Origin of the sequence: Planobacterium oryzisoli, from assembly GCF_015354315.1 — a bacterium.
In the GTDB taxonomy this organism is placed as follows: domain Bacteria; phylum Bacteroidota; class Bacteroidia; order Flavobacteriales; family Weeksellaceae; genus Planobacterium_A; species Planobacterium_A oryzisoli.
This window is the reverse complement of sequence record NZ_JADKYY010000002.1, coordinates 1-57671: the sequence shown is the minus strand read 5'-3', so window position 1 is coordinate 57671 and position 57671 is coordinate 1. Positions and strand designations below refer to the sequence as shown.

The window sequence follows — 57671 nt, the reverse complement described above, 5'->3', positions numbered from 1 at the left end:
GCAAACCCTGGAATAATATACGGAAAAGAGGCCGACAAGAATTTTGACCGTGTACACCACTTCACGCATTCCAACGAATGGATTCTTCAAGGCATCACTCCTTCAACCACTAAAAATCAAATAATAGAACGAGTAGCGGAAGCAAATGCAGCAATAAGAATTACTGACGAAGAAGCGGCTCAGTTATTATCCTACTATAAAGAAGCGAGTATGGAAAATGGGGTCTATAATGCTCGTCATTTACCTTTTAAGCTTCTGGCCGAAATACAGAAACAGTATATATCCGTAGGGTGGATCAGTATGGACCACAGTGCTGATTATACCGAAATTGCAATGTACGGTCCGGGAAGTGAAAATTTAAAACCTTTTATAAGAAATACCGATATACACGAGATGCTACTAGTAGCCGCCCATGTGGAAAACAAGTTCTAAATAGAAATGGAGCTCACCGACGGGAGCTCCATTTTTTATTCAGGTGAAATAAGCTTAGAATTTTAAATCCCCGTTGACTTCACGCACTGCTTTCGCAGCAGCCTGAAATTTCTCTTTTTCCTCAGAGGTCAAAGGAATTTCTACTATTTGCTCCACTCCATTCTTACCGATTATGGCAGGCACTCCTAAGCAAATATCAGATTCTCCATACTCTCCATCAAGCATTAGCGAACAAGGTATCATTTTTTTCTGGTCGCATGCAATGGCCTGTACCATTACCGAAACGGCCGCTCCCGGAGCATACCAAGCTGAGGTACCTAGAAGCTTTGTTAAAGTGGCTCCTCCTACTTTAGTTTCTTCCAGAACGTAACTTAGTTGGTCCTCAGAGAGGAATTCACTTACTGGCACCCCATTACGAGTAGCTTTGCTTAACAATGGCAACATGCCTGTATCACTGTGGGCAGCAATCACCATTCCATCTACATCGGAAATAGGAGCATCCAATGCTTCCGCTAGTCGGTATTTAAAACGAGCACTATCTAATGCTCCTCCCATACCTATTATCTTATTTTTAGGAAGTCCTGAGGTTTTATGTACCAGATAAGCCATAGTATCCATTGGGTTTGAAACTACTATTATAATTACATCTGGAGAATGTTTTACCAGGTTTTCAGTAACTTCCTTGACAATGCCCGCATTGATACCGATTAGTTCCTCTCTGGTCATACCTGGTTTACGTGGTATGCCCGAAGTTATTACGGCCACATCAGACCCAGCTGTTTTAGAATAATCCGCTGTACTTCCAGATATTTTGGTATCAAATCCATTTAATGATGCAGTTTGCATCAAATCCATTGCCTTTCCCTCGGCGAATCCTTCTTTAATATCCACAAGCACTACCTCTGAACAGAAGTTCTTCATCGCAATGTATTCTGCACAGCTAGCTCCTACAGCTCCTGCACCTACTACGGTTACTTTCATAATATATTATTTAAATTGTATCGGGTCTATCAACCTTCATAGAGTTGAAAATTGTATTCAAATTTACAAATATGTGGCTGGATAGACAATGCAAATGGAACAATTTTTGTCATATTAAGACTTCTGGTTCCGATAGAAATAAACGAAATCTTCAAGTGAAACTATTAACGGAAAGCCCTGTGCTTTATATCCATAAACATCTACCTTTGTATTATGAGTAATTTGGTTACGCACATTTTTGAAGGCTATTCCAATCGTAGATACGATCTGGAAAAAAAAAGAATTGAAGACTTCATCGACCAGTTCTTTCGTTTTATTTTCTTCCTTGATTACCACCGTTGCAGTTCCGAGCTAGAAATCAAGGATCGGATTGAATCGTTTAAAACTGAGTTCGAATTCTTGCTTACATCCGTTTCGGATAAAAGTACCAATCCAAAGATGCTTACAAAAGAGCTATTTTCGGAATTTCCTCAAATTTACAGCAAGCTTGAACTGGATGCCCGTAGTGCATTACAGAGCGACCCCGCTGCCAAGAGTATAGAAGAGGTGTACTATGCCTATCCAGGATTCTACGCTGTGGCTATATACCGTTTTGCACATGCACTTCATCAGAAAGGAGTGGAGCTTCTGCCACGAATCTGGACGGAATTTGCCCACAGTAAAACCGGAATTGATATTCATCCAGGCGCAGAAATAGGATCTCATTTCTTCATAGATCATGGGACGGGAGCGGTCATTGGAGAAACCACTGTGATAGGAAATCACGTCAAGATCTATCAGGGAGTTACTCTGGGCGCGTTATCTGTTGAAAAATATCCGGAACAATTCAAGAGGCACCCTACCATAGAGGACCAGGTGACAATATATGCCAATGCTACCATACTGGGAGGTGAGACGGTAATAGGGAAAGGTAGCGTAGTAGGAGGAAATGTATGGCTTACAGAAAGCATAGAACCTTATTCGATGGTTTACCACAAAAGTCAAAAAGTGGTAAAAAGCAGTGTTACTAATGAGGAGCCTGTCTATTTTATAATTTAACAAAATCAAAACGCATATGATTTATCAGAATATCTTACAGACTATTGGAGGCACGCCTCTAATAAAACTAAACAAAATTGTTCCACGTCAGCACGATGTGTTCATAAAGATGGAAAAATTCAATCCGGGAGGGAGCATAAAAGACCGTATTGCCTTGGCAATGATTGAGAAAGCTGAGCAGGAGGGCAAGCTCAAGAAGGACACTGTAATTATCGAGCCTACATCAGGTAATACCGGAGTGGGACTAGCTTTGGTATGTGCCGTCAAAGGATACAAACTTATCTTAGTAATGCCCGAAAGCATGAGTAGAGAAAGAAGACTTCTTATGTCCTCGTATGGCGCTGAGTTTGTACTCACTCCAAAGGCCGAAGGTACGAGTGGAGCGGTAAAAAAAGCCATGCAACTTGCCGAGCAGATTCCAAATTCCTGGGTGCCCCAGCAGTTTGAGAATAAGGCCAACCCTTTGATTCACGAAGTTACCACCGCCCAGGAAATTTTGAAAGAACTACAAGGAGGTGTGGATTATTTAATTACTGGTGTAGGAACTGGGGGACATATCTCAGGCGTTTCGAAAGTGCTGAAAGAAACTAACCCGTCTATGGAAACATTCGCAGTAGAACCGGAAGATTCACCGGTTCTTTCAGGGGGTTCCCCAGGACCACACCCTTTGCAGGGTATCGGTGCTGGATTTGTTCCTAAGGTGCTGGACCGAGCGGCTGTAGACGGTGTGATAAAAATATCTAAAGAAGAGGCTTTTGAATATACCCAGCGCCTTGCCAGGGAAGAAGGAATACTAGCAGGGATATCCACTGGCGCATCAATCGCCGCGGTGGTAAAACAACTTAAAGATATTCAAGAGCCTAAGAAGATTCTGACCTTCAATTATGATACCGGCGAACGCTATTGGTCGGTTGAAGGTCTATTCGCTGAAAAGATCTTCGCGCAATAAAACAATTTACCTATTATACTACCGGAGTTTGGACACTATTTCTCTTCGTCAAAATAAAGCCGGTAGTATTTTCCTTTTTCATCTTGACCCGTTTCGATCCGTTTGCGGTCTCCGTGCACATAAATATGAAAGTTTTTATCTAACTTGATGACACTTTTAAAGAACCGCTGGTTTTTCTTTACTGCTAAGGGGTCTATATTAAAATCTTCAGAAATCGAGACTTGCGTCTGATGCTCATGATCCGTTTTATAGTTGACAAAACTCTCAATTAGTTCCTTGTCTTCTAATACCGATTCCGTAAATTCATTAAAATCAAAATGGTCTTTCTCACTAAAGAAATCCATTGTCCTGTTTAAAAATTCAGCCTGATCCGCTTTGGAAACTTCAAATTCTGCAGGCAACTGTTTTGAGATGTATGATTTGTACAGAGCGAGCGTCTCATTGGTATGAAAGAATTCATTAGCTCTTGGCGCGACATTTAAAAAATTGTCAAACCAGTATGCTGCATCTGCACCTTTTTTTCTGTCAAACACATGTGCTACGTAGCCATTATCCTCATTAGTATTATAAACAAGGCAACCTTTGTCTATTTTATCTAAAATAAAGCCCTCGCTCAAGTGGAGTTCCACTTGTTCATCGTCCTGTTCCGATTTCAAGTAAAATCCCATACTCTCCAATTTTAGGATAAGTAGTTTATCGTAATCGGCCTCGGTTTCGGGATCCTTTTCAATCTTAGCAATAAGCAAATGACCGTCGGGGGTTCGGGGATTTGATGCAAGATGATAAAGACGTGAGGCTATCTCCTGCGAAGAAGTGACAAATGCTTCCTTGCCTACGAATATTTTTTTCACTTCTTGATATAAGGTATGGTGCTGCAATGACACCTCGTGCTTGAATTCAAATTCTTCAAGAGACTTAAACTGCAGAAGTATCTTTTCTTCCAATAATTCCTTGGAAGCTTGGGGGAGATCCCAGCATACTTCAGATAGCTTTAGGGGATGCTGTAGGACCGCATTTCCCACGTAGTGTGTTATTAAACTGGTAATCATAAGTGCAAATTAATGAGGTCTGCAAAAATACAGGATTTGAATTACTTAGAAGACCATTAAGCACTTTCTCCTCAATCTTCTAATAATTAGTACACTGTATCTACCGGGAAGCATTTATCTTCGTTCGTGCCGCCCTGATTAGGTACTAAAAATCGCTGTGAATTTAATTCACAGCGATTTAAAATGATTATATATGTAGTTCTTAATGTTTACTTGACTTCCTCGAAATCAGCATCTTGTACATCATCATTAGCCCCTGCGCCCGCGGACGATGCTCCAGCTCCGTCCTGTCCCGGCTGTGGTTGTCCCTGAGCGTAAAGTTCTTCTGATGCTGCCATCCATGCCGCGTCCAATGCCTCTGTCTTAGCCTTAACCGAATCCAGATCTTTAGCATCAAATGCAGTTTTAAGTTCCGCAGCAGCAGATTCAATTGCACTTTTTTTATCTGCAGAGAGTTTCTCTCCGAATTCTTTAAGTTGCTTTTCAGTTTGGAAAATAAGGCCATCGGCTTTGTTAAATGCCTCCACCTCTTCTTTTTTCTTCACATCAGCAGCTGCATTTTCTTCTGCCTCACGCTTCATGCGCGCAATCTCATCCTCACTAAGTCCAGAACTTGCCTGAATCTTAATGGACTGCTCTTTTCCGGTTCCTTTATCTTTAGCCGAAACATGTAATATACCATTGGCATCAATATCAAATGTTACCTCAATCTGAGGCACACCTCTTGGTGCAGGCGGAATATCAGTTAAATCAAAACGTCCAATTTCCTTATTATCATTGAACATAGGTCTTTCTCCCTGACCTACTCTAATACTTACTGCAGGTTGGTTATCACTAGCAGTGGAGAAAACTTCTGATTTTTTTGTAGGAATAGTAGTGTTAGCTTCAATTAATTTGGTAAATACTGATCCCATAGTTTCAATACCTAGTGAAAGTGGAGTAACATCTAAAAGAAGTACATCTTTTACATCACCAGTTAGTACACCACCCTGAATTGCTGCTCCTACGGCTACAACCTCGTCAGGGTTTACTCCTTTCGAAGGCTTCTTGCCAAAGAACTTTTCAACCTCTTCCTGAATTTTAGGTATTCTTGTAGATCCTCCTACTAAGATTACTTCGTCAATATCACTAGGGGAAAGTCCAGCATCAGAAAGTGCCTTCTTACAAGGATCCATAGAGCGTCTTACCAAGTCTTCAGCAAGCTGTTCAAATTTAGCACGCGTAAGAGTTTTGACAAGGTGTTTTGGACCTGTAGCTGTTGCAGTGATATACGGTAGATTGATTTCGGTTTGCGTGGAGGAAGAAAGTTCAATCTTCGCTTTTTCCGCTGCTTCTTTTAGTCTTTGCAGTGCTATTGCGTCTGCCTTTAAGTCTACACCTTCTTCTGCTTGGAACTCGGAAGCCAGCCAAGAAATAATTACATTATCAAAGTCGTCCCCTCCCAAGTGTGTATCACCATTGGTAGATAGTACTTCAAATACTCCGTCACCAAGATCAAGGATCGAGATGTCGAACGTTCCTCCACCTAAATCGTACACTGCGATTTTCTGATCTTTATGGCTCTTATCTAAACCATAAGCAAGTGCTGCAGCCGTAGGCTCATTAATGATCCTTTCTACTTTCAGACCGGCAATCTCTCCAGCTTCTTTGGTAGCCTGACGCTGTGCATCATTAAAATAGGCAGGAACCGTTATAACTGCGCGAGTAACTTCCTGTCCAAGGTAGTCTTCTGCAGTTTTTTTCATTTTCTGCAAAGTCATAGCAGAAATTTCTTGAGGAGTATATTCTCTGTCTCCAACTTTAACCTTTACGGAATCATTGGCACCTTTCACTACTTCGTATGGCACATTTTTATCCTCTGAAGTCAGTTCAGAGAAATGCGTACCCATAAATCTTTTGATTGAATAAATAGTCTTTGTAGGATTGGTAACCGCTTGCCTTTTAGCAGGATCTCCCACTTTTCTTTCTCCATCTTCAGTAAAGGCCACAATAGATGGCGTTGTTCTTTTTCCTTCTGCATTAGGAATAACCACAGGGTCTTTTCCCTCCATCACAGCCACACAAGAGTTGGTTGTTCCTAAGTCAATACCAATAATTTTGCTCATATTATTTATATTTAATTTCTAAGTTTACTTGTTTACTGCATCTCTAAAAATATACCACGAAAAATGGTTGTGACAAATTGTCACGTAAAATTAGCACATAAAAAAAGCACCTCTTAAAAAAGGTGCTTTCGTATTTTCAAGCAGACATTATTTAAGTGTTAAAATATACTCTACCATTTTTTTAGCGTTTTCTTTACTCAGTCCGGCATGGGGAGTCATTGGAATTTGGCCCCACACACCAACGCTTCCGTTTATAATCTTATCTGCTAATTGATCAATATCTGCCTCAGTATATTTAGCAGCGACCTCTTTGTACGAAGGTCCAACTAAAGCTCCTTCCTCTTTATGGCAAGTCAAGCAGTCCATGCCTTGAATTAATGTCAGACCTTCAGGCTGCGTACTTGTAGCTGTTGCAACGGCAGGTTCTTCAAGCATCACATTAGACTCTACTGCAACGTTTTCCTCTTTCTTGGAACATGAAAAAAGAACTGACCCGGCAAGTAATAAAAATGTAATATTTCTCATAGATTATTTTTGTATATTTGATAAGTATAGTGGTACACTACTGCAAATATAGAAATTTTATTCTTTTTTTACCCACCTAATAAAAGTCATATCAACTCTATGACTAGGGTCATAAAGTCAAAATACGAATCTAAACTACTTTTGTTTCATACTAAAAAAAACCATTATGAAAAGATTGAAAATTCTAGCACTCTCCTCACTTGTACTTGCATTAGTATCCTGTGGAGGCGACAAAAAGGAAAGTTCCATTCCAACGGCAGACTCTTCTGCTACCACGACTGAAACCACTACTACTGCCAGCTCTTCCGCCAGTGAGTACGACCCGAAAAGAGGTCTAGGTAAATACGATGAAACCAACGTAGATGTATCCTCGTTTGATCCAGCTATGGCGGCCCAAGGTAAAGCTGTGGCGGACGTTAAGTGTATTTCCTGCCATAAAACAACCGACGAGAGATTGGTAGGTCCGGGATGGAAAGGAGTAACAGAAAGAAATACTCCGCATTGGATTATGAATTTTATATCCAATCCTGACCCTATGATTGACGTTGATCCTGAACTTCAAAAGCAACTCGAACTTTGTTTAGTAAGAATGCCTAACCAGGGTCTTACAGATACTGAAGCTCGGAATGTACTTGAATACATGAGAGAAATCGACGGAGCAAAGTAATCTCTATCGTGGCAGGGTACAATCCTGCCACCTTTTTTCCTTCTTACAGAAAATCAAATACTATATGAAAGCTTACAAGAGTTTTGGTATTACTGCGTTAGCAGCAGTATCGCTTTTGGCGTGCAAGCCAAAAGGAACCGAAAATGCGGTAGCCGGAGACGCTGCACAGAAAGTGTATGTAGCTCCCGGTGAACATGATGAAGTGTACAACTTTGTCAGCGGAGGATTTAACGGCCAAGTTAGTGTCGTAGGACTGCCAAGTGGACGTACGCTGAAAATCATTCCTGTATTCTCCGTTCATCCGGAAAATGGATACGGATACAGCGAAGAAACCAAACCGATGCTTGAAACATCTCATGGTTTCATTCCATGGGACGACCAGCACCATTTATCCCTATCCCAGACTAATGGGGAAATCGACGGAAGATGGCTTTTTGCCAATGCGAACAATACCCCACGGGTGGCACGAATCGATTTGAAATCCTTTAAGACCACAGAAATTCTAGAAATCCCGAATTCTGCAGGTAACCACTCGTCACCTTTCCTAACACAAAATACGGAGTATATTGTTGCAGGAACCCGCTTTGCGGTTCCAGCAGACGGTCAAGATGATGTGCCAATTGAATCATTCAAACAAAACTTCAAAGGTTACTTGTCATTCATCGGTGTAGACAAAGAGTCTGGAGAAATGGATATCAGCTTCCAGATTGAAGCTCCTGGTTTTAACTTTGATCTTTCGCACGCAGGCAAGAATAAATCCCATGGGTGGTTCTTCTTTTCATGCTACAATTCAGAACAAGCCAATTCCTTATTAGAAGTAAATGCTTCACAAAATGATAAAGACTTTATCATGGCTGTGAATTGGAAAAAAGCAGAAGAATACCTAAAAGCTGGTAAAGGCAAGAAAGTAGCGGTTGAATATGCACACAACAAGTTTGACGAAGAAACGCATACAGCAACTTCCACTATCAAAAAAGAAGTGACCGTTCTAACAGCTAGTGAATTAAAAGACATTTGTTATCTAATTCCTTGCCCTAAATCCCCTCACGGATGCGATGTAGATCCAACAGGTGAGTACATCGTGGGCTCTGGAAAGCTAGCTGCACTAATTCCAGTTTTTAGCTTTGACAAAATTCAAAAAGCAATTGCTGAGAAAAATTTTGCTGGTGAATTTGACGGTATTCCAATTATCAAATACGAAGCAGCATTGCATGGAGAAGTACAGAAGCCTGGTCTAGGACCTCTGCACACAGAATTTGACGGCAAAGGAAATGCCTACACCTCTCACTTTGTATCTTCCGAAGTAGTTAAGTGGAACATTGAAACATTGGAAGTTCTTGACAGACAACCAACTTTCTATTCTGTAGGACACTTAATGGTAGTTGGTGGTGACTCAAGCAAACCTTACGGTAAATACCTTGTTGCGTACAACAAAATTACCAAAGACAGATTCCTTCCAACAGGACCAGAACTTGCCCACTCTGCGCAATTATTTGACATCAGTGGAGATAAAATGAAACTACTTCTAGACTTCCCTACAATTGGTGAACCGCATTATGCACAGGCAGGACCAGCCGAATTATTTACCAAAGACCAAGTGAAGTTTTATAACATCGGAGAAAACAAGCACCCATACGCAACTAAAGGGGAAGCAGAGAGCAAGGTGGTGAGAGAAGGTAATAAAGTCCATGTTTATATGACATCTATACGCTCACACTTCTCCCCTGACAACATTGAAGGAATAAAAGTGGGTGACGAGGTATACTTCCACGTAACTAACTTAGAGCAAGATTGGGATGTTCCACATGGATTTGCGATTAAGGGAGCAAAAACAGCAGAACTACTGATCATGCCAGGAGAAACTTCCACTCTAAAGTGGGTACCTGAGAAGCCGGGTATGTACCCAATGTACTGTACCGACTTCTGTTCCGCACTGCATCAAGAAATGCAGGGATACGTAAGAGTCTCCCCTGCAGGTAGCAATACACCTTTGATATATTCACTGAATAATAAAAAGGACAATGCACAAAGCCCTGTCAAACAAGGTGAAACTAAATAATTATTAAGGGGCGGTTTTACCGCCCCTTTTCTCTTTAAGTAACCAACTGACCGTACGGCAATAGCATTCAGCTATCCTGTTATACTCTCAGAGTAAAAAATAAAAAAATGAAAGCTAGTTCCCTATCCAAAATAAGCAAAGTACTTTTAATAATAAGTGCTATCGGATTTGCAATTACCATCTTTGTACCTATTTGGTCCATCTATCTAAGTGCCCCTCAGTATCCTGAAGGATTAGCTATGTTTATACATGCAAATAAAATTACCGGTGAATACGAAATCATCAACGGTCTGAATCATTATATTGGAATGAAAGAGATACATGCTGATGAATTTTGGGAATTTACCATCCTGCCGTACGCCCTGGCCTTTTTTGCATTATTAAGCCTCAGTGCTGTGCTGTTAAATCGTAAAGTTTTACTGTACACTCTTACTGGCATCTATATGCTCTTTGCGTTAGGCTTCGTCTATGATTTCTGGAGATGGCTGTACGACTACGGACACAATCTAGATCCTTCTGCCGCCATCGTGGTTCCAGGAATGTCGTATCAACCACCACTTATCGGTTACAAACAACTACTAAACTTTGAAGTCTGGTCCTATCCGAACATAGGGGGAGGCATCATGATTGGTATTGGGGCAATATTGCTTATATTAGCATTTATTGAATGGAAAAAGAAGGCTTGAACACAGGATTAAAAACTAATAAAATGAAGAATCTTAAAATCTTTTGGCTACTATCTGCTATGTTGCTTTTTTCTTGTACGGAAAAGGGTCCAAAAGAAATAGCAATAGGAAAAGACCAATGCGACAACTGCAAGATGACCATTACTGAGGCTAAATACGCCACGCAACTTATAACGGAAAAAGGAAAAACCTATAAATTTGACGATATAAGGTGTATGGACGACTACGCTTCCTCAAATCCAGAACAATCCAGTGGAAGCACTACATACGTTGTAGATTTTCCAACGGGAGATTTTATCAAGACACAGAATGCGTCCCTTATAAAAGGAGGTTCCATAAAAAGTCCTATGGGAGGCAATACGCAAGCCTACAGCGATAAAAGCGCAGCAAACGAAGCTGCCGAACAGTCCGGTGCAGAAATAATACAATAAAATCTTATGTAAATGCTCAGATTATTTTTAGTTTTCCTTCCTTGCCTTCTTCTTGCAGAGGTGATAAAGGTCGGAAAAAATGAAAAGTATCAGACCATCAATGAAGCTGTCGCCGCCTCCCGTAGCGGCGATAGTATTTTGGTTGAAAAAGGCCATTACCGTGAAAATGGCATTAATCTCAACAAACAGCTTACCCTCATTGGAATAGGCCGCCCTATCATTGATGGTGAGCTAAAGAAAGAAATCATTAATATAAATGCGGACCACTGCAAGGTGACTGGATTTAAGTTAATTAACTCTGGAAGAGATGAGATTCGAAGTATTGCCGCCATACATATCTACTCTTCCTCCAATACCATCATAGAACAGAATATATTTGAGAACAATTATTTTGGAATATATGTTCAGAGAGGCTATCAATGCACCATACAAGACAATAAAATAACTACCAACCGAGGTACTTCTCAAGAAAATGTGGGAGATGGAATCCACCTTCTCGGCAGTTCAGAAATATGGGTCAAAAGGAATTTCGTGAGTGGGCATAAGGACGGAATCTATCTTGAAAAGACTAAAGACTGTTATATATTTTCAAATTTATCACGTAAAAACCTCCGCTATGGATTGCACTTCATGTTCTCCAACGATTGTACATATACCGGAAATGTCTTTGATAACAATGGAGCTGGTGTAGCGGTAATGTACGCAATGAATGTGGGCATGTACAACAACCACTTTATAAATAATTGGGGAGACAGTGTCTATGGTCTACTATTAAAAGAAATATCCTACAGCACCATAGAAGGCAATTACTTTGTTAATAACACAACCGGCATATTCGCTGATGGTGCCACAAAAATTGATTTTACTTCTAATTTGTTTGACTCTAACGGATGGGGGCTTAAGATCAATGCCAACTGTATGGAAAACAAAATCCATCGAAATAATTTTACGGCTAACACATTTGATGTCAGTACTAATGGAACCATAGTAATGAATGATTTCAACTCCAATTATTGGGATAAATACGAAGGATACGACCTGAACAAGGATCAAATAGGTGACGTCCCCTTTCATCCCTTAAGCCTCTATGCTGTTCTGGTAGAGCAAAATCCGTCGGTTATGTTACTATTCAAAACCTTTCTAGTGGATTTACTGGATAAGACTGAGAAAATAATTCCAAGCCTCACCCCTGAAAGTTTTGTGGACCGTGAACCCAAATTTAAACCCAATCCAATGCAATAGGACCCTTTTGGGTTCCAAGAATGTAAGCAATGATAGAAATTAAAAATCTGACTAAGAAATTTAACCGTTTTACTGCACTTCAAAATGTGCAGCTGCAATTTAATACTGGAAATGCTATTGCCTTGATAGGCCCAAATGGCTGTGGTAAAACGACACTAATAAAATGTATTCTGGGCCTCAATGTTGTGGAAGAAGGACAAATATTTGTAAAAGGTGAAAACATAAATGATTCGTACCAATACCGAAAATCCATTGGCTATATGCCGCAGATAGGCCGGTATCCTGAAAATCTCAGCATCGAACAAACCATAAATATGGTTAAGGATGCACGAAATACCAAAGAACACAATTACGATTACGAATTACTTGAATCCTTTGAACTTGAAAAGCTTTATCAAAAAAAGATGCGCACTCTTTCAGGCGGTACCACACAAAAAGTGTCTGCAGTCTTGGCATTTCTTTTTAATCCAGACATTATCATACTGGACGAGCCTACAGCCGGATTAGATCCTTTGGCAGCTGAAATACTAAAGCAAAAAATAATTAAGGAAAAAAATAAAGGTAAATTAATACTTATTACTTCGCATCTACTTAGTGAGCTAGATGAAATTCTCACCGAAGTGGTTTTTATGAATGAAGGAAAGGTGCTAGTTCATCAAAGTGCACAGGATTTAAAGACACAAACCGGCAAGGACAAAATTTCTGAAGGAATAATTTCAATCTTAAAAACAATTCAGTAATGAACCGGATCTCTAGATTTATCTTTTTTGATATACTTAAAAGCAAAATAATAATTGTCTATACCATTCTCCTCTTTATTCTGTCGTGGAGTACTTTAGGTTTGGAAAGTAATTTCACAAAAGCTACACTTAGCCTTCTGAACGTAATTCTTCTAGTCGTACCATTGGTAAGTGTAATATTTTCAACCATATACGTTTACAACAGTTCCCAATTCATTGAATTACTATTAAGTCAACCCATACCACGAAGCCGTGTTTGGCTCAACATCTTCCTGGGCTTGGCGCTGGCACTTATACTCGCATTTTTAGTGGGATGCGTGGTACCCATATTCCTGTACTCATCCCTGGAAACGGGCTTTTCTGTAATCATTATAGGGATTTTCCTTTCCTTAATTTTTGCGGCGCTTGCAATGTTATGTGCTATTTTTTCTCGAGATAAGGCAGTAGGCATTGGTTTGGCAATATTCGTGTGGCTTTTCTTTGCTATAATTTACGATGGAATTTTACTAGTTATGATGTTTCAGTTTCAGGATTATCCCATAGAAAGCATTATGGCCACCCTAGCTGCCATAAATCCCATAGGACTTTCCCGAATCTTTGTTCTGCTTCAATTAGATGTTGCCGCAATGCTTGGTCAAGCAGGAGCAGTATTTAAGAATGTCTTTGGAAGCGGAAAAGGTATGGGCATATCCGTTGTTATTCTCACGTTATGGGTGCTTCTTCCTTTTCTATGGTCCCTCCTAAAATTCAATAAAAAGGACTTATGATAAAAATCATCGCTTACTACTTCAAAATATGACCTAAAGCATAATTTTCAAGATAGAATAAATTCTAACTTTACTTCAGTTCAACGATCTGATTTAGAGTAACAACCAAAAAATTTAATTCTATGAAAAAAATCTCAATCGCATTGGTATCGCTGGTTCTATTTACAGTAAGCTGTGAAAAAAGTACTCAGGTATCCGATACCACACAAAGTACGGAGACAACCACTCCAAAAGGACAGGAGGCGGTTGTAGATGAAGAAAGTGCACCGGATGTGGTAAAACTTGCCAGTAGTAACCCGGATTTATCCACCCTGGTTAAAGCAGTTCAGGCTGCGGGTTTAGCAACTTCATTAAGTAATGCAGGGCCATTCACCGTGTTTGCACCTACCAATCAGGCATTTGATAAACTTCCCGCAGGAACTGTAGAAGATTTGTTGAAGGAAGAAAATAACAGTAAACTGGGCGATATATTAAGCCACCATACCTACGTTGGTGTTATCAAAACCGATCAGTTCTCGGACGGTCAAAAACTAGGAATGGTGGACGGGAAATCCTTAACCATCACCATGGTAGATGGAAAACCCACTGTAAATGGAAAGATTAATATCCTAGCTTCTGTACCAGCATCAAACGGTATTGTCCATGTAGTAGACGGAGTAATTTTGCCAGAATAGTACTTTTTTATGGTTTAATTTTTATGTGTTTTGTGAAGCCGCTGTTGTATGCGGCTTCTTTTCTGTCCTATACATTGCGTACACCATTAGCAGAAGCCCTAGAAGAATAAGCACAGAAATCGCAAAAAGCATATACTGTGAATTTGGCAATGCGATGTATTTAATAGAGAGAACACCCATCAATCCAAGTACCGCTTCGTTAAGTACTATTCCAACCAGCACTATATACAAGCCAATACACATGGACTTGCTGAATCCAAATCGGTTGGTTGCTAAAATTTCGTTTAGCAAATAAATAGAAATGCACATTAAGAGCACCAGATGTAAGTACGCAATAACCACATTTCTAAATCCAAAAGCAAACTCACTTACTTGGGGAATATTAGATCCTAGTTGCAGCAAGATTTTTACTGCAAATGCAAATCCTACATAGATCCATACAAGTTGCTGCGTCTTGGATATTCTCTTTGTGATCAAGTTCCACTGGGCAATTATCGATTGAAAAAGAATAAAACTAGCCACTGTTTGCGCAATAGTGCCAAGAGTAATTATTAAAAGTAGCCATAACGGCAAATTCATCCATAATACCGATAGCCCAAAGCCTATAATACAACCCAGAACCATCAAAATGAATATCATTCTATGCTTCTCAATAGGCAGACCAGCTCCATAGTGATTTAAACGGCTTACTAATAGTCCTATACAACTAAAAATGAAAAATCCATTATACTGAAAATGCAAAAAGTAATAAGTACTGGCAAGGTACAGTGTTTGACTAAGTTGGTCTGTTGCTGTCATAAAGCTTAAGGTGAAAACTCCTATAGAGGAAAGTGCCGCAAACCAAAGTCCAGCTATAAACCAATGCTTCGAAAATTCCGTGACCGCTTTAAAGTCACGGGAAAGATAATACAACATCACAAAACTTACCAATAACGCGGCGGTTGACGCCGCTATGGACAACCAGAAGTACCCACCGTACACAAAGCTGACCACCATAAGATACGAAGCTGCAAGATTAATCCATAGTAACACCTTATATTTCTGCAAATCTGCAGTCGCATTGTTCTTAACTAAATATCTTAATACAAGTACATAAATAACTTGTGTTACCCAGCCATAAAACGCAAAATGAGAATGAGCTTCCTGCAAATGCTTCTGGTCAAGCATCGGAAGTGAAAATGCTATCTTATAACGCATTAAAACCCCAAGCAATGCTACGACAGCAAAGTTTATCACTGAAAAACGCATCCAAAAATCTAACTTATTCATTCGATCAAAATTAAAGCGATTATCGTACTAAGTATATGATTTCAATCATTCTAAAGGTATATTTTGCCACTCTTTATCTCGAGTTTCCCCTCTTTCTCCATTTTTTTTACCGTCCGGATAATGGTCTCTATACGAAGACCCGTCATATGAGAAATCTCTTTGCGGGTAAGACTTATCAACATCTTTTCTGTTGGACAGCAATTGTGTTCTTTTTTGTAGTCCCTTAATTGATGTAGTATACGCTCCTCAGGGTTAAGAAAGACGATGTTCTTAAGCGAATGGCTCTTACGAATGGACTTCTCCGCTACTGAGATTGTAAAGTCAAGCATTCGCTCAGGATTTTCGAGTAAAAAAGCTATAAGCCGATCTCGCGTAAACTTTACTAAAGTCGCTTTCTCAGAAGCTACTTCCACATGGCCAGGAAATGGCTTCTCCAGCAGCACCGCTGGCTCACCGAAAAAATTACCTGCAATCACTTTGTGTTGTAAAAATTCCTTTCCGTCCTGGGTGAAATTAAAAACACTTAATTCACCTGACTTTAAATACAGAAAAAATGAGGAGCACTCGCCTTCACGTGCAACTGTATCCCCTTTAAAGAACATTTTAACTTCCGCACTTGTGTTAATGAGCATTTCGTCATCTATAATAAATGGCATCCTAGACGAATTTAGGTTAATTCCAAATATACTAAATATATAAGAGATTTACGGACGCATAATGTGCTTTGAACTCTGCAAAAAACATTATTTTTCCGGCTATAATCCTTATTTTTAAGCAAAATCTAAATAATGGCTGAACAATACAATCCGCGCGATATTACGTGGCTTGCATTTAACGAGCGAGTACTGCAGGAAGCAATGGATAAGGATGTGCCTTTGGCGCAGAGAATTCGATTTTTAGGAATATTCTCCAATAATCTTGATGAGTTTTTCCGAGTTCGCGTCGCGGGTCTTAAACGTGCAATGGATTTTAAAGAAAAATTCATCTCCGATTCTTTCTTTCAACCCCCGCCAAAAATATTGAAGAAAATAAATGAGATTGTCATTACCCAGCAAGAGGCTTTCAATCGTACGTGGGAAGAAATACAAAAGGAGATGGAGATTCAGAATGTTTTTATTAAAACTCCAGAGAATCTTACTAAAAGACAGCGGGAATTTGTGGTGCAATATTTCGACAATGAAGTGGAAAGCAATGTAATACCAATCCTTCTAAATGAAAACACACCAATGCCCTATTTAAGAGATAAAAGTCTTTACATCGGCATTGCTATGCGCAACAAAATGTTTCAATACAGAAGTAATTATGCGCTCATTGAAGTCCCTTCCAGATTATTGGGGCGTTTCGTATTACTTCCAAGTGAGAAGAACGAGAAGAATGTCATGTTGCTCGAAGATGTTATCATAACCAATCTTGCCCACATATTTTCTTATTTTGGTTACGATGAGTTTAAAGCACACTGCTTTAAAATCACCAAAGATGCGGAGTTCGACATTGACAATGATATCCGAACAACCCTTGCGCAGAAAATTGAAAAAGCGGTTAAAAACAGAAGGAAAGGAAAACCAACGCGCTTTGTATTCGACCAAAAGATGGACCCTGCTTTATTGGAATTTCTTATTAGAAAACTTAACCTTACGGCTAAAGACAGCATAATCCCGGGACACAAAATCCACAATTTCAAGCATTTTATGGATTTCCCTGATATCTTTACTCCCGTACCGCGACCCAAGGAAAGGAGTTCTTTTCTTCACCCCGCGTTCCGTAGTGCGGCGCGCGTCACAGATGTAGTTATCGAAAAAGATGTGCTTCTTAGTTTTCCGTACCACACATTTACACCTGTAATTGACCTGCTTCGTGAGGCTGCTATGGATCCGGATGTGAAAACTATCCACATCACTGCATACCGTTTAGCGTCCAATTCAAAAATTGTCAATGCACTTATTAATGCTGCTCGTAACGGCAAAAAGGTAACTGTAATGCTGGAGTTAAGGGCGCGATTTGACGAAGAAAACAATTTAAAATGGAAAGAGCGACTAGAAATTGAAGGCATTCAGGTTTTACTGGGTATTCCTAACAAAAAAGTACACGCTAAGCTCTGTATTATCAAAAAAAGGGTAAACAACAAGACACTTCAATACGGTTTTGTCAGTACCGGCAATTTCAATGAAAAGACAGCCCGAATTTACGGGGACCACCTGCTTCTGACTTCGGATAGGAAGATCATGGCTGATATTAATAAAATATTCCAAGTACTTAAAAAGCCTACGGAGGACATAGTGGAAGAACTTAATGCATGTTCTTCTTTACTGGTTTGTCCCGAACATATGCGAGCTAAAATAGAATGGCAAATAAACAGAGAAATTACTGAAGCCAAAGCGGGGAGAAAAAACCTCATTTTGGTAAAAGTAAACTCCTTAAGCGATAAAGGACTTATTGATAAACTGTATGAAGCTGCTACTGCCGGTGTTAAGATTCAATTGATAGTTCGAGGAATATTTTGTGCTGTGAATCAGAAAGAATTTAAAGAGAAACTTTTTTCAATAAGTATCGTGGACGAATACCTGGAACACGCACGTGTGATGGTTTTTTGGAACAAAGGAGCAAAGGACACTTATATCTCATCAGCAGATTGGATGACCCGAAATTTAGACTACCGCATTGAGGCAGCAGCAAAAATTACTAACCCACAGATTAAGGAGGAACTTTGGGATATTTTACAAATCCAACTCAAGGACAATACAAAGGCCCGAATTCTTGATAACAAATTAAAAAACCGGTATGTTATAAACGACCTTTCTGAGTTTCGATCGCAAATAGAGATTTTCAGATATTTACACAATAAAACGTAAATCCATTTTTTTATAAAAAATTCAATTTCACATGAGAATAGCCGCAATTGATATAGGAAGTAATGCCGCCCGTTTATTAATTAATGAAATTACCCCGCTAGAGAATGGAGAAGCGGAGTTCACTAAACTAAACCTGCTGCGTATACCACTTAGACTTGGGATGGATGTGTTTTTGCACGGTAAGATTCGTGCAGATAGGGAGGAAATGCTGTTAAGTTCAATGAAGGTGTTTTCAGACTTAATGAAGATTTATAAGATCGAGCACTACCGGGCATGTGCAACCAGCGCTATGCGTGATGCTTCCAATGGTCAAGAACTCATTGAAAAAGTAGAGCAAGAGAGTGGAATCCAGATAGAAATAATATCAGGTGATGAAGAAGCCTCTTTGATCTATGAGAATCATATTGCAGAAAAAATGGATTCACAATACGGATATCTATATATTGACGTTGGTGGAGGATCCACTGAATTGATGTATTTTAAAAATCAGGAACTGATGTACAAACAATCTTTTAACATTGGTACCATTCGACTACTAAATAACCTCGATACACCCTTGCAGTGGCAAGAGTTAAAACAACAGATCTCCCAGCATATTGCTCCGCATGCACCCTTGGTAGCGATTGGTTCTGGAGGAAATATCAATAAATTATTTTCTATCAGTAAAACAAAGGAAGGGAAACCCCTATCACTAGTAACGTTACGAAATTATTTGAAAGAATTGGAACCTTTAAGTGTGGAGCAGCGTATGCTTCGCTACCACTTACGCGAGGATCGCGCGGACGTACTAGTACCAGCCCTTAAGATTTTCACTACTGTGATGGAACTAAGTGAGATATCAAAAATTTATGTACCTAAAATCTCCGTAGCAGATGGTCTGATCCACCAAATGTACAAGCAACTAAGTTCTGATAACGCAAGGAATAACTAACTCGAATTTAGTAACTTTGAAAAAAACAAAACTCATGAAGACTACCAAACTAGCTCTAATACCCATCATAGCAATCGGCTTTTTATTCCTGATTGTATTTCTTTGGGGCTATCCCCAATATAGGGTATGGTCACAGGAAATGGAAGGGAAAGCCGAATTTGCAAAAGCCGAACAAAATCGAAGAATTAAGATAGAGGAAGCAAAGGCGAACCTGGAAGCGGAGAAACTCAATGCCCAAGCAGAGATTGAAAGAGCCAAAGGAGCTGCAGCTGCCATTAAAATTGAAAATGGCGCGCTTTCTGAGAAATACATCCAATACCTTTGGGTACGACAGCAAAATAACTTGAACGACAAAACGGTCATCTACATTCCCACAGAAGGAAACCTACCTATACTTGAAGCTGGAAGAGCTCCAAAAAAAAGCATTTCCGAATAGAAATGCTTTAATTTTAGATTTTTATTAAAGTAGTGTACCTTCATCTACCTCCTGTATAGTTTCTGCTGGAGGTGCTGAAGGAGTTGAATCTCCTACATTGATGACTTCGGTTATTTCCGGGGCAAATTGTTTAATAGTATTTTCCACACCAAGCTTCATCGTAGAAAAACTCATTGGACAACCATTGCAATTTCCCTGAAGTTTCACAAAGACCTTGCTTTGCTCCACGTCGACAAGTTCTATATCCCCTCCGTCCCTGTTCAAAAACGGACGGATAGTCTCCAAAGCATCAAGTACTTTGGTTACTGTATTTTCATGTTGCAAATTAGGTGTAAACATTTTATTATTTTTTTGGAGAACATCCTGCCATAGTAGTAATCTTTACTGCTTCTGTGGGAGGCAGGTTTTTATTCCGTTCCACTAAACTTTCAATCATATTCTGAGCTGTAGAGCGGTAGACCGCTTGTATAGCTGATCCCTCTTGTAAAGCAGCAGGACGTCCCACGTCCCCTGCTTCCCTGATACTTTGTACGAGCGGTATCTCGCCTAGTACAGGAATACCTAGATCTTGAGCCAAATACTGTGCTCCCTGCTGTCCAAAGATATAGTATTTGTTCTCAGGCAATTCTGCCGGGGTAAAGTAGGACATATTTTCGACAAGACCAAGGACCGGAATATTGATACTTTCCATGGTAAACATGGCTATTCCCTTGCGTACGTCCGCCAAGGCCACATGTTGTGGAGTACTAACAATAACGGCACCCGTAACAGGCACTTCCTGAATTATTGAAAGATGTATGTCACCTGTTCCTGGAGGAAGATCCACTAATAGGAAATCGAGCTCACCCCAGTGGGCATCCCTTATCATTTGATTTAAAGCTTTTGAAGCCATAGGCCCCCTCCAAACCACGGCTTGGTTAGCTCCTGAAAAATAACCGATAGAGAGCATCTTAACGCCATAATTCTCAATGGGTTTCATTAAGTTTTTGCCGTCCACTTCTACCGATATGGGTTTTTGCCCCTCAGTATCTAACATGGTGGGCACTGAAGGTCCGTATATATCTGCATCAAGCAATCCCACCTTAAACCCCATCTGGGCTAAAGTAACCGCTAGATTAGCCGCAACTGTGGATTTACCAACTCCACCTTTTCCGGATGCTACCGCAATTATATTTTGTATTCCGGGAATCTGTTTACCTTTTATCTGTGACTGTTGAATTTGTGAAGGTTCGGGAGCTACAATCTTCAATTTCAACATAACCTTTTCTCCAAACTGGGATGCGAACGCTTGTTTCATAGCTACTTCCAGCTTTTTTCTTTCATGCATTGCTGGTGAGTGAGCGGTCATATCAATATACACATCATCCCCCATTACCTGCAGATTGTTGACCAAATCTGCTACTTCTATTTCCTTAAGAAATTCTTGGACTTCTATTTTTGTTGGCATATGTTCAAATATTCAACTACAAATTTACGCAATTTATTCCTTAATTTAGAATGAGTAAAATCAACGATTGGTGATATCTATCACATAGCTTCTCTGCTATTATCTTTTCTGGTAAAAAAATAAACAGTACCAAAAGTTAAAAGAGAAGGTATAATCCACCCCAAGTCATGCTCGGCAAGGGGAAGCATGTTTACTGCGGACAATAAATTTTCTGGAGCAGCTCCAAAGAATTCAAGAACAGGCACCAAAGATAGTAGTGTCGTTACCAGTAAAGCAGCAATATAAGGACCTTTTAAAAATATTTTTTTTCCAAAAATGAGTACAGTAAGGATGAGCGTAAAGGTAATTGGATACACAAATCCTAGGATAACTACAGCATAGGATATAATTTCATCTACACTATGGATAGAAAAGTACCCTGAAAAGATGCACGTTAGAGCCACCGCCCATCCATACTTTATTTTGCCGCTAGTAAATTCCTCAACAAAAGAACCCATCGCAGCACATAGTGCAATTGCGGTAGTTAAACATGCCATCGCCACTGCAGTGGATACCACCAGGGTTCCACTTACGCCAAGTATGTTTCTGGAAATATTTAACAGTAAATCCGTACGGGAAATATCCGCATCAAAATTGTATCCTGCATGAGCTCCCAAATAAATTAATCCTCCGTAAATAAAGAGTAGTGCGCTCATGGATATTAAACCTGCTTTCAGCGTAATCTTGAAACGCTCATTGGCCTGAGTGTACCCTTTTTCAATAGCCGCCCCTATAATAATTCCAGCAAACACCACTGAGGCTAAAACATCTAGAGTCTGATACCCTTCATGAAATGCGTATACAAATGAAGTTACGGGCGTTAGATCGCTTTTTAATGAAGCATTTTCCGCATTAAACACCCCCACAAGTACGAGCAGACCTAAACTAACCAGCAAGAACGGAGTGAGAATGTTTCCTATTAAATCTACAATCTTGGATTTGCTAACAGTCAGCAAAAACACCAGTGAAAAGAAAATTATAGAAAATAATACACTGTTCATACCGGGCAAGAGTGGTTGTATGCCGACTTCGTAAGTAGTGGCACCAGTACGCGGGATAGCCACAAGAGGCCCAATGCAAAGCATGATTAATAAAGCAAGAATACTAACTACGACAGGATTTACTTTTGTACCCAGATCTGTAAACTTAACACCATTCAGTACAATTGTAATTACTCCTAAAAAGGGCGCTACAATACCCGTTGTGAAAAAACCTGCAACGGCATAAAGCCAATTCTCCCCTGCCTTCACCCCAATTAGTGGTGGAAGTATTAAATTACCCGCGCCAAAGAACATGGCAAACAAGGCAAATCCCAAGGTAAAAGAAGTCTTCGTGTTCTTGCTAAAGTCGTTTTTCATTATTTTTTCAATAGAATAATTTATAGAAAAAGGGCTGCAACACCAAAGTGTCTACAGCCCTTAGAGATTTAAATCAAGCGTTATAATTCCCCGCCATGGTTATCCAGCTCTCCTTCCCATTTTGAAACGGCGGAGGTGGAAAGTGCATTGCCTAATACATTAGTCATACTTCTACCCATATCACAAAAGTGATCTATAGGGAGAATAAGAGCGATACCTTCCGGTGGAATACCGAACATGGAGCAGGTAGCGACAATAATAACTAAGCTCGCGCGGGGTACTCCTGCAATACCTTTAGAAGTTAACATAAGTACGAGAAGCATTACAATCTGTTCTCCCAGAGACATATCAATGCCGTAAATCTGTGCGATAAAAATGGATGCAAACGTCATATACATCATACTTCCATCCAAGTTAAAGGAGTAGCCAAGCGGCAAAGTGAAAGACACGATTTTATTGTTGCACCCAAAGCGCTCGAGCTCTTCAACCAATTTAGGAAAGACTGCCTCCGAAGAAGTGGTACTAAATGCTATAAGTAGGGGCTCCTTTATCCTTCTAAGGAGTTCAAACAGCCGGTTCCCTAAAATCATGTAACCCACAATTAATAGAACCAGCCAAAGCACAGCCAAAGCAAGAAAAAAGTCTCTTAAATAGACGGCATATACGGTGAAAATGTCAAATCCTTTCGTAGCTACAATGGCAGCAATAGCTCCAAACACACCTAACGGGGCAACCCACATAATATATCCAACCATTTTTAAAATGGCATGAGCTATTATGTTAAGACCGTTTACTACTGGCTTAGTATATGAGTCTCCCATATTGGCTAAAGCTACTCCAAACATCACGGAAAAGACAACGATTTGCAGCACTTCATTTGTGGCGAAGGCCTCAAATAAACTACGAGGAAAAATATGAGAGACAAAGTCTTCTAAACTAAAACTTTTGGTGGTGTTTATCAGTTCATTTGCAGAGGCTGTATCGGTCAAGTCCAATTCAATAACGTGACCTGGCTGCAACCAGTTCACAAATACCAGCCCAATCATTAGCGATACCAAAGAAGCAGTAAGAAACCATAGCATTGCCTTAGTACCCACCCGCCCAATCATCTTCATATCACTCATTTTTGCAATACCAACAACCAATGTCGTAAACACTAGTGGTGCAATAATCATCTGCACTAAACGAATGAAAATGGTTCCAAGCAGTTTGATGTTTTTAGAAAAATCCTCTGCGTTCTCAGGATATTTAAAGTGTACTAATGCGCCAGCGCCAATTCCCAGTACCAAAGCTATAATTATAGCAAAGAATAGTTTATTCTGTCCTTTCATAATTTCTTCAAAGTATACAAATATAGACTTTTTTGTTAAAAATATGTTAAGTGCAAAATGACTGCGAATTAATTCACACAATAAAAAAACTCTGCCGGGATCGACAGAGTTTTACAAGATTAATTAGCAATTTGAATTCTTACACTTTTAGGTAGCGTGCATATGCAAATCCTTCCACTCCTTCTGAAGTCTTAATCCTCCACCAGTCTTGTGAACTTTGTTCCACAAGGGTCACTAGTTCTCCTTTTGCGGCTTTTCCTATAACTGGCGCGTCAGTAGACGGTTCTTCCCTTACGTTAAGATTAGAAGATTCAGTATTTACTACCAGGTTGGTTCCCGGAGTAATGCCTGTAATCTGAACATCAATATTAATGTCATTTGCCGTATAGGTGGCATCAATCATTCCCAATGCATTCCATACAGCATCTTTAGCATCACTAGAAACTGCATTACCTGTAATATACAGTACTCCATTTTGCTCATTTACTTGAAGCTGGTCAATCGCCGAAGATTGAGCCGCTGCTATCACGCTCGCATATTTGTTTTGTAATTCACTCATAACCTGATTATTTTACTACTATGTTATTGGTATATGGTATTGTTAAGGCATCAACCGATTCCTTTATTTTTCTTGCCTGTAGAGAAGATACAGTACCGGTAAGCACTACCTCTCCATTAATTACCTCAGCTTTTACAGAAGGAAAGTCCTTCACTGCATCCTGTACCTTTTGAAGTGCAACAGTATCAACACTATTAATTTCTACTGGAGCGGCCACTGTAGACATGTCCATGACTTCTTTGATCCCTGGTATAGCTTTTAATGATGCAATCATCGCATCCTTAGATGCTTGGTCTTCAAAGGTGCCTGACAAATGGGCTACACCGTCTTTAACTTCCACAGTGGCGTTGGGATTTGACGTGACTACAGTGGTAGCTTGCGTCTGCAAGTCTGCGTCTGTCACTTTTTTCTTACACGAGATAGATCCAAAAGAAACTACCATAGCCAATGCGGCAATCATTACAGATTTTTTCATAATATAATATTTAGATTTAATGGTTTTCTCAAATTTACAATAAATAAGCGTTCAAATTGCTATTCTTTCCTAAGACGGAACGTGATATTAATTCTCGGTCCCTTAGGATTTAATTCTTTTAAAATTCCGTGCTTCCAAAATCTTTGAAAAGCACCTTTCATAACCAAAAGACTTCCAGGACTTAAAACCTGTTGTAGTTGTATCTGCGAGGTTTGATGAACCATTATAAAAGTCCTTGCTGCTCCCAAAGAAACTGAAGCGATCGCACTTCCTTTCTGCATACTAGTCTCATTGTCCTTGTGTAGTCCCATATAGTCCTTTTCATCATGGTAGTAATTCAATAAATAACTATTGAATGTACTGGCGGTAACACGCTCAACCTCGCTACGAAGGTTCTCTAACTTATAATCTAACTTCTGCGCTATATGTTCAACTCCAGAATATTTGTAATTGTCTCCATTTAAAGAAAACCACGCAGTTTTCCTCCTTAGTTCTAAGAGCTTGCCAAACATGCGCACTTTTTCGTTAGTCCAAAGCACATTATTTTCTAAGTAATTAAAGAGCATCTCAGCTCTGGATTCTGCAATAAACTGCTCGTAGTAATGCACTTCACCATCAAAATCAACCAACTTCTGCGCTTTTTCCATATTCAACAATTTGGTTAAGGTACAATTATGGAGTACTTTTATCCTACAAAAATCTTAATGACCATGAAACATGTTTTGCTAATCCTTGTGCTATTTTCACAAACTCTTTTCAGTCAACAACCTACTGAAACAGATTTCGTGAAAGAAAATTACCTTAAAGAAGAAGTTTATATCCCCATGCGGGACGGCACTAAACTCTTTACATCAATCTATATACCAAAGGATGCCTCAAAAAACAATAAATATCCTTTTCTAATGCAACGGACCTGCTACAGTGTCGCCCCTTATGGAGAAAACAACTACCGCCGATCTCTGGGTCCCAATAAGTACTTAATGGACGATAAATACATTTTTGTATACCAAGACGTTAGAGGCAGATACATGAGCGAGGGTACCTTCACTAACATGACTCCCCAGATTTCTACTACCAATAAAAGGACCGTTGATGAAAGCACCGATACTTTTGACACAATCGAATGGTTACTAAAAAACATTCAATACAATAGCGGAAAGGTAGGACAGTACGGAACCTCGTACCCTGGTTTTTACGCCGCCGTTGGTACGTTGTCCGGGCATCCTGCATTGGTAGCGTCTTCTCCACAGGCGCCAATCTCTGACTTTTGGAACGATGATTTCCTCCACAACGGTCGCTTTATGCTGGGGTACTTCAGAACCTTTCCGGTATTTGGCGTTCATAAGACCAAACCCGAATCCAAGGCGTGGTATACAGATAAGATGGTTCCTATCACTTCTAAAGATGGTTTAGCTTTTTACCGGGAAATGGGTACCCTCAAAGAGGGATTCGAAAAGTACTATCAAGATAATTTTTTCATGCGAGAAATAATGGACCATCCCAATTACGACCAGTACTGGCAAGAAAGAAACCTTCTGCCTCATCTTAAGGGTATAAAACATGCGGTTCTTACTGTGGGAGGTTGGTTTGATGCGGAAGATCTCGCCGGACCATTAAATATATATAAAACGATAGAAAGGACAAGTCCGAAGGCCAAGAACAGTCTGGTCATGGGTCCTTTTGCCCATGGCGGATGGGGAAGAGAATCAGGAAAAACTTTCCATAATGATATTTACTTTGGAGACAGTATAGCAACTTATTACCAAAAGCAAATTGAAACTCCTTTTTTCACCTACCACTTGAAACCCGGCACCTTGAAAGAGTTAAATCTTGCAGAAGCAGTCCTTTTTGACACGGGCAAAAATCAATGGGAACATTTCTCGACTTATCCACCCTCCAATGTTGAAAAAACAAGAATATATTTCCATGAGGGGCAACTTAAGAGCACCGCAAGCCAAGGGTTTAGTGAATATTTTAGCGACCCCAACAATCCTGTACTAAGTTCCGCTAATCTACAATCCTTTAATGGCTTTACTCCGAGAAGCTACATGACAGAAGATCAAAGATTTGCGGTAGGCAGACCTGATGTTCTTACATTTACGAGTGACATTCTAGAAAACGACCTCACCATCACGGGGGAGCTAAACGCTATGTTGAATGCGGAAACCTCTGCCAGTGATGCAGACTTTATCGTGAAGCTAATTGACGTGTACCCTTTAGACTATGAACCTAAGGAGAAAAAAGAATCGGTCTTATATGGTAACTACCATCAAATGGTTCGTAGTGAAATCATGCCTGCACGTTTTCGGGAAAACCGTGCGAGTCCTATACCCATGACCCCACATACAAAAACAACGGTACCTGTAAAATTGCAAGACGTGCTTCACACCTTTAAGAAAGGGCACAGAATACAAGTACAAATATCCAGTACCTGGTTTCCACTTTTTACAGTGAATCCACAAAAGTATGTGGCCAATGTAAACAAGGCAGAAAAATCGGATTACACGAAAGCTTTTATCAAGATCCATGGTGATTCTTACCTGGAATTTAATGTCTCACAGTAGGTACGCCACGCGGCCTACCTAATACACGAAAGCTCTGCCTTTTTGGTAGAGCTTTCCTCTTTTTTATAAAAGTCTTGCTATCTTTCCTGTTGGTGGTAGTAAGCCAGCATTTTATAGTAGAGTTTAGCGGCCAAAAATGCAGTCGGTTTGGAATAGGGGCTGTCCATTAATTCTACAATATCAAATGCTACCACATTGCATTTCCTGAATACTTTTTCTAAAAGTTGAAGTGTTGGGTACCAAGCCAATCCACCAGGCTCAGGCGTACCTGTCGACGGAGCAATGGAGGGATCGAACGCATCTAGATCTATAGTGATGTACACATTTCCAGAAACCTTATCCAAAACATCGTCTATCCAGTTAGGATTGTTGTGTATTTCATGTGCCCAAAAACATTGGTCCTTGGGTACAAACTGCATTTCTTCCGCATCCATTGAACGGATACCCACCTGCACCAAATTATGTTTCTGGCTTGCTTCATAGACTGCGCACGCATGGTTGGAAGTGGAGCCATGGAATTCAGGCCGCAGGTCTGTATGAGCGTCCAACTGCAGGACAGTAAGATTTTCAAATTTTTCGCCAACCGCACGGATCGACCCAATGGATACGGAATGTTCTCCTCCAAACAAGGTAAAGAGTTTGCCTTCATTTTTAAGCAACTCTGAGGTCTTCTCATACACTGCCTGCGTCATAGCTTCTGGACTGCTTTTTTCCAAAACCTCTCCTGCCATCCACACACCATGCAAATACGGCTCAGTGCCTGTTTCAATATCGTACAACTCCATATTTTCCGATGCATCTAAGAATAAAGCAGGACCTTTATCTGCGCCTTTCCCCCAAGTACTAGTACCATCGTACGGTACAGTCAACAGCATAACTTTGGAATTTTCTAATAATGCATTTTCTTCAGGAATCCCTGCGTATGTAATCATATAGAGCGTTTTAATTTTTCTATTAGCAAAGATAAGAATTTAAAATCCTTATTTTTGACAAAAACCTATGCCTTTAAAAGCCGTACTATTCGACATGGATGGTGTAATCGTAGATACAGAACCCTTGCACCGCAAAGCCTACTTCCATCTCTTTAAAGATTTAGGCATAGAGGTAAATGATTCCCTGTACGAAACCTTTACAGGTAATTCTACCCAAAAGGTTTGTCAGCGTATTATTGATCTGTTTGGACTTGACCTTCATTGGAAAGATCTAGCGTCTATAAAACGTAAATATTTCAAGCATTATTTTGATACGGACAGTGATTTTGGACTTTTAGAGGGAGTTGACTCGTTAGTTGAACTTTACCGTTCGCAGGGAATCAGAATGGCGGTGGCTTCCTCTGCGCACAGGAACACTATACAATGGGTTCTGGATAAATTTAACCTGCAAGATTATTTCAAGTCTACTATAAGTGGGGCTGATCTAAAGGAATCCAAGCCCCATCCTGAAATCTTTCTTTTAGCAGCTGAATCACTTGAGCAAAGCACACAGAACTGCATGGTAATTGAAGACTCAACCAATGGCATCATTGCTGCAAAACGCGCAGGGATTTTCTGTGCTGCATTTAAGAGCCCTAATTCGGTGGGACAAGATTATTCTCAAGCCGATGTATTAGTAGATCAGTTGTTGGAGCTAACCCCCGATAGAATTAATCGCTTAATGAAATGAAAAAACAGTTCTAATAACCAAGTAGTTTCAGTATGTCCTCGGGCTCTTGCTGCTCTCTAAAGATTTCATAATGAAATTCGCCATTTTCGTCTTTGTCTATCAAAATATGTCTCGGCTGAGGCATAAGACAGTGGTGTACACCACCGTATCCGCTTATAGTCTCTTGATAGGCGCCGGTATGGAAGAAACCAATATAAAGTGGCTTTGTATCACTGAAAACCGGTAAATAAATAGCATTGGTGTGCTGTTCGGAATTGTAATAATCATCAGAATCGCAAGTTAGTCCTCCTAGAAATACACGTTCGTAGGTATCATCCCAACGGTTTATGGGAAGCATTATAAAGTGTCGAGAAATAGCCCATGTATCAGGCAAAGTCGTCATAAAGGAAGAATCGATCATATTCCATTTTTCCCTATCATTCTGCCGTTTTTGAGAAATCACTTTATATACGTTGGCTCCACTCTCCCCTACGGTAAAACTACCGAACTCGGTGTAAATATTTGGCTCGTCAACCCCTTCCTCTTCACAAAATTTCTTGATCTGAGAAACAATTTCCTCCACCATGTATTGGTAGTCGTAGTCAAAATTAAGAGAAGTTTTAATTGGAAAACCTCCTCCAATATTTAATGAATCAACCTCCGGTGCGATCTTCTTCAACCGCGCATATACACGTAAACATTTATAGAGCTCATTCCAATAGTATGCCGTATCCTTTATACCCGTATTGATAAAGAAATGAAGCATTTTTAACCGTGCATTCGGATGTTCTGCAATCTTTTGCGAATAGTATGGAATAATGTCTTTATAACCAATTCCCAACCTTGAGGTATAAAACTCAAATTTTGGTTCTTCCTCAGAAGCGATCCGAATACCTATATTAAATGTGGAATCTATACTTTCAGTCAGCTTATCCAGCTCCCGATAATTATCTAAAATAGGGGTAATATTTGAAAACCCCTTATTAATCATCTCTGAGATCTTTTGTAAATAGTCATCGGTTTTAAATCCGTTACAAATTACCTCGATAGTCTTATCGGTTTTTCCTTTATCATACAACGCCTTGACAATGTCCATATCATAGGCAGATGAAGTTTCAATTGAAATATCGTTTTTCAGTGCCTCTTCCAATACAAAGTTAAAATGACTGGACTTCGTACAGTAACAGTAACGGTATGACCCGTTGTACTCGTGCTTTTCGAATGCTTCTCTAAACCAACCTTTTGCCCTCTGAATATTGTGGGAAATCTTTGGCAGGTAACTTATTTTTAAGGGTGTTCCAAATTTTTCAATGACCTCCATTAAAGGAATGTCGTGAAATAAAAGGCTATTTTCAGATACATTAAATTCCTCAGTAGGAAAATAGAGTGTCTGGTCAATAAGTTCTGAGTACTTTATTTTCATTTACAAAGTGGGGTCTTAAATTGGTGACTGCAAAATTGCAAAAAAAGAATGACTATTGCAGTACAAATCATTAAAGACTATCATTACTCTGATCCAATCGACCTATAAAGAGTAGTAGATCCCCTTCCGAGTAGCTAATTTCAATCTCATCAGCTACCGCTACATTTCTGGTACCTATCCGACGTGTTATATCAAGTGTGTCTCCTTTTAAACTCCATTTAAGACCCTTAGTAATGACCTGCCTTGCGATGGGGTAGGGATACAACGATACCAGCTGTCCGGGCGTAGTTATGATAACAGAAGAATTGGGCAGAAAGAAATATTTTGCAAACTTATCGTAGAAAACTAGTTCTAGGCGGTGCTTAAACTGATGTGCAACATGGATGTTTCCAAGAAAATGGTCCATCTCCCCTCCACTCCCCCCATATACATCCACATGGGTAGCACCTTGAAGATGAAGGATTTCAAGAGCTTTATAAAAATCGGTGAAGTTCTGATCGGGAGTAGGTATGTATTTTTCGCTATAAAGTATGGAGTCGTCTGGAGTGTGGGAATCAAAATCCCCAGATATAAACGTTAGTCTGTTGGGATCCAAACCTAAATCCTTCACATAATGGAATGCGCCGTCTGTACAAGCCACAATATTATAGCCCTCTAGTTTGGGGAGCTCACCTGGTGCAGTACCATTTATAAAAAGCAGAGCGTTGACTTCGCTGTTCATCTATCTGCTATTAGGGTTCCAAACGGCCTCTTGTTTCCCCTGTGTTTTAGCTACATAACGGGATAGCACAAAGAAATAATCGGACAAGCGGTTTAAATAAACCAAAAGCTCTGCGCGCACCTGTTCGTTCTGGGCCAATGCTACCAGATGACGCTCTGCTCTGCGCGTCACCGTTCGACATACATGCAATAAGGAAGAAGCTCGACCACCTCCCGGAAGAATAAAATATTTAAGGGGATCCAGGAATTCTTCCATTTGATCCATCCACTGTTCCAACTGCTCAATATCCTGCTGCTGGATAACCAGAGAAAGTCGAGGTTTACCGCTTGCTAGATAAAGTTTGTCTGTAGGTGTTGCTACTTCAGAGCCCAACGTAAATAGATTGAACTGTATGGTGCTTAACTGCATTATTTTTTCTTGCTCCAGCTCTTCACATAATGCTACTGCAACCTGCGCGTTTAACTCATCGACGGTGCCATACACCTCCACACGTAAATCCGCTTTAGAGACTCTCTCTCCGCCGTACAGCCCAGTTTGGCCTTGATCACCGGTTTTTGTATAAATTTTCATATAAGGTTATTGGACTCTAGAAGTTGATGCTGCATTTACGATATGTAGTACAGATTTGCTCTGCTTATCAAAAATGAGTGTACTATTGCTTCCCGTTGTTTTTACTTGATAGAAATCCAACCTTCCTTGCTGAACCCTTTGTTTCAAGCTATCAACGTCAATGTAATTCCCCGGAATCCACTTACCTAAAACTTCAAGTTGTGAAAGAACGGAGCTGCCCTCAAGTTTTTTCACTACAGCCTTATTTTGCTCTCTTCCCTCGCTTAACACATTTAATAATTCCATGTGGTCAGAGGAAGGATAATTGAAATAATAATATGATTTTCCTGTCGGCAGTGCGATATGCTTCCCCATTACGTCTTGATACTCGGGCGTAGTTAATTGAGGATATAGTTCGGATAGCGAGGCATCCTTAGCCGATAAGATATTAGATATCTGGCCTTCAATAGTTTTACCAATTTGATCATTAACTTTTTGCTGTACAGTACTTTTTGTGCTTTCTACAACTTCCTGGACGCTTTGTTCGACCTGATTACAGGAAACTAATATGCTACCTGCTAGAGTAATGGGTAGTAAATGCTTGAGTATTTGTTTCATTAAATTTCTTTATAGGTACTAACTAATTTTTCTAAATTAAGACTTCTGGCCGAGGCATCAAAGATTTTTTTATAAGTTCCATCTCGTGCAATAAGCTCATCGTGGGTTCCTTTTTCGACCATTTTACCTTTTTCCATTACAAAAATAATGTCCGCATCTAGTATCTGCGAGAGGGAATGCGATATTATGACAACTGTTCTGCCGCGCTTTATTGCGTCTAACGAATTCTTAATTTGTTCTGTAGCTATTGCATCTAGACTTGCTGTAGGCTCATCTAAAAATATAACAGGTGGATCTTTTAAGAAAAGCCTGGCAATAGCTATCCGCTGTTGCTGACCTCCAGAGAGTTGTGTTGCATCGTGTTTATACTGCAGTGGGAGTGCCTCAATCTGATCATGAAGATACGCTTTTTTAGCAGCATCAACCACGGATTCAAACGTGGCATTCATGTCGCCATACCGAATATTATCCTCTATACTACCTTGAAATATATGGTTCTTTTGCAGTACTAAACCGATATCTTTTCGTAGCGCTTGGTTTTCATAGTCCTGGAGGTTTATTCCGTCCAGGGTAATACTTCCCTCTGTAGGAACATAAAATTTTGATAGTAAATTTACTATGGTACTTTTCCCCGCCCCGCTTAGGCCCACCAAGGCGGTGGTTTTTCCCTGCTCAATGCGCATATTCACATTATCAAGTGCCGGAGATCCTCCCGGATAAGAAAAGCTCACATCAGAAAGTTGAAATGTCCCTTCAATTTCTTTAGTTATGGCTCCACTAGGTTCCACTTGCTCCTTCGCATTAAGAATGTCAAAATAGCCTTCAGCGTAAATAATTGCGTCGTTCATATCGTCGTAAATACGATGTAATTGCCTTATAGGCGCCGATACATTTGCAAAAAGCATGATATGCAGCATAATAGCGCCTATAGTCATTTGCTGGTCTAAAACCAAGTATACTGTAAGAATGATCACCAGTACTACACCAAACTGCTCGATGAATGTTTTTAACCCATCATAGATAAAATTCGTCCTTCTGGTATAGAGCTGACTTTCCATAAGGTCCATTTGCAGATTATATTGCTTGGTACCTTCAAACTTTTCGCGTACAAAACTCTTAATGACCATGATAGAATTAATCAGATTCAAGAGGCCGGATGTTTTCTTTTCCCGCTGATTACGCAAATTTCTTCTAACTCCACTTAATTTTTTCGCCTGTAAGGAACTTACATAGAAATACACGGGAACCACTACAGTGGAAACAATTCCTACATATACATTTTGCATATACATGACTACCAGTGCAATGGCAGCATTGGCAAACAGCGGGAGAATATCTATGAAGAAATTTTGAACCAACCTAGTGAGGCTTTCAATCCCTCGGTCAATGCGGGTCTGGAGCTTTCCACTCTGATGGTTTTCATCCGTGAAATAGGAAACTTGATAAGTTAGAATCTGATCAATTGCTTTTTGTGCAAGGACGGAACTTGTATTGATACGAATTTTCTCACCGTAAAATTTCTGACCGAAGTTTATAAAGATATTTGCGAGTTCCTTAACCAGAAGTATTACCGAGATTACCACCAACACATGTATTCCCTGATTCATTGGATCAGGAAGTCGGATAAGCTTCTCTACTTCGTCTACGGTGTATTTTAATACTAATGGATTTACCTGCGCGGCCAATGCACCCAAAAAAGTCAGAACTAAAGTTCCCCATATCATTAGCCTATAAGGCTTTATAAAGGGAAGTATCTGCCGATAGATCCCTAAAATTGTGAGGGTTCTTTTGAAACGTTTGGTCATAGCATTACCACTAAGCAAAAACAATGCTATTTAGCCTTCGTAGGTGTGCATTGTAATATAACTTAGTTCTTCATCGGGTAATTCGATGCTCCTAGCAGTAAAGTCCTGAAGATCTATTCCATGTGAACCGTGTAGCTTCTGAAATACGAAAGAATTGAATTGGGATTTATCTACCACACTCTTAAAAATGTAATCAATCTCAGAGTTGGCCAAGGAAGCAAAACTCATGTCCTCGAAACCATGAAATATGCGTAGGTTATCTTCCCCTTGGAAATATTCATCTACATAGGCCTGGAGTTTCTCCCTGGAGTCAAAGTTACCTCCCCATATATGGTACCCCATAATTTTTTTCTTTGGTTTGTCATCTATACTTTGATAAACAAAATTCTCTCCCAAATATGCTTCGCGAACCTGTGGGTCATTTGCAAGATCTGCAGGCAGACCTTCCTTTAAAATTCGGCCCTCAAACATAATATATGTCTTGTGGGTAATGGCCAAAGTTTGCTGGACATTGTGGTCGGTGATTAGAATCCCAATGTTTTTTTGCGTCAGGCTTCGTACAATTTTCTGAATATCTTCCACTGCAATTGGATCCACCCCTGCAAAAGGTTCATCTAATAGAATGAAACTAGGGCTAGTGGCCAGACAGCGGGCAATTTCTGTACGGCGCCGCTCCCCACCAGAGAGCAGGTCGCCACGATTATGACGTACATGTTCAAGGGAAAATTCCTCAATTAGCTCATCACACTTGATACGCTGCTGTTTCTTGCCGAGTTTGGTAAGTTCTAAAACACCCATTATATTCTGTTCGACAGATAGTTTTCTAAACACGGACGCTTCTTGGGCAAGGTATCCTATACCTTTCTGTGCGCGTCGGTACATGGCATCGGAGGTAATATCCTTATTGTCCAGAAAAATCTTGCCTTCGGTAGGTTTTACAAGTCCAACCGTCATATAGAATGTAGTAGTTTTTCCTGCTCCATTGGGCCCGAGCAAACCCACAATTTCCCCTTGGGAAACTTCTACCGAAACCCCTTTAACTACTTTCTTTGGGCCATACTCTTTAACTAAATTCTCTCCTCGTAATACCATTTTATTTTTGTATAATCATACCTTATTTTCCCATTATAATAGCAGCCTCTTTTGCTGCATATGTGAAAATCATATCGGCTCCTGCGCGTTTTATACATGTCAAGCTTTCCATTATAGCAAGATCGTTATCCAACCATCCGTTGGCGGCAGCCGCCTTAAGCATACTGTATTCCCCACTAACATTATACACAGCAATAGGGAGGTCAATCTCGCTACGCACTGTGCGTACGATATCTAAATACGGTAGTCCTGGCTTAATCATGATAATATCCGCACCTTCCGCTACGTCTTTGTGCACTTCATCCATTGCCTCGCGCGCATTGTGAAAGTCCATCTGGTAGGTTTTTTTATCACTAGGGACCTTATCACCATCTTTGGGAGCACTGTCCAATGCACTTCGAAAGGGGCCATAAAAGGAACTTGCATATTTTGCCGCATAGCTTAATATCCCAACATCATGGTAGCCGTCTTCTTCCAATGCCGTCCGGATTGCCGCTACCCTTCCATCCATCATATCGCTCGGCGCTACAATATCCGCTCCGGCCTCGGCCAGAGAAACAGACATACGGGCTAAGGCATGGTTGGTTGCATCATTTGCGATTTTGCCGTTTTCTACAATTCCATCATGTCCGTATATGGAATATGGATCTAGTGCTACATCGGGCATTACCACCATTTCGGGCACTGCCTCTTTTATTGCGCGGATTGATTGCTGCATGAGTCCGTCAGGATTCCAAGATTCTTTGCCTGTATTATCTTTCAAACTCTCGTCCACTTTCATGTACAGATTTACTGCTTTAACCCCCAACGCATACAATTCCTTACATTCTTTCACCGTTAAATCTAGGGAGCGACGGAAAATCCCTGGCATGGATAAAATTGGCTCTTCCCTGCCCTTTCCTTCCATTACAAACATTGGCATAACCAAATCGTTAACACTCAATGTTGTTTCTTGTACTAAACTCCGCAGTGCAGCAGTAGTACGTAATCTTCTATTTCTTGAATAAATAATCATGTTCTATTAATTTTCGACGCTTTCTAATAGGCTTCACTTCCTTTACCGTCCTGTAGAATGGCTACTGCAGAGGAGGTTCCAATCCTACCTACTCCATGTGCAATCATTTCTTTTGCCTCCTGAGCGTTACGAACGCCACCGGCTGCTTTTACCGAAAGCGTTCCACAATGCTTCTTAATGATATCCACATGTTCAATTGTAGCGCCATTAGGCTTTCCCTCGCCTGCAGGGTAAAACCCCGTCGAGGTTTTTACAAAAATACTTTTGTGGTATTCTAATGGAAAATTCTCTTTGGCCCATTGGTAAAGAAGTGTGGAAATCTCCGAAATCTGTTCATTAGTTAGTGCTGCCGTCTCTATAATCCATTTTACAACTTTACCCTTTTCAAAAGTCAACCCTGTTCCTTCCAGAAATTCCTTCTTAACCAATTCGGTATTCCCTTCAATAAAGGCAGTGTAATTAAGCACAAAATCAAGCTCGTCCGCACCTGCATCAAGCGCCTTTGTAGCCTCCTCCATTTTAAGGTCCGTTGTATAGGTTCCCTCGTGGAAACCAATTACCGTTCCTACTTTAACGTTAGATGAGTCTCTACGTAATTCGTCTTTTGCTAGAGAAACGAACTCAGGGCGAATCATTACTGCAAAAATGCCATTGGCTTGCGCTTCATGGCACAGTGCAACTACCTTATCTATAGTTTGCTGTTGTGATAAACCCGATTGCTCTGGGGTTTTTAAATAGGTTGAATCTAAATAGACTGCTAAATTCATCATTAAACTTTTAATTGTCTGTTTATGCTTTGCTCCAATGAGATAAATGTTTCGGTGCGCGTCACTCCGACCAGCTTCTGTATCTTACCGAGAATCTCCATAAGGTGGTCGTTATCCCGGCATAGGACCTTTAAGAATATAGTATAATTACCGGTCGTGTAATGAGCCTCTACCACCTCATTGATTTCATTCAGCGATTTTACAGCTTCTTGATAATGGCTTGGTTTCTCCAAGTATACTCCTATGTATGAAACTACTTTATAGCCAATTCTCCTTGGATTAAGAAAGGATATAGAGTTTTCTATTACATCCGCTTGTTCTAGCTTTTTGATACGCTGGTGTACAGCAGTGGTAGAAATTCCAATTTGTTTAGAGATATGTGCCAGGGAAGTCTTGGCATTATCCATAAGCAGATGGATTATCTGTCTGTCTATTGCATCAAGCTGATAGTCGGGGGAAGAACTGGTTTTCATTTATGGTATATCTTTAATTCCTAATTTAACTAATACTGGGTAATGGTCGCTGTACCCTCCTAAATATCTGGTGCCGGCATAGGTTCTAAACGGCCGACCTTTAAATCTCTTGTCCCAATTTTCAATTTCCTGGTGCCGGAAAACTTCTGCCTGCAAAAGATGTAATGAACCCTTATCCTGCTGGAGAAAATGCTGTGAAAGAAGAATCTGATCAAAGAGCAGACCTTGACGGTAATGAAAAACAGAGTAGTTCTGTGCTCTAAAAACGTCTCCAAATGGATTAAACAAAATCGACTCATCTCCCATTTGCAAAAAGTCTGTCATAAGGTCATCGAGTGGATTTTCATTAAAATCACCCATAACTAAAACCCGTTCGTCACTTCCACTTAACTGGTGGATTCTTTCTTTGAGCTCATTAAGAATATGTGCACGCTTAGCCTTATTGATATCATTCTCCCTTTTAGAAGGTAAATGTACTACAAATACATGCACCGTTTCAAAATGCCACTTAATCTTAACCCATAAAACATCCCGTGTAGTATCTGCACGCCCGTTCCCCTCGAAGTTATCGCCAAAAAAATAGACTAACGGTTGAGACTCTATTACTTCAATAGTTTTTGTATGAAAAGCTAAAGCCACATCCATTCCTCTTTCGTCCAAGCTCTCAAAATGAACCACATCGTATTCTCCTTTAAAAACAGAATGTGCAAGCAGGTCTTGTACTGGCAATTTTCCTTGGACTTCACTAAAACCAATAAGGACTGGTAAAGCTTCATGCTTTTGTTCTATCAGATGGAAAACATTGGCCAGTTTATATAATTTGTTCTCGTAGCGAGCTCTATTCCACCTATTCAAACCGGAGTGTGAATGAGACTTAGTTCTTTTTTCCGATGAATCGGGCAAAAAAAGGTTTTCGACATTATAAAAAACCACCGTCTGAAATGCTGCACTTCTAGAGTACGAATTTGAAAGCATGAGTGTAAAATTAATAAATTAATTTCTCATTAGAAGATAATAAGAATATCTGCTGTACGCTTCGTAAAACACTCAAATCTATTCCTGCAGCAAATCAGGCCTTTTGTTTTTAGTTATCTCCAATGCTTTCTCATACCTCCATTCATCAATCTTGGAATCATTACCACTGAGCAAGATTTCAGGCACTTTAAATCCTTTATAATCGGAAGGCCGAGTGTATATGGGTGGAGCCAGTAAATCGTCTTGAAAACTGTCGGTAAGTGCACTTTGTTCGTCATTAAGTACTCCGGGTAGCAGTCTAATGACTGCGTCCGCAAGGACGCAGGCTGCCAGTTCTCCGCCGGTAAGAACGTAATCTCCCACGGAAATTTCCATAGTCACGTGCATATCTCTAATGCGTTGATCTATACCCTTGTAATGCCCACAAATTAACAATAAATTTTGCCGTAATGATAACGTGTTAACTATTTTTTGCTTGAGTGGCACTCCTTCTGGAGTTAGGTAGATAACCTCGTCATACTGTACTTTAGCTTTCAAATCCGTGATACAGCGGTCCAAAGGTTCCACCATCATTACCATACCGGCACCTCCTCCGTAAGGCTCATCGTCTACTTGTCTATGCTTATTGAAACTCCAGTCTCGCAAATTATGCAAATGGACTTCTACCGCATTCTTATCCACTGCACGCTTGATAATACTGGCCGAGAAAAATCCTGTCATTAACTCTGGAAGAACACTTATTATATCTATTCTCATTGAAGGGTGTTATTTTTTTTGGTGGGAAGAATAATGAGTCGCAATGAGCTGTCTTTATTAAAATAGCTCCACATCCAATTGAAAAATACAGCGAGCTTGTTGCGTACAGAGAGAATGAGCATTAAGTGCAGAAACATCCAGAAATACCACGCAAAGGCACCCTGAAACTTAAATTTTGGCAAATCCACTACTGCACGGTGTTTCCCGATTGTAGCCATACTACCTCTATCTACATACTCGAACGGCTCCCATTCCTGCATCTTCGCTTTGAGAATGTTGCGACCAAGATTTTTACCTTGGTTAATGGCCACGTTTGCAACTTGGGGATGTCCTTCAGGATAGTTTGCCGTACTCATATATGCCACATCACCGATAGCAAATATGTTCTCGTAGCCCATAATCCTATTGTACTTATCGGTACGGTATCTGTTACGAAACAATACTTCAGCATTTAGGCCCGGTATAATATTTCCGGTAACTCCTGCGGCCCAAATCACATTATTGCTAGCAATAGTTTTCCCACTCTCCATATAGACCCTGTCGCCATCGTAATCAACGACTTTTTCATCGCTTAGAAACACTACTCCGAGCTCTTTTAAATATTGGTGGCTCTTGCGTTGTGACTCTTCACTCATGACACTAAGAGGCGTGCTTGTTGCGCTTATCAGGATTACTTTTAGATTGTCGAAGTTCATATGGGGATAATCGCGCGGAAGAACTTCCTTTTTCATCTCTGCAAAGGCTCCCGCGAGTTCCACCCCTGTGGCACCGCTCCCCACAATTACAATATTCCAATTACCATCATCGCTCCGCCTTTTCTCAATTATTAATTTCTCGAAAGTCAAAAGCACATGGTTACGTATGGCAATAGCCTCCTGCGTGTTTTTCATGCCGAAGGTCAAAGATTCCATCTTTTCATTACCGAAAAAGTTGGTCCTGCACCCGGTGGCAATTATGAGTTTATCGTAATGGAACTCTCCGTCCTCAGTTAGAATTCGGTTTTGCTCAGGATAGACCTGCAAAACTTCCGTCATTCGAAACTGAGTATTGCGAGAACGTTGGAAAATTTTTCGAAATGGGAAAGAGATATTAGAGGGTTCAATCCGACCGCAAGCCACTTGGTAAAATAATGGCTGGAACATATGGTGGTTCACCTTGTCGATTATGATTATTTTCTTCTTTTTATTATTGAGTGTTTTAGCAATTTGCAAACCTGCAAATCCTCCGCCGACAATAATTATTTTCTCCCTGGTTTCCATGGTACAAAATTACAGAAATTATATCGGAAGGTTCAATTTCCATTCCAGACCGCGTTCTAAGAGAACAACCACCAATCAGGAAATGGTTTTTTGTACTTTTGCCACTTTATCAAACGTACTATGAATTACATACTAGCAGAGAACATAGCAAAATCTTACGGTATCAGAACTTTGTTTAGCGCTATTAGCTTCAGCATCAATGAAGGAGATAAAATTGCAGTCGTTGCAAAAAATGGGGCCGGTAAATCCACTCTGTTAAAGATGATATTAGGCACTGAAACTCTAGATCAAGGAAGCATAGTAGTTAACAAGGAAGTGCAGGTGGTACTTTTCGATCAAGAAATTCAATTTCATTCTGATTTATCAGTGCATGAATACATGATGTCTTTGGAGAGCGGTCCTATCAAAGCACTGCGCAATTACCACGACGTTATAGACTCTGGTGATTCATCAAAGATGCAAGAAGCGTTACTTGAAATGGAGCGCCATCAGGCTTGGGATCTGGAAAATGAGATGAAAATTATCTTGTCCCAATTATCTATAACCAACCTCCACGCGCAAATGGGTTCACTCTCTGGCGGTCAGATAAAACGTGTTGCCCTTGCAAAACTTCTTACCGAGACACGTGCAGAACACCGTCATGTACTGCTGATTATGGATGAACCTACTAATCACTTAGATGTTGAAATGGTTGAATGGCTTGAAGCCTACCTGGCAAAACAAAAAATAACTTTACTTCTTGTCACCCACGACCGCTACTTCCTGGACTCGGTGTGTGACACCATATGGGAAATTGATAATGGCTCTTTGTTTGTGCATGAGGGTAGTTATGCACGTTACCTAGAAAACAAGATGATTCGGGAGGAAAACATGTCGGCAACAATAGATAAAGCTCAAAATCTTTACAGAAAAGAACTGGAATGGATGAGGCGTCAGCCTAAGGCGCGAACTACCAAATCCAAGTCAAGAATTGAGGCCTTCTACAAAACAGAGCAGATTGCCACTACCGACACTTCCACTCAAAATCTGGACCTAAATTTCGAGATGAAAAGGCTCGGAAAGAAAATATTGGAACTAAAAAACATTACTAAAACCTACGGTAACCTCATAATCTTAAAGGACTTTAGCTACACGTTCCAACGGGGAGAGAAAATTGGAATTGTGGGCCCTAATGGAGCTGGAAAGTCCACTTTGTTAAATATTATTCAAGGTCTTGAAACGATGGATCGTGGACATATTGAAGTGGGCGAGACCATTACATTTGGCTATTTCTCACAAAAAGGCCTTGAGTTTGATCCTCAGATGCGAGTTATTGACCACATCCGCGAAATATCTGAGAATTTCCCTCTGGCAGGGGGCCGAACAATTTCGGCAAGTCAATTTCTAAAACTGTTCCTTTTTGAGGATCAAACGCAGTATTCGCCTATTGGAAAACTTTCGGGTGGCGAAAAGCGCCGACTTCATCTAATGCAAGTTTTGTATTCGAATCCCAATTTCTTGATATTTGATGAACCGACTAACGATCTGGACCTGCCGACCCTAACGGTACTGGAAAATTTTTTGTTTCAATTTCAGGGTTGCTTAATAGTGGTCTCTCACGACCGCTATTTCATGGACCGTATCGTAAGCCACGTGCTCGCATTTGAGGGTAACGGAAGTATTAAAGATTATCCAGGTAATTTTTCCCAATACAGAGAGTGGAAAAAAAGCAAAGATAGTGAGCAGAAAAAAAATACTGAGGATGATATGCCTATAGAAGTTGCGATCACTCCCCCTATGGAGCCTTCTGTCAAGAGAAAACTCACATTCAAGGAAGCACGCGAACTGAAAGAAATTGAAGAGATGATTCCGATTCTTGAAGCTGAGAGGGAAGCGATTATGCAGAAGCTAAATTCCGAGACCGACTACAAAATAATAAGTACGCTTTCAGAATCCCTAAAAAGTACCACCAATAGACTTGAAGAATTAGAGCTGCGCTGGCTTGACCTTCAGGATTTACAAAATTAACACTCATGAACAAACAGGTACTAGAGCCCAAATACGGACTCTTCACAGCTATTTCCATGGTGATTGGCCAGGTCATAGGATCAGGAATTTTTTTTAAAGTGGATGATATACTTCTCTCCACAAGTGGAAATGTCCTTGCAGGACTTTTTGGGTTTTTGATTGTGGGAATCAGTGTTGTTTTTGCTTCAATGGCCATGTCCTCTTACGCTCAGCTTATGCCAACCGAAGGAGGAATTTTAGCATACGTACGTTACCGGTTCGGTGAGTCCGCAGCTGCTTTGGTAGGGTGGATTTACCTCTCTCTATTCTATCCACTACTAACTGCAGTTTTATTTACCGTTTCGGGTATTTACATTTCGCATTTACTAGCGGAAATCATCGATTTCACGCCCACATTTGCGCATTATGTATTAATCGGAGTGTGCAATGCATTCCTTTTCTTACTACTGAATATCTTTCGCCCGCGGCACAGCGGTATCTTCCAACAGATAACTACAGTTCTTAAATTACTTCCTCTTATATTGGTGGCAGCTATTGGAGTTATAACTCTCATTCAAGGCACCGCGGTAGGGCAAACATTCACTGAAGGCACGGTCAAAGCGGCCAACACCAGCCCCTTGTGGACTGCTATTGCTGCAAGCTTTATACCTATCGCATTTGCGTTCGACGGATGGTATATCGCTACTCAAATTTCCGGCGAGGTCAAAAATTCCAGTAGGAATTTACCAAAAGCACTAATCCTAGGTACCACAACTGTACTTATTGTGTACGTGCTATATTATGTAGGAATCACAAGTAAATTAAGTGCATCACAAATAATTACACTCAAAGACAATTATATTGGAGAGTACGCCTCCCTGATAGCAGGAACAGGGGGTAAAGTGCTCATTCAACTTTTTATAATTATCTCCGTACTTGGGACCTCTAATGGTTTATTGCTTGCCTCTATAAGAGTGCCGTACCAGTTTTATAATTTACCTCACGCGCGGAAATTCGCCTCCCTTGGTAGTATAAATCAACTTATCCAAATGCCAGTAAGAAGTGCGGTGTTTGCATTTGTAATCATTCTTATCTATTTTGCTCTCTACTATATCACAAGTACGGTTCCTTTTTTTACCGAAAGAAATTTTGATATCTCCGCAATTCCTATAGCTTTTATATATATGGTCAATGGCGGATTGTTTATCGGACTACTTTCTCTGATAAAAAGGAGAATTATTACTGGCAATAGATTTAAAACAAAAGGCACTGTTTTTGTTGCAATTTTTGGCGTGGCCATAGTGCTTACCGGCACGTTATTTAGTGCCAATGGGATCTTTTACATCCTTTGTTCATTAGTATATGTTGTGGTAGGTCTGGCAATGATCAAACGGAACTAAATTCCTTTTTATGCAAGAAAAAAATTATTTCGACCTTGTTATCAATGTACTAAATAATTGGTACGTAAAATTTGCGCAATTTACACCTAACCTAATTGTAGGATTGGCTGTTTTTGTACTTTTCTTTTTAGCAAGCTCCTATTTAAGTCGAATCTCCGTACGAGTTTTTCAGAGATTTTTCCCTAAAAACCGTAATTACGAAACATTAGTAAATTTAATAGGGTTCTTCCGATTCCTGATAATGCTCATCGCTACCTTTATTGCTCTGGAGATTATGGGACTGAATGGATTTTTTCTAAAATTTCTAGGTAGTTTAGGAGTAGCAGGTATAATCGCCGGGGTAGCATTAAAGGATATTGTATCTTCTATGTTTTCGGGTATGCTGGTCAGCGTGGACAAAGCGTTTAAAGAAGGTGACTATGTCACAATCAATGGCATCTCGGGAACCGTCGATGAAATTGGATTTCTAACTACCAAAGTAATAACCGATGATGGCAAGAAAGTGTACATTCCTAACCAGCTTATTTTTAGCGCACCGTTTACCAATTTCACTGCCTCTTCGCACAGGAAAATATTTATTGATTTAGACATACCCAATACAGAAGACTTAGAGCTTGCAAAAGCAGTCCTGAAGAACGAAATTGAGAAAATTTCCTACGTAGATGACTCCGCCGGCAGTGAAGTATTATTTCTTACGCAAAAATACGGTGTGTATAACCTGCAAGTGCGCTACACCCCCAAAGCAGGAGAAAATATCGTTAAAGCAAAAAGTGAAACATTGCTTCGATTAAAACAAAGATTGGAGAAAGAAGGAATCAAAACCTTTATTCCCCATACTACTATCTAAACGAAAGAAGCCCCTGTGCTTAGTAACTCAGGGGCCTTTTTCGTTTTTATAAATCTTATAGATAGTTAATTTCCTAAGACTTCCTTCACTTTATTTGCAGCCTCTTCCAACGTAATTGCAGAGTGAATAGGAAGACCAGCTTCATCAATTAATTTCTTTGCTTCCTCCGCATTGGTCCCCTGCAGACGAACGATAAGCGGCACAGGGAATTCCCCTACGGATTTATAGGCATCCACTACACCTTGCGCTACACGGTCACATCGCACAATACCTCCAAAGATATTAATTAGGATCGCTTTTACATTTGGATCTTTAAGAATAATATCAAAAGCCGTTTTCACACGCGCCGCGTCTGCAGTCCCTCCAACGTCCAGGAAGTTCGCGGGATTACCGCCGGAAAGCTTAATGATATCCATGGTAGCCATAGCAAGACCTGCCCCGTTAACCATACAAGCGACATCGCCGTCTAGCTTAACAAAGTTTAATCCAGCTTCACCGGCTTCTACATCCATTGGATCCTCTTCTCTCTTGTCTCTTAATTCCGCCAAATCTTTATGTCTAAAGAGGGAATTATCATCTAGAGTTACTTTCGCATCCACTGCAATGATTTTATTGTCGGAGGTCTTTAGAACCGGGTTGATCTCGAACAAGGATGCATCTATACCTACGTAGGCATTATACAGGTTAGAAATAAATTTCACGAATTCTTTGAAAGCATTCCCTTCCAATCCAAGGTTAAAAGCGATTTTGCGTGCTTGGAAGCCCTGTAAGCCTAAGGCAGGATCGATAATCTCTTTATGAATCAGATGAGGAGTTACTTCTGCCACATGCTCGATGTCCATCCCTCCCTCAGTAGAATAGACCACTGTATTCTTTCCTTGGGCTCTGTCAAGAAGTATCGATACATAAAACTCTTTGGTTTCTGTTTCTCCAGGATAGTACACATCTTCAGCAACAAGAACTGAATGTACCTTCTTTCCTTCTGCAGATGTTTGTGGAGTTACCAGTTGCATACCGATAATATTCTGGGCATTTTCCTTAAGTTTTTCCACGCTTGGAGAAAACTTCACACCACCTCCTTTACCACGACCACCTGCATGTACTTGGGCTTTCACCACCCAACCTTCATTTCCGGTCATTTCTTTTAATTTATCGGCTGCGGCAACAGCTTCGTCCACATTATTGGCAACGAAACCGCGTTGGATAGCTACTCCGTACTTGGCTAAAATCTCTTTGGACTGATACTCGTGAAGATTCATAATTATTTTGTTAGATTATTTCTTTTAAGATGCACAAATTTACAAAAAAATGGAGAGCATTAGTGCCCAAATACCAGTTTTTTATTCATTTGACCCTTTAGTTTCTAGCGCTTTATTATCAAATAAATAAGGGTGCACCATGAGAGAATCATAAGAAGGCCGCCCAATGGCGTTATAGGTCCTAGAAAACGCAGATTTACTCCTAATTGCTGCTGAAATGCAAGAAAGTATATGGAGAATGAAAAGAGTACAATTCCTGTGACCATCATTGCCGACATCCATTTTTCAGAGGCAGAATCAAATTTAAACATATACCCCACCAAAAGCAGAAAAAGGGCACCGTACATTTGGTAGCGCACTCCAGTCTCAAAACTACTCAATCCTTCCGCAGGTAGTATTTTTTTAAATGCATGGGCACCAAATGCCCCTAAAATGATGGAGATCAAGCCAAAAGTTGCGCCTGATAATAAAGTAAATAATTTCATCGTAAGAATTAATTTATAAAGTTATCTAGAAGTACGCGGCTAATTAAAGTAAGGACACCTAGCACAATAAGTACGGTTCCTAGCGACTTAGATTTAATTAAAGCCTCGTCTTTGCTGCGCCGGATCCAAACCCCAACCCCAATAAAAACTAAAGGCAGAATATACTGTAATACCAAGATCATATTTGCTGTTCTTTTAGTTGATTAAACTGTGTAATTACCTCGTGATGGGTTACTGTTTTATCTTTAAAATAATTCACAAAATACTGTTTCTGGGCTTCGGTCGCTCCCAGCTGGTTGAGGATATTCAATAAATGCATTTTCATATGCCCTTTCTGAATTCCAGTAGTTATTAAAGAGCGAAGGGCTGCAAAATTCTGTGCGAGACCGGATACGGCGAGTATACTCATTAACTCCTGAGCAGTAGGTTTTCCTAATAGCGCCAAGGAGAACTTAACTAAAGGATGCAGGTTGGTAAGCCCTCCAACTACTCCAACCGATATAGGCAAATCAATCCAGAACCGGAAGACGCCTCCCTCAATACTGCAATGAGATAGTGAACTGTACTTTCCATCTTTTGCAGCGTAGGCATGAGCGCACGCCTCGGTGGCCCTAAAATCATTACCGGTAGCTATTACAACTGCATCCACTCCGTTCATTATTCCTTTATTATGCGTGGTAGCTCTGAAGGGTTCAATTTCTGCAATTGTGACAGCTTGTTTAAATTTCCATGCGAATTCCGAATTGGAGATTCCACTCTCATCATTTAAATCTTCTATAGGACAGCGGACTTCGGCACGAACAATACAATCGGGAGTGAAATTGGACAGTATATTCATTACTATTTGCAACGACTCCTTTTCTTGATCACTAAAATGATCACTTTTTGCGACTTCTTCCCTTAGCGTTTGACCAAACTGCTCCAGACAAGAGTTTATGAAATTTGCCCCCATCGAATCAACTGTGTTGAAACTGGCTTTCAGTTGATAGTAGTTGGGAAGTTCCTGCGTTTTATCAATTAGACGGATGTTCAGTATTCCACCGCCTCGGGCACGCATATTTTCGGTAATGGAATTGGTAGATTCCATAAGGCGTTCCTTAAGCTGGAAATTAAAGAAGTGTAGGAGCTTATGGGTCTCCACGTTCATAATGAAATGTGTATGACCTAGTTTCTTGGTATTAATTATGGTAGTAGTAAATCCTCCACGGGTCAGCCAAAACTTAGCAGATTTAGACGCTGCGGCCACCACAGAGCTCTCCTCTACCGCCATGGGCAAAGCCAAAAGTTTCCCATCGATAAGGAAATTAGGGGCGATTCCGTACGGCATGTAAAAATTCGATATAGTATTCTCTGAAAACTCATCGTGAAGCTTCTGCAGTTCGGGTTGCTGATTCCAATATTGCTGCAGTATAGTACGGTAGGTTTCATCACCATCCAAATAATCGCTAATTATCTTATGAATCTTTTCTTCTTTTGTAAGTTTAGAAAATCCTTCAATTGGGTTTCGCTCCATTTATTGCTATTTTAAAAACCAAATATACCAAATATTGTACAGCCTGATTTAGACCTGTTTGAAGATTTCCACTGATTGGTGAAGCAAGTCACAGGAACCCTCTTTCTTAACATAGGTCAATGCCGTTGGGATATCAAGAATCTATCTTTGCAGATATAAATAACAAAATATTCAATTATGGCAACAAAATGGACTTTAGACAATGCACACAGTGAAATCACCTTCAAAGTACGTCACATGATGATTTCGAACGTAAAAGGTGAATTTACTGATTTTCATGTAGACCTAATCAGTGAAGATGAGAATTTCCAGAACGTTCAGGCAAAAGCAGTAATTAAGAGTGATTCCATCAATACAAAGAACGCGGACCGCGACAACCACCTTAAAAACTCTGATTTCTTTAACACTGAGAAAAATCCAGAGATTGTGTTCGTTGCAAACTCTCTTAACGAGGAAGTAACCGGAGACATCACGATAAATGGAGTTACACGTCCTATCACACTTGATGTAGAATTTGGAGGAGTCAATGTAGACCCATGGGGAAACACAAAAGCAGGGTTTTCCTTTGAAGGCAAACTGAAGAGAAGTGATTTCGGCTTAAACTGGAATGCTGCATTGGAAGCTGGTGGTGTAATGTTAAGTGACGATGTGAAAATCGCAGGGGAGCTTCAGTTTATTAAAGCATAATATTTTCATAGTTATAGTTTTTTTGTGGTTCACCTTGTAAGGGGTGGACCTTTTTATTTAAAATACTGCTAATGACTCTGCACGAATTAAAAAATTTTACGGACGCACTACCAAACACTGCTGCGATGCCGGTACTGTTCTTGGGGCATGGATCACCAATGAATGCAATCGACGACAATGTTTTTGTTAGATCTATTCAGGCACTTTCAAATTCTCTCCCAGTACCGCGAGCAATTGTGTGCATATCTGCACATTGGTATACTCAGGGCACTCAAGTTACCGCTGCCAGTTCTCCAACAACAAATCACGATTTCTATGGATTCCCAGAGGAGCTATTTAAAGTTCAATATCCGGCTCCAGGTGAACCTCATTTGGCTAACCATATTGTCCATATGCTCAGTGGAGAGGCTCATCTTGACGAACAATGGGGACTGGATCATGGCGCATGGAGCATGCTTACACATCTTTACCCCCTGGCAAACGTTCCTGTAATACAGCTAAGTATAGATTATACTAAAGCAACGGAACAACACTTCGAGCTGGCTCGCCAACTAAGTTCTTTGAGAAAAAAAGGAGTACTATTTGTGGGCAGTGGCAACATTGTACACAACCTTCGCAAATTGGATTGGAACAACATCAATACTGTGGGGGCAGGATGGGAATGGGCACAAGAAGCGCAAGCACTCACCAACAAGTGGATAGTGGAAGGCAATGTGAATCCACTTTTAGAGTACCAACAGCAAGGGGAAGCTATTCGCAGTGCTGTTCCAACTCCCGAACATTTTCTTCCCTTAATCTATACACTTGGTTTAAGAAGCACCACGGACCATGCTCATTTATTTAATGACGCCTTAGTGGGAGGCTCTTTAAGCATGACCTCAGTGCTTTTATCGTAATCGCTAGAATGCGACTTCTAAAGAGCGAGAGGTAATGAGTTTGGCAATGGCCTGCATATCTTCTCCTATCAACCGGTCTTGTTCAAGCTTTGGCACCTTTCTTCTTATAATTTCAAAATTTCTTTCTACTAGATCGGAGCATTTCATCGGTCTGCGAAACTCAATACCTTGCGCTGCAAACATAAGTTCCACTGCTAGGATAGACACCAGATTGTCCAGAACTGTGTTAAAAGTTCGCGAAGAAATACTCCCCATAGATACATGGTCTTCCTGACCCAGACTTGTAGGAATACTGTCCGCACTAGCAGGATAGCAAAGTGCCTTATTTTCTGTTACTAGGGCTGCAGAAGTATATTGCGGAATCATAAAACCCGAATCTAAGCCCGAACTCTCTGTGAGCAGCCGAGGCAACCCAAATTTTCCTTCGAGAAGTAAATAGCTTCTTCGGTCCGATATATTACCTAGCTCTGCCGCCGCAATCTTGGCGTAATCGATCGCGATAGCCAGCAGTTGACCATGAAAGTTCCCTCCAGATATGGCTTCTTGGTCACTTAGAACGATAGGATTATCGGTAACGGAATTAAGTTCAGTCTCTACAAGATCTCTTAAGTGATAAAATGCATTCCTGCTTGCCCCATGCACCTGAGGAACGCAACGCATCGAATACGGATCTTGTACGCGCGAGCAATCTTGGTGCGATGTGAGGTTCTGTGAACCCTGCAACAACCGGCGCATTCTTGCCGCTACTTCAATACTCCCTGCAAAGGGACGAATTTGATGTAGTTCCTCTCTATACGGGCTCGCAGATCCCTGATAAGCCTCCAAGGACATTGCTGCAGCAAGGTCAGCGACATCTAGCAAATAGCCCATTTTTTCAAGTCCAATCAATGCATTGGAAAGGATGAACTGCGTGCCGTTTATAAGACCTAAACCTTCTTTTGGTCCCAGTTTAAGAGGTTCAAGGTTATGTGCACTGAGAACCTGTTGAGAAGCAACCACGTTCCCGTTCTGCCAAACCTTTCCCAAGCCAATTAATGGCAATACCATATGTGCTAAAGGAGCCAGATCGCCCGATGCTCCTACAGAACCTTGGCTTGGAATAACCGGTATAATATCCAAATTCAACATTAACTGCATGCGCTCCACTACTTCTAAGCTGACCCCGGAGAACCCCTTAGAAAGAGCATGAATCTTGGCAATCATCATTAGTTTTGAAGTGCACTTGTCTATGGGGTCCCCAACTCCTACTGCATGCGATATGATTAGATTATGTTGAAGTTGTGCAGTCTGCTGCTCCGATATCTTTACATCACACAAAGGTCCAAATCCAGTATTGATACCATAGACTGTCCGATCGGAGTCCACAATGGAGCGAACATTTTGGGCTGAGGCTTGAATGCGTCTTTTTGCATCGGAATCAAGACTGGCTTGGGATGGATCTTTTAAAACTTTTAAAATATCCGGTAAAGTAAACTGGTGCGCACCGTAAATCATTTATTTTTTTTGCCAATTTACAACTAATTCATTATCTCAGAAAACCACTATCTTGAATTGCGGAATAAAAAAATCACCTAGGCAGGGCTTAGGTGATTACTATTTGAATCGAACATTAATTTGCTGTTATGTGGACTTTCACCGTGACTGCATCTCCTGTCCGCACTCCCATGAATCCGGGGGTCTGCATTCCAAAGTCACTCATCTTTAGGTTAGCAGATCCTACAATAGTATATATTCCATTAGCATTTGAAACAGTGACTGGAACTACAATATTTTTACTTTTACCCGCAATTTGCATGGTGCCGGTAATAATACTTTTACCCAATTTCATAGAGGCTGCTGTAAAGGAAATCGTTGGAGCTGTTTTTGCTTTGAGTGCCTCGTGGGCTTTTCCATCCATCATTTTACCTTTGGTACTTTTCAAGCTTTGGGCAGGAGTGGTGAATTTCACTTTATTGATCACATTTCCATTCACTTCTGCTCCAAAGGTGCCACTCGAGGAGCTCATCGTCCAGTTGTGCATCGGAGATGTTCCCTCGACTGTAATTTTAACGGATTTTCCTGTTACGCTTTGAGCAGAAAGATTGGTTAGTCCTGTGCACATTACTACAAAGACAAGTGCTAGTTTAAACATATAATTTTTCATAAGAACAATTTATTATTGGATAGAAGATACAACTCCATGTTAAACGAACTCAGTATGATAAAAATCACTTTACCAGCCGACAAATTCTGCACCAGAAACTGCAATTAGCACGCAAATTAGTATTTTTGTTTTGTGAAGCCAGATCTTGAATTACAATTACGTACTTTACCCACCAACCCCGGAGTATACCGTTACTACGATGAGAACGGAAAACTTCTTTATGTTGGTAAGGCTAAAAATCTCAAGAAGCGGGTTTTATCCTACTTTAACAAAAACCAATCCGGATACAGGACGCGGATTATGGTGGGAAAAATTCATCGAATTGAAACTACCATTGTCCCTTCGGAATACGATGCACTGCTTTTAGAAAACAACCTTATTAAGGAACATCAGCCTTTCTACAATATCATGATGAAGGATGATAAAACCTTTCCCTGGATTTGTATTAAAAATGAAAGTTTCCCTCGTGTTTTTTTAACCCGACAAAGAATAAAAGATGGTTCTGAGTACTACGGACCTTATGCGAAGGTTAAGCCGGCAAAAATACTTTTGGACACTATTCGCAGTATTTACAAGCTAAGAACCTGTAATCTTAATCTAGCTCCGGAAAAAATAGAATCATCCCGTTACAGGGTCTGTTTGGAGTACCATATTAAAAATTGTTATGGTCCTTGTGAGATGCTGGAAAGTCAACAGCAGTACAATCAGAAAATCGATGCTATCCGTGCAATAGTAAAGGGTGATTTTAAAAGAGCAAAAACACACCTAGAGTTGGAAATGGCGGATTACGCTCAGAATCTCGAGTTTGAAAAGGCGCAGGCGGTGAAAGAGCGTTTAATGCTTCTGGAAGACTATCAGTCTAAACATACTGTGGTAAGTCCCAATATCGATGATGTAGATGTATTTGCAATAGTGAGTGATGAATCTGCTGCATATGTAAATTATTTTAAGATCCAGAATGGTAACATCATACAAAGCTATACTACGGAAATAAAAAAGATGTTAGAGGAGTCGGACCAAGAAATCATGGAAGAGGCGATGATTGAGATACGGAACCGCTTTGTTTCTTTCTCCAAAGAAATTTTAGTTCCCTTTTCAATGGACTTTGAGATTCCTGGCGTTAAAATCCTGGTACCTAAGGTGGGCGATAAAAAGCGTATCGTAGAACTCTCTGAAAAAAATGCTAGGGAGTACCGCATTGAAAAACTCAAGCAAATTCAAATCATAGATCCGGAGCGTCATGTCAAACGCATTATGTCGGAAATGAAAACCGCACTACGTATGCCTGAGGAACCCCGACATATAGAGGGTTTTGATAACTCCAATATACAAGGAACCAATCCGGTTTCTGCCTGTGTTGTTTTTAAGGAGGCAAAACCTTCCAAGAGTGACTATCGGATTTTTCACCCAAAAACAGTTATAGGAGCTAATGATTATGCAACTATGGAGGAAGTTATCTACCGTCGATACCGAAGGCTCCAACAGGAAAATGAACCCCTACCGCAACTCATAGTAATAGATGGCGGTAAGGGACAGTTATCGGCTGCAGTAAAAAGTCTGAAAACTTTGGGTCTGTATGGCAAAATAACTGTTATAGGGATTGCCAAAAGACTGGAAGAAATCTATTTTCCTGAAGATCCTATTCCGCTTTATCTAGATAAAAAATCTGAAACTTTAAGAATTCTTCAACGTGTACGGGATGAGGCCCACCGCTTTGGGGTAAAGCATCATCGGACGCGTCGCACCAATAGTACGATAGCAAGCGAATTGGATAACATTACAGGAATTGGAGAGAAAACCAAGCAACAATTACTAGAACATTTTAAATCGGTCAAGCGTATTACAGAGTCTTCACAAGACAGTCTGGGCGCCGTGGTAGGTAGTCACAAGGCAAAATTAATCTACCAATTCTTTCATCCCGAAAGTACTTAAACTAGTTGTTACTTTTAAGGAAAAACATCGTGGTAATCTTACTTGCGGCTGCATCCCACGACTCCACTAAGATTCCATTCTCTTGTTGTACACCTAAAGCTACACTATTTCCTACAAGTTGCACATGGAAAACTCCTTCTTTAGATGATTCCTTAAAGGTCGCATAAGGCTGGGAACTGTCCGGAGTTGTTAAGATAAAATAATCGCCTGCTAAGTTCACTCGGTTGAAAGTCCTTCCCTGATATGTGTAGTGTAAGGTACTCGGCATTTTATTAACCTGAGGGGAATTCTCTAACGGCATCACTGACTTCCCAGGATCTGTGTCGGTATTAGAAATTCTATTTGGATTGATTTTAGAACTTACTGTAGCAACCTCTTTATCTACCTGTTGTGGTATAGTCTTTTGTACAACTGCCTTACGCAGAATTCCCTGTGAAGGCTGCACCTGCACCACACCTTTTAACAAAGCGTCTTGAAAACCCTTATCAAATTCTTTATAATCTCCTACCGCATCAGATACTAGTATGGAGGCTCCTGAACAATCCGTAAGCACTAACTTTATTTTATTCTTAAACAAAGTACTGGTGTCCTTAAGGTCTGCATTAAGTGCCTGACAAGGGTCGTTGAGTAATTCCTCAGGCCAACTTTCCTTTTCATCACTCACTACAATGTAGTTTCGATCCGTTAACTTACTCTCTAATATTCGGTTCAGATTGTATGCGTTATTAGTTTTAAAATCAGCAAATTTCTTTGGAACCACTACATATTTAAAATCACTCACGGACTGTGCGTAGAATAAGGATGCGCAAAAAAAGAGAATAAAATTTAGAAGTTTCATAAGATTATGTTTAGTAGCTAAGTTAAAAATTATTATTTATCTCAGCTACGAACTCTTAAAACTAAACCGCTTCCTTTAGTCTTTTTCTGCTTTTAAGTATCCCGTTAACAACAATGGCCAGAATCATTATAAGAGATGCGGCATAAAATAAAGGGCTCATATGCTCGGATTCACCAAAAATTAGATAGGCCAAAATTATTCCGTACACTGGCTCAAGATTGACCGTCAGGACGAGCGTAAAGGGTGTTATATACTTCATCAGATTGATGGATTCAAACATAGGGTACGCTGTAAAAACACTGGCCAAAACAACTACAAGCAGTATATCCTTAAGTCCGATATCTCCTATCTGCAAAAGTTGTCCACTTACTAAATAGTACGCTGTCAGCACTGCCCAGCCTGCAAAAATTTCATAGAAAATAATATTTCCAGACGAGGTTTTCCCATACAATTTACCATTAAATACAGAAAATACAGTTCCAAAAAATGCAGTTAATATACCGTAGAATATGCCTTCTTTAAAGCGAAATTCGGTCTTAAATATCAAATACATACATAAGACAATAACTATCCCCATTACAACTTCCGAGACGTCCACTTTCCTTTTAAAAATAAGTGGTTCCAAAATAGCTGCAAAAAGTGTAGACAAGGAGAGGCAGCTCAGAGCAATGGAGACATTAGAAACTTTGATAGAATGAAAAAAGAAAAGCCAGTGGAACGCCATAAACGTACCTATGACTGTTAACTGTAACAACAACTTCTTGGAAATACCAATACTTCGCTTCTTAACTACCCGAAGAAATAAAAAAAGAAGTACCGCGGCAAAAAACATACGGTAAAACACCAGAATCTGTGCATTTACCGAAATTAATTTACCAAGAATAGCTGTGAATCCCCATAAAAAAACAATAGTATGTAAACGGAAGAGTGCAGAATTTTTCATTATTGAGTCGTATTGCTGTTTACCTTATTCACATCTTTCCTTCTTAATTACGAGCGAAAGCGGCATAGCTTGCCAGAGATAAGGACTTACAAAATAAGGCAAAAAGTGCTATATTTAGACGATAAATATACACATGGATCTAGAATTTAATAAGAGAGAAGATTTAAATAAACTCAAACTGTCAGAAGTCAATCGACTCTACAATGAAATAAAAAAAGGCGGTGGCGAGAAACGTCTAGCAAAATTACGTTCTGAGGGAAAAATGACTGCCCGTGAGCGTATTGAATATTTAATAGATAAAAATTCACAGTGGATCGAAATCGGAGCTTTTGCCGGCCATGAGATGTATGAAGAGCATGGTGGTTGTCCAAGTGGAGGCGTCGTAGTAGTGATTGGGTATGTAGCAAAACGACAATGCATTATTGTAGCAAATGATGCATCTGTAAAAGCAGGCGCATGGTTTCCAATAACCGGCAAAAAAAATCTCAGAGCCCAGGAAATAGCTATGGAAAACCATCTGCCAATAATTTATCTAGTAGATTCGGCAGGTGTATACCTACCAATGCAAGATGAGATATTTCCCGACAAAGAGCACTTTGGACGAATTTTCCGTAATAATGCAAAAATGAGTGCAATGGGAATTGTACAAATTTCGGCTGTGATGGGCAGTTGTGTTGCTGGAGGAGCATACCTTCCAATTATGAGCGATGAGGCAATGATCGTAGAAAATACAGGATCAATCTTTCTTGCGGGAAGCTATCTAGTGAAGGCAGCCATAGGAGAATCAATAGATAACGAAACACTGGGTGGCGCACGCACGCATTGTGAAATCTCTGGAGTCACAGATTATAAAGCAAAAGACGACCAAGACGCTCTTAATCGAATAAAAAACATCATGAGTACCTTAGGTAAAAGTCAAGATGCTGGATTTGACCGAATTGAGCCTGATAACCCAAGAAGGAGTCCCTCAGAGATTTTTGGCATTATTCCCACGCAAAGAAACGAAACCTATAATACGTTTGACATTATTGAATGTTTGGTAGATAAGTCAACCTATGAAGAATATAAAGCAGACTATGGTAAATCCATTGTCTGTGCTACAGCTAGGATTGATGGTTGGGCTGTTGGAATTGTAGCGAACCAACGTCAAATTGTGAAAAACGGAAAAGGCGAGGTGCAATTCGGGGGAGTGATTTATTCAGACTCCGCAGACAAAGCAACTAGGTTTATAGCAAACTGCAATCAGCGAAAGATTCCTTTACTATTCTTACAGGACGTTACCGGATTTATGGTAGGTTCCAAAAGTGAACATGGAGGAATTATCAAGGACGGTGCTAAGATGGTTAATGCAGTGGCAAATTCTGTGGTACCTAAATTTACAGTAGTAACCGGAAACTCATTTGGTGCAGGTAACTATGCCATGTGTGGCAAAGCATATGATCCACGATTAATTGTAGCATGGCCGTGGGCAGAACTTGCTGTTATGGGTGGTTCACAAGCGGCTCAAGTACTTACACAAATTCAAGAATCAACTCTACGAAAAAGAGGCGAGGAAATTACGCCCGAGGCCCATGAGAAGATCATGAACGATATATCCTCTAAGTACAAGAAACAAACCGAAGCAACCTATGCTGCGGCGCGGTTATGGACTGATGCTATTATTAGTCCCGAAGATACCAGAAAATGGATCTCCATGGGTATCGAGGCGGCAAACCACGCGCCCATTACAGAAAAATTCAATCTTGGAGTGCTGCAGGTATAAAATGTAAGTGCACATAAAAACACTTTCACATTGGGCCGTCCTATAGGGGCGGCATATTTTGTTACTAGAGAGTATTGGGTGTGTATGGGAGTGGGAGGTTTATCGGGTGTAGGTAGGGTTAAAAAAAAATCCCCAACCACGTATGTGATTGAGGATTTGAAAAAAAAACTGGCGGCGACCTACTCTCCCGCGTTAGCAGTACCATCGGCGCTAGAGGGCTTAACTTCTGTGTTCGGAATGGGAACAGGTGAGCCCCTCTGCTAAAACCACCCTAAATATTATA

Annotated in this window: 55 protein-coding genes, 1 rRNA gene and 1 pseudogene (1 of these 57 running past the window's edge); 23 read left to right on the top strand and 34 right to left on the bottom strand. The window is 40.3% G+C overall.

The features are described 5' to 3' along the window. Positions 1-432, top strand: partial view of an alkaline phosphatase gene (locus tag IC612_RS01865; RefSeq protein WP_194738479.1) — the 3' portion only. Its footprint begins 978 nt before the window's first position; only the last 432 of its 1410 coding nucleotides appear in the window; its start codon lies off the left edge, out of view; its stop codon occupies positions 430-432. Positions 433-486: 54 nt separating this feature from the next. Here the strand turns inward: IC612_RS01865 and IC612_RS01860 are convergent, their stop codons facing one another. Further along, a complete protein-coding gene (locus tag IC612_RS01860; protein ID WP_194738478.1) occupies positions 487-1413 on the bottom strand; it encodes a malate dehydrogenase in 927 nt (308 codons plus the stop codon). A 213-nt stretch (positions 1414-1626) separates the two neighbouring features. Between IC612_RS01860 and IC612_RS01855 the strand changes: the two genes are divergently transcribed. Then, complete coding sequence (locus IC612_RS01855) at positions 1627-2451, top strand: serine O-acetyltransferase (protein ID WP_194738477.1); 825 nt, start codon at positions 1627-1629, stop codon at positions 2449-2451. 16 nt (positions 2452-2467) lie between these two features. Next, positions 2468-3400, top strand: coding sequence for a cysteine synthase A (gene cysK / locus IC612_RS01850; RefSeq protein WP_194738476.1), 933 nt, complete (start codon positions 2468-2470; stop codon positions 3398-3400). A gap of 35 nt (positions 3401-3435) precedes the next feature. Here the strand turns inward: cysK and IC612_RS01845 are convergent, their stop codons facing one another. The 3 genes from IC612_RS01845 to IC612_RS01835 form a co-directional block, all read right to left on the bottom strand. Further along, positions 3436-4449 carry a nucleoid-associated protein gene (locus IC612_RS01845; RefSeq protein WP_194738475.1) on the bottom strand — a complete coding sequence of 338 codons (1014 nt, stop codon included), beginning with the start codon at positions 4447-4449 and terminating at the stop codon, positions 3436-3438. A 209-nt stretch (positions 4450-4658) separates the two neighbouring features. Continuing rightward, a complete protein-coding gene (dnaK, locus tag IC612_RS01840) occupies positions 4659-6554 on the bottom strand; it encodes a molecular chaperone DnaK (RefSeq protein ID WP_194738474.1) in 1896 nt (631 codons plus the stop codon). 147 nt (positions 6555-6701) lie between these two features. Then, positions 6702-7079, bottom strand: a complete 378-nt coding sequence (locus IC612_RS01835; RefSeq protein ID WP_194738473.1) for a c-type cytochrome — start codon at positions 7077-7079, stop codon at positions 6702-6704. Positions 7080-7245: 166 nt separating this feature from the next. On the opposite strand from IC612_RS01835, the gene IC612_RS01830 reads away from it, so the two are divergent. From IC612_RS01830 to IC612_RS01795, 8 genes are all read left to right on the top strand, one after another. Then, the gene (locus IC612_RS01830; protein ID WP_194738472.1) at positions 7246-7746 is read left to right on the top strand and encodes a c-type cytochrome; all 501 of its coding nucleotides are present in this window, start codon (positions 7246-7248) and stop codon (positions 7744-7746) included. Positions 7747-7810: 64 nt separating this feature from the next. After that, positions 7811-9805 carry a Sec-dependent nitrous-oxide reductase gene (nosZ, locus tag IC612_RS01825; RefSeq protein ID WP_194738471.1) on the top strand — a complete coding sequence of 665 codons (1995 nt, stop codon included), beginning with the start codon at positions 7811-7813 and terminating at the stop codon, positions 9803-9805. Between the two features lie 107 nt (positions 9806-9912). Continuing rightward, complete coding sequence (locus tag IC612_RS01820) at positions 9913-10491, top strand: hypothetical protein (RefSeq protein ID WP_194738470.1); 579 nt, start codon at positions 9913-9915, stop codon at positions 10489-10491. A gap of 23 nt (positions 10492-10514) precedes the next feature. Continuing rightward, a complete protein-coding gene (locus IC612_RS01815; protein WP_194738469.1) occupies positions 10515-10922 on the top strand; it encodes a nitrous oxide reductase accessory protein NosL in 408 nt (135 codons plus the stop codon). Positions 10923-10934: 12 nt separating this feature from the next. Then, positions 10935-12164, top strand: coding sequence for a nitrous oxide reductase family maturation protein NosD (locus tag IC612_RS01810; protein WP_194738468.1), 1230 nt, complete (start codon positions 10935-10937; stop codon positions 12162-12164). Between the two features lie 29 nt (positions 12165-12193). Then, a complete protein-coding gene (locus IC612_RS01805) occupies positions 12194-12904 on the top strand; it encodes an ABC transporter ATP-binding protein (protein WP_194738467.1) in 711 nt (236 codons plus the stop codon). After that, on the top strand, positions 12904-13671 hold the full coding sequence (locus tag IC612_RS01800) for an ABC transporter permease subunit (protein WP_194738466.1): 768 nt from the start codon (positions 12904-12906) through the stop codon (positions 13669-13671). The genes IC612_RS01805 and IC612_RS01800 overlap by 1 nt, the downstream gene beginning before the upstream one ends. Positions 13672-13793: 122 nt before the next feature. Continuing rightward, positions 13794-14345, top strand: coding sequence for a fasciclin domain-containing protein (locus IC612_RS01795; RefSeq protein ID WP_194738465.1), 552 nt, complete (start codon positions 13794-13796; stop codon positions 14343-14345). A 21-nt stretch (positions 14346-14366) separates the two neighbouring features. On the opposite strand, the gene IC612_RS01790 is transcribed toward IC612_RS01795, so the two are convergent. Together IC612_RS01790 and IC612_RS01785 are read right to left on the bottom strand one after the other, a co-directional pair. Next, entirely contained in the window at positions 14367-15614 is a 1248-nt protein-coding gene (locus IC612_RS01790; RefSeq protein ID WP_194738464.1) for a hypothetical protein, read from the bottom strand. Positions 15615-15664: 50 nt separating this feature from the next. Then, positions 15665-16270, bottom strand: a complete 606-nt coding sequence (locus IC612_RS01785) for a Crp/Fnr family transcriptional regulator (protein ID WP_194738463.1) — start codon at positions 16268-16270, stop codon at positions 15665-15667. A gap of 132 nt (positions 16271-16402) precedes the next feature. Between IC612_RS01785 and ppk1 the strand changes: the two genes are divergently transcribed. The 3 genes from ppk1 to IC612_RS01770 are packed head-to-tail and all read left to right on the top strand — an operon-like array spanning position 16403 to position 19830. Next, positions 16403-18463 carry a polyphosphate kinase 1 gene (gene ppk1 / locus IC612_RS01780; protein ID WP_194738462.1) on the top strand — a complete coding sequence of 687 codons (2061 nt, stop codon included), beginning with the start codon at positions 16403-16405 and terminating at the stop codon, positions 18461-18463. 31 nt (positions 18464-18494) lie between these two features. Then, positions 18495-19394, top strand: a complete 900-nt coding sequence (locus IC612_RS01775; RefSeq protein WP_194738461.1) for a Ppx/GppA phosphatase family protein — start codon at positions 18495-18497, stop codon at positions 19392-19394. Positions 19395-19428: 34 nt separating this feature from the next. Further along, the gene (locus IC612_RS01770) at positions 19429-19830 is read left to right on the top strand and encodes a hypothetical protein (RefSeq protein WP_194738460.1); all 402 of its coding nucleotides are present in this window, start codon (positions 19429-19431) and stop codon (positions 19828-19830) included. A gap of 24 nt (positions 19831-19854) precedes the next feature. On the opposite strand, the gene IC612_RS01765 is transcribed toward IC612_RS01770, so the two are convergent. The 7 genes from IC612_RS01765 to IC612_RS01735 all read right to left on the bottom strand — a co-directional run bounded on the left by IC612_RS01765 (position 19855) and on the right by IC612_RS01735 (position 25686). Continuing rightward, the gene (locus IC612_RS01765; RefSeq protein WP_194738459.1) at positions 19855-20169 is read right to left on the bottom strand and encodes a NifU family protein; all 315 of its coding nucleotides are present in this window, start codon (positions 20167-20169) and stop codon (positions 19855-19857) included. 4 nt (positions 20170-20173) lie between these two features. After that, complete coding sequence (locus IC612_RS01760; protein WP_194738458.1) at positions 20174-21277, bottom strand: Mrp/NBP35 family ATP-binding protein; 1104 nt, start codon at positions 21275-21277, stop codon at positions 20174-20176. An 80-nt stretch (positions 21278-21357) separates the two neighbouring features. Further along, positions 21358-22674, bottom strand: a complete 1317-nt coding sequence (gene brnQ, locus IC612_RS01755) for a branched-chain amino acid transport system II carrier protein (RefSeq protein ID WP_194738457.1) — start codon at positions 22672-22674, stop codon at positions 21358-21360. Between the two features lie 80 nt (positions 22675-22754). Next, positions 22755-24005, bottom strand: coding sequence for a dicarboxylate/amino acid:cation symporter (locus IC612_RS01750; protein ID WP_194738456.1), 1251 nt, complete (start codon positions 24003-24005; stop codon positions 22755-22757). 139 nt (positions 24006-24144) lie between these two features. After that, positions 24145-24564: an SH3 domain-containing protein gene (locus IC612_RS01745; RefSeq protein ID WP_194738455.1), complete on the bottom strand. Its 420-nt coding sequence runs from the start codon at positions 24562-24564 to the stop codon at positions 24145-24147. A 7-nt stretch (positions 24565-24571) separates the two neighbouring features. Beyond that, positions 24572-25039 (bottom strand): BON domain-containing protein, encoded by a 468-nt coding sequence (locus IC612_RS01740; protein ID WP_194738454.1) that lies wholly within the window; start codon positions 25037-25039, stop codon positions 24572-24574. Positions 25040-25098: 59 nt separating this feature from the next. Further along, positions 25099-25686 carry an alpha-ketoglutarate-dependent dioxygenase AlkB family protein gene (locus IC612_RS01735; RefSeq protein ID WP_194738453.1) on the bottom strand — a complete coding sequence of 196 codons (588 nt, stop codon included), beginning with the start codon at positions 25684-25686 and terminating at the stop codon, positions 25099-25101. Between the two features lie 63 nt (positions 25687-25749). Here IC612_RS01735 and IC612_RS01730 point away from each other — a divergent pair, with 63 nt between their 5' ends. Continuing rightward, the gene (locus IC612_RS01730) at positions 25750-27603 is read left to right on the top strand and encodes a CocE/NonD family hydrolase (protein WP_194738452.1); all 1854 of its coding nucleotides are present in this window, start codon (positions 25750-25752) and stop codon (positions 27601-27603) included. 77 nt (positions 27604-27680) lie between these two features. Here the strand turns inward: IC612_RS01730 and speB are convergent, their stop codons facing one another. Then, positions 27681-28535 carry an agmatinase gene (speB, locus tag IC612_RS01725; protein ID WP_194738451.1) on the bottom strand — a complete coding sequence of 285 codons (855 nt, stop codon included), beginning with the start codon at positions 28533-28535 and terminating at the stop codon, positions 27681-27683. 67 nt (positions 28536-28602) lie between these two features. Here speB and IC612_RS01720 point away from each other — a divergent pair, with 67 nt between their 5' ends. Beyond that, positions 28603-29265: an HAD family hydrolase gene (locus tag IC612_RS01720; protein ID WP_194738450.1), complete on the top strand. Its 663-nt coding sequence runs from the start codon at positions 28603-28605 to the stop codon at positions 29263-29265. A gap of 10 nt (positions 29266-29275) precedes the next feature. Here the strand turns inward: IC612_RS01720 and IC612_RS01715 are convergent, their stop codons facing one another. The 12 genes and pseudogenes from IC612_RS01715 to IC612_RS01660 all read right to left on the bottom strand — a co-directional run bounded on the left by IC612_RS01715 (position 29276) and on the right by IC612_RS01660 (position 40697). Beyond that, on the bottom strand, positions 29276-30667 hold the full coding sequence (locus IC612_RS01715; RefSeq protein ID WP_194738449.1) for a type III PLP-dependent enzyme domain-containing protein: 1392 nt from the start codon (positions 30665-30667) through the stop codon (positions 29276-29278). Positions 30668-30737: 70 nt separating this feature from the next. Beyond that, complete coding sequence (locus IC612_RS01710) at positions 30738-31388, bottom strand: thiamine diphosphokinase (protein ID WP_194738448.1); 651 nt, start codon at positions 31386-31388, stop codon at positions 30738-30740. After that, the gene (locus IC612_RS01705) at positions 31389-31958 is read right to left on the bottom strand and encodes a cob(I)yrinic acid a,c-diamide adenosyltransferase (RefSeq protein WP_194738447.1); all 570 of its coding nucleotides are present in this window, start codon (positions 31956-31958) and stop codon (positions 31389-31391) included. A gap of 6 nt (positions 31959-31964) precedes the next feature. Next, positions 31965-32555 carry a hypothetical protein gene (locus tag IC612_RS01700; protein WP_194738446.1) on the bottom strand — a complete coding sequence of 197 codons (591 nt, stop codon included), beginning with the start codon at positions 32553-32555 and terminating at the stop codon, positions 31965-31967. Next, positions 32555-34279: an ABC transporter ATP-binding protein gene (locus IC612_RS01695; RefSeq protein ID WP_194738445.1), complete on the bottom strand. Its 1725-nt coding sequence runs from the start codon at positions 34277-34279 to the stop codon at positions 32555-32557. Before IC612_RS01695 ends, IC612_RS01700 begins: the two co-directional genes overlap by 1 nt. A 447-nt stretch (positions 34280-34726) precedes the next feature. Next, a pseudogene (gene lptB, locus IC612_RS01690) lies at positions 34727-35452 on the bottom strand (LPS export ABC transporter ATP-binding protein); the annotation flags it as partial. Positions 35453-35474: 22 nt separating this feature from the next. Beyond that, positions 35475-36467 carry a porphobilinogen synthase gene (hemB, locus tag IC612_RS01685; RefSeq protein WP_194738443.1) on the bottom strand — a complete coding sequence of 331 codons (993 nt, stop codon included), beginning with the start codon at positions 36465-36467 and terminating at the stop codon, positions 35475-35477. Positions 36468-36490: 23 nt separating this feature from the next. Then, positions 36491-37237 carry a deoxyribose-phosphate aldolase gene (deoC, locus tag IC612_RS01680; protein WP_194738442.1) on the bottom strand — a complete coding sequence of 249 codons (747 nt, stop codon included), beginning with the start codon at positions 37235-37237 and terminating at the stop codon, positions 36491-36493. Continuing rightward, positions 37237-37707, bottom strand: a complete 471-nt coding sequence (locus IC612_RS01675) for an Lrp/AsnC ligand binding domain-containing protein (RefSeq protein WP_194738441.1) — start codon at positions 37705-37707, stop codon at positions 37237-37239. The genes deoC and IC612_RS01675 overlap by 1 nt, the downstream gene beginning before the upstream one ends. After that, entirely contained in the window at positions 37708-38682 is a 975-nt protein-coding gene (locus tag IC612_RS01670; protein WP_194738440.1) for an endonuclease/exonuclease/phosphatase family protein, read from the bottom strand. A gap of 78 nt (positions 38683-38760) precedes the next feature. Then, a complete protein-coding gene (gene trmD, locus IC612_RS01665) occupies positions 38761-39438 on the bottom strand; it encodes a tRNA (guanosine(37)-N1)-methyltransferase TrmD (RefSeq protein ID WP_194738439.1) in 678 nt (225 codons plus the stop codon). Next, the gene (locus IC612_RS01660; RefSeq protein ID WP_194738438.1) at positions 39435-40697 is read right to left on the bottom strand and encodes an NAD(P)/FAD-dependent oxidoreductase; all 1263 of its coding nucleotides are present in this window, start codon (positions 40695-40697) and stop codon (positions 39435-39437) included. The genes trmD and IC612_RS01660 overlap by 4 nt, the downstream gene beginning before the upstream one ends. Positions 40698-40817: 120 nt before the next feature. Here IC612_RS01660 and abc-f point away from each other — a divergent pair, with 120 nt between their 5' ends. Genes abc-f through IC612_RS01645 form a run of 3 tightly spaced genes read left to right on the top strand, consistent with a single transcriptional unit; the run spans position 40818 to position 44930 of the window. Then, entirely contained in the window at positions 40818-42704 is a 1887-nt protein-coding gene (abc-f, locus tag IC612_RS01655) for a ribosomal protection-like ABC-F family protein (RefSeq protein WP_194738437.1), read from the top strand. 5 nt (positions 42705-42709) lie between these two features. Next, complete coding sequence (locus IC612_RS01650; protein WP_194738436.1) at positions 42710-44083, top strand: APC family permease; 1374 nt, start codon at positions 42710-42712, stop codon at positions 44081-44083. A 10-nt stretch (positions 44084-44093) separates the two neighbouring features. Then, positions 44094-44930, top strand: a complete 837-nt coding sequence (locus IC612_RS01645) for a mechanosensitive ion channel family protein (RefSeq protein WP_194738435.1) — start codon at positions 44094-44096, stop codon at positions 44928-44930. Between the two features lie 65 nt (positions 44931-44995). Here the strand turns inward: IC612_RS01645 and sucC are convergent, their stop codons facing one another. From sucC to IC612_RS01630, 3 genes are all read right to left on the bottom strand, one after another. Next, positions 44996-46189, bottom strand: a complete 1194-nt coding sequence (gene sucC / locus IC612_RS01640; RefSeq protein WP_194738434.1) for an ADP-forming succinate--CoA ligase subunit beta — start codon at positions 46187-46189, stop codon at positions 44996-44998. Between the two features lie 104 nt (positions 46190-46293). Continuing rightward, positions 46294-46674 carry a DUF423 domain-containing protein gene (locus IC612_RS01635; RefSeq protein WP_194738433.1) on the bottom strand — a complete coding sequence of 127 codons (381 nt, stop codon included), beginning with the start codon at positions 46672-46674 and terminating at the stop codon, positions 46294-46296. Positions 46675-46852: 178 nt separating this feature from the next. Beyond that, entirely contained in the window at positions 46853-48187 is a 1335-nt protein-coding gene (locus IC612_RS01630; protein WP_194738432.1) for a hydroxymethylglutaryl-CoA reductase, degradative, read from the bottom strand. A 177-nt stretch (positions 48188-48364) separates the two neighbouring features. Here IC612_RS01630 and IC612_RS01625 point away from each other — a divergent pair, with 177 nt between their 5' ends. Beyond that, entirely contained in the window at positions 48365-48874 is a 510-nt protein-coding gene (locus tag IC612_RS01625) for a YceI family protein (RefSeq protein ID WP_194738431.1), read from the top strand. Positions 48875-48945: 71 nt separating this feature from the next. Next, positions 48946-49770, top strand: a complete 825-nt coding sequence (ygiD, locus tag IC612_RS01620) for a 4,5-DOPA-extradiol-dioxygenase (protein WP_194738430.1) — start codon at positions 48946-48948, stop codon at positions 49768-49770. Positions 49771-49773: 3 nt separating this feature from the next. Here the strand turns inward: ygiD and hutH are convergent, their stop codons facing one another. After that, positions 49774-51264, bottom strand: a complete 1491-nt coding sequence (hutH, locus tag IC612_RS01615; RefSeq protein ID WP_194738429.1) for a histidine ammonia-lyase — start codon at positions 51262-51264, stop codon at positions 49774-49776. A gap of 115 nt (positions 51265-51379) precedes the next feature. Next, a complete protein-coding gene (locus tag IC612_RS01610; protein ID WP_194738428.1) occupies positions 51380-51913 on the bottom strand; it encodes a YceI family protein in 534 nt (177 codons plus the stop codon). 132 nt (positions 51914-52045) lie between these two features. On the opposite strand from IC612_RS01610, the gene uvrC reads away from it, so the two are divergent. After that, positions 52046-53845, top strand: a complete 1800-nt coding sequence (uvrC, locus tag IC612_RS01605) for an excinuclease ABC subunit UvrC (protein WP_194738427.1) — start codon at positions 52046-52048, stop codon at positions 53843-53845. 1 nt (position 53846) lies between these two features. Here uvrC and IC612_RS01600 read toward each other — a convergent pair whose 3' ends face one another. Next, the gene (locus IC612_RS01600) at positions 53847-54683 is read right to left on the bottom strand and encodes a hypothetical protein (RefSeq protein WP_194738426.1); all 837 of its coding nucleotides are present in this window, start codon (positions 54681-54683) and stop codon (positions 53847-53849) included. Between the two features lie 61 nt (positions 54684-54744). Then, positions 54745-55626 (bottom strand): DMT family transporter, encoded by an 882-nt coding sequence (locus tag IC612_RS01595; RefSeq protein ID WP_194738425.1) that lies wholly within the window; start codon positions 55624-55626, stop codon positions 54745-54747. 133 nt (positions 55627-55759) lie between these two features. Here IC612_RS01595 and IC612_RS01590 point away from each other — a divergent pair, with 133 nt between their 5' ends. Beyond that, positions 55760-57388: an acyl-CoA carboxylase subunit beta gene (locus IC612_RS01590; RefSeq protein ID WP_194738424.1), complete on the top strand. Its 1629-nt coding sequence runs from the start codon at positions 55760-55762 to the stop codon at positions 57386-57388. Between the two features lie 166 nt (positions 57389-57554). Here IC612_RS01590 and rrf read toward each other — a convergent pair. After that, a 5S ribosomal RNA gene (rrf, locus tag IC612_RS01585) occupies positions 57555-57662 on the bottom strand. Positions 57663-57671 lie beyond the last annotated feature (9 nt).

Coding starts and splice junctions, on each gene's coding strand:
- IC612_RS01650 (WP_194738436.1), top strand. CDS start 42,710: ATGAACAAACAGGTACTAGAGCCCAAATACGGACTCTTCACAGCTATT.
- IC612_RS01590 (WP_194738424.1), top strand. CDS start 55,760: ATGGATCTAGAATTTAATAAGAGAGAAGATTTAAATAAACTCAAACTG.
- deoC (WP_194738442.1), bottom strand. CDS start 37,237: ATGATGAATTTAGCAGTCTATTTAGATTCAACCTATTTAAAAACCCCA.
- trmD (WP_194738439.1), bottom strand. CDS start 39,438: ATGAGAATAGATATAATAAGTGTTCTTCCAGAGTTAATGACAGGATTT.
- IC612_RS01675 (WP_194738441.1), bottom strand. CDS start 37,707: ATGAAAACCAGTTCTTCCCCCGACTATCAGCTTGATGCAATAGACAGA.
- ppk1 (WP_194738462.1), top strand. CDS start 16,403: ATGGCTGAACAATACAATCCGCGCGATATTACGTGGCTTGCATTTAAC.
- abc-f (WP_194738437.1), top strand. CDS start 40,818: ATGAATTACATACTAGCAGAGAACATAGCAAAATCTTACGGTATCAGA.
- IC612_RS01735 (WP_194738453.1), bottom strand. CDS start 25,686: ATGGAAAAAGCGCAGAAGTTGGTTGATTTTGATGGTGAAGTGCATTAC.
- IC612_RS01855 (WP_194738477.1), top strand. CDS start 1,627: ATGAGTAATTTGGTTACGCACATTTTTGAAGGCTATTCCAATCGTAGA.
- IC612_RS01790 (WP_194738464.1), bottom strand. CDS start 15,614: ATGAATAAGTTAGATTTTTGGATGCGTTTTTCAGTGATAAACTTTGCT.
- IC612_RS01730 (WP_194738452.1), top strand. CDS start 25,750: ATGAAACATGTTTTGCTAATCCTTGTGCTATTTTCACAAACTCTTTTC.
- dnaK (WP_194738474.1), bottom strand. CDS start 6,554: ATGAGCAAAATTATTGGTATTGACTTAGGAACAACCAACTCTTGTGTG.
- IC612_RS01595 (WP_194738425.1), bottom strand. CDS start 55,626: ATGAAAAATTCTGCACTCTTCCGTTTACATACTATTGTTTTTTTATGG.
- IC612_RS01630 (WP_194738432.1), bottom strand. CDS start 48,187: ATGGAGCGAAACCCAATTGAAGGATTTTCTAAACTTACAAAAGAAGAA.
- IC612_RS01625 (WP_194738431.1), top strand. CDS start 48,365: ATGGCAACAAAATGGACTTTAGACAATGCACACAGTGAAATCACCTTC.
- IC612_RS01760 (WP_194738458.1), bottom strand. CDS start 21,277: ATGCCAACAAAAATAGAAGTCCAAGAATTTCTTAAGGAAATAGAAGTA.
- IC612_RS01610 (WP_194738428.1), bottom strand. CDS start 51,913: ATGAAAAATTATATGTTTAAACTAGCACTTGTCTTTGTAGTAATGTGC.
- IC612_RS01705 (WP_194738447.1), bottom strand. CDS start 31,958: ATGAAAATTTATACAAAAACCGGTGATCAAGGCCAAACTGGGCTGTAC.
- IC612_RS01785 (WP_194738463.1), bottom strand. CDS start 16,270: ATGCCATTTATTATAGATGACGAAATGCTCATTAACACAAGTGCGGAA.
- IC612_RS01740 (WP_194738454.1), bottom strand. CDS start 25,039: ATGAAAAAATCTGTAATGATTGCCGCATTGGCTATGGTAGTTTCTTTT.
- hemB (WP_194738443.1), bottom strand. CDS start 36,467: ATGATTATTTATTCAAGAAATAGAAGATTACGTACTACTGCTGCACTG.
- hutH (WP_194738429.1), bottom strand. CDS start 51,264: ATGATTTACGGTGCGCACCAGTTTACTTTACCGGATATTTTAAAAGTT.
- nosZ (WP_194738471.1), top strand. CDS start 7,811: ATGAAAGCTTACAAGAGTTTTGGTATTACTGCGTTAGCAGCAGTATCG.
- IC612_RS01765 (WP_194738459.1), bottom strand. CDS start 20,169: ATGTTTACACCTAATTTGCAACATGAAAATACAGTAACCAAAGTACTT.
- IC612_RS01715 (WP_194738449.1), bottom strand. CDS start 30,667: ATGAAAATAAAGTACTCAGAACTTATTGACCAGACACTCTATTTTCCT.
- speB (WP_194738451.1), bottom strand. CDS start 28,535: ATGATTACATACGCAGGGATTCCTGAAGAAAATGCATTATTAGAAAAT.
- IC612_RS01860 (WP_194738478.1), bottom strand. CDS start 1,413: ATGAAAGTAACCGTAGTAGGTGCAGGAGCTGTAGGAGCTAGCTGTGCA.
- IC612_RS01745 (WP_194738455.1), bottom strand. CDS start 24,564: ATGAGTGAATTACAAAACAAATATGCGAGCGTGATAGCAGCGGCTCAA.
- IC612_RS01810 (WP_194738468.1), top strand. CDS start 10,935: ATGCTCAGATTATTTTTAGTTTTCCTTCCTTGCCTTCTTCTTGCAGAG.
- IC612_RS01660 (WP_194738438.1), bottom strand. CDS start 40,697: ATGGAAACCAGGGAGAAAATAATTATTGTCGGCGGAGGATTTGCAGGT.
- brnQ (WP_194738457.1), bottom strand. CDS start 22,674: ATGAAAAACGACTTTAGCAAGAACACGAAGACTTCTTTTACCTTGGGA.
- IC612_RS01710 (WP_194738448.1), bottom strand. CDS start 31,388: ATGAACAGCGAAGTCAACGCTCTGCTTTTTATAAATGGTACTGCACCA.
- IC612_RS01795 (WP_194738465.1), top strand. CDS start 13,794: ATGAAAAAAATCTCAATCGCATTGGTATCGCTGGTTCTATTTACAGTA.
- IC612_RS01600 (WP_194738426.1), bottom strand. CDS start 54,683: ATGAAACTTCTAAATTTTATTCTCTTTTTTTGCGCATCCTTATTCTAC.
- IC612_RS01770 (WP_194738460.1), top strand. CDS start 19,429: ATGAAGACTACCAAACTAGCTCTAATACCCATCATAGCAATCGGCTTT.
- sucC (WP_194738434.1), bottom strand. CDS start 46,189: ATGAATCTTCACGAGTATCAGTCCAAAGAGATTTTAGCCAAGTACGGA.
- IC612_RS01830 (WP_194738472.1), top strand. CDS start 7,246: ATGAAAAGATTGAAAATTCTAGCACTCTCCTCACTTGTACTTGCATTA.
- IC612_RS01645 (WP_194738435.1), top strand. CDS start 44,094: ATGCAAGAAAAAAATTATTTCGACCTTGTTATCAATGTACTAAATAAT.
- IC612_RS01635 (WP_194738433.1), bottom strand. CDS start 46,674: ATGAAATTATTTACTTTATTATCAGGCGCAACTTTTGGCTTGATCTCC.
- IC612_RS01750 (WP_194738456.1), bottom strand. CDS start 24,005: ATGAAAGGACAGAATAAACTATTCTTTGCTATAATTATAGCTTTGGTA.
- IC612_RS01670 (WP_194738440.1), bottom strand. CDS start 38,682: ATGCTTTCAAATTCGTACTCTAGAAGTGCAGCATTTCAGACGGTGGTT.
- IC612_RS01815 (WP_194738469.1), top strand. CDS start 10,515: ATGAAGAATCTTAAAATCTTTTGGCTACTATCTGCTATGTTGCTTTTT.
- IC612_RS01820 (WP_194738470.1), top strand. CDS start 9,913: ATGAAAGCTAGTTCCCTATCCAAAATAAGCAAAGTACTTTTAATAATA.
- ygiD (WP_194738430.1), top strand. CDS start 48,946: ATGACTCTGCACGAATTAAAAAATTTTACGGACGCACTACCAAACACT.
- cysK (WP_194738476.1), top strand. CDS start 2,468: ATGATTTATCAGAATATCTTACAGACTATTGGAGGCACGCCTCTAATA.
- IC612_RS01695 (WP_194738445.1), bottom strand. CDS start 34,279: ATGATATGGGGAACTTTAGTTCTGACTTTTTTGGGTGCATTGGCCGCG.
- IC612_RS01720 (WP_194738450.1), top strand. CDS start 28,603: ATGCCTTTAAAAGCCGTACTATTCGACATGGATGGTGTAATCGTAGAT.
- IC612_RS01800 (WP_194738466.1), top strand. CDS start 12,904: ATGAACCGGATCTCTAGATTTATCTTTTTTGATATACTTAAAAGCAAA.
- IC612_RS01700 (WP_194738446.1), bottom strand. CDS start 32,555: ATGAAACAAATACTCAAGCATTTACTACCCATTACTCTAGCAGGTAGC.
- IC612_RS01775 (WP_194738461.1), top strand. CDS start 18,495: ATGAGAATAGCCGCAATTGATATAGGAAGTAATGCCGCCCGTTTATTA.
- IC612_RS01845 (WP_194738475.1), bottom strand. CDS start 4,449: ATGATTACCAGTTTAATAACACACTACGTGGGAAATGCGGTCCTACAG.
- IC612_RS01805 (WP_194738467.1), top strand. CDS start 12,194: ATGATAGAAATTAAAAATCTGACTAAGAAATTTAACCGTTTTACTGCA.
- IC612_RS01835 (WP_194738473.1), bottom strand. CDS start 7,079: ATGAGAAATATTACATTTTTATTACTTGCCGGGTCAGTTCTTTTTTCA.